The following is a 57671-nucleotide window of genomic DNA, read 5'->3' on the forward strand; positions in this document are numbered from 1 at the left end:
GGTCATTCGCAACAAAAATCGCTGCCCGCAACACCTCTGCCGGGTCGTCGAGTTCCTGCGCGAGGTATTCATCCAAGGAGTCCACCACAGTTCCGACTGCCAGTTGACTGGCAACTTCTCCCGCGGAAGCTCCTCCCATCCCGTCCGCAACAACCAGGAGTTTCCAAGGCGTAGAATCCACCCGGGCCATGAAACAGTCCTGGTTCATTTGCCGAACTCGTCCGATATGCGTTCTCGCGGCATATCTCATGAATTCCCCTCCGGTTCCACCGCTGCTTTGGTCAGCTGACTGACAAGTGTCAAAGCAGCTTCCACCCGTCATGTGCCAGTTTACAGCCTGCCCGCGTGTTCAGCGCGAAGTTGTCCACATGCCGCCGAAATGTCGTGACCCATTTCACGCCGAATTGTCGCATTCACCCCGAGTCGTCGCAGTTCCGCTGCGAAGGCATCAATTTGTTCAACCGGTGTCCGTGTATAGTTACGCTCGGGCACATAGTTGACAGGAATGAGATTGACGTGACTCGGCAGGTCTGCGATGAGCGCTGCAAGTTCGCGCGCGTCATCAAGCGAGTCATTTTTGCCACCGACAAGTGCGTATTCAAAACTAATACGTCGACCTGTCTTTTGACAGTAATAGTGACACGCGTCCATCAACTTCGCAAGCGGGTAGGCCTTGTTGACTGGCATCATCGAACTGCGCAGTTGATCGTTTGCAGCATGCAGTGACACAGCAAGCGTAATGGGTCTGCCGTCGTCAGCCAACCGGATGATCCCCGGCACCATCCCGACTGTGGAAATGGTGATGTGGCGCTGACCAATGTTGAGCCCACTCGGGTCGTTAATGATGTCGATAAACTTCATAGCCTCATCGTAGTTGTCCATCGGTTCACCTGAGCCCATGAGCACCACAGACGACACCCGCTCATTCGTCTCGTCCAAAAGACGCTGACTGTACAGCAATTGTTCCACCATCTCGCCGGCAGTCATTTGCCGGATCATCCCACCGAGCGTGGACGCGCAAAACGTACAACCCATTTTGCAGCCAACCTGAGTAGACACACAGACGCTGTTGCCGTAGTCGTGGCGCATGAGGACAGTTTCGACTGTAACCGCATCCGACCAACGCAAAAGAAACTTCACGGTTCCGTCGATTTTTGATACCTGTCGCAACACTGCTTCGGATGTCGCGGTCTGCCCCTCTGTCTCGAGTTCCTGGCGCAATTTCTTCGGCAAGTTCGTCATCTCGTCAAAGGACTGCACTCGCTTCTGATAGAGCCATCCGAACAGTTGTAGTGCACGGTATGACGGTTCACCGCGCTCTTTGAGCCAAGCGACCAGTTCGCTCTTACGCAGGTCATACAGGTGACGCATGAACATTCTCCTTTTTTCTCAGCCGAGCCATATAAAATCCATCGGTTCCGAACTGTTCTGGCGTCAAGAGCGCGTCCGGAAACAGTCGGTTGCGGGCGACGAGCGGCGCCACTGCAGCAGGCAGGTCGCTGTGCAAGTCATCACACACTACTTCACCGTGCCACCGCTCTAGCACTGCCTCAACGACCTGTTCGTTCTCCTCGGGCAACAGTGTGCACGTGGAGTAGACGACCACGCCACCCGGTCGCACCACGTCAATGGCGGCTGACAGCAACTCCGTCTGCAACTTCGCTAGCGCTTCGACATCATCACTCGACCGCTGCCACCGAACATCGGGGCGGTGCCGAAGGACGCCAAAACCACTGCACGGTGCGTCGACGAGAACAGCGTCAAAGTGGTTTAACCACTCAGTTCGCAGCGACACTGCCCGGCCGTCGAGCGCTTCCACCGCAATGGTGTGCAACTGTAGCCGCAGCGCAGATTCCTCGATTAAACGCAACTTGTGCGGATGAATGTCACCGGCGGTAATCTGCCCCTTATCACGCTGAAGTTCTGCAATGTGCGTCGTCTTGCCACCGGGAGCCGCACATAAATCGAGGACTTGCATCTGCTCAGTCAGTTGCAGCAACGGCGCAATCAGCATGGCCCCCTCATCCTGCACGGTTACTTCTCCATCGAGCCAGGCGTCCCAGCTTCCGACGTCGAGCCCGCGCGAAAGTCTGATGCCGTCCGGAGACACAGGCGAGAGCGACGCTTGTCCGTCCATTTCGCGCAGGCGCTCGATGACGTGTTCCGGGCTTGTCCGCAACGAGTTGACGCGCACCGACAACGGCACTGCTTCGTTGCCAGCTGCCAATATTGCTTCCGTTCGATCCCGGCCGTAGACTTCAGCCAGGCGCGCGACCAGCCAAGTCGGATACGACAACCGGAGCCCGACCTGCTCGGCCCACGGTTTACCTTCCGACAGCGCGCGTAGCCGGTCTTCCACTGAGCGGCCATCTCGAAGCAAGGAACGGACAACCGCATTGACGAATCCAGTAGCTTTGGGCTGTGCCTTCTTGCAAAGTTCCACACCGTCGTTCACAGCCGCGTATGGAGGCACTTTGTCCAAATACAGCACCTGGTAAGCAGTCATCCGTAAAATTGTCAACACCCGGAGATTCAACTTCGTCAGCGGCTGTCGAGAGTGTTGTTGTAAAACAGCGTCAAGGGCGCGCTGTCGCTGCAAGGTTCCGTACACGAGCAACGTGCACAACGCCTTGTCACGCGGTGACAGCTGCGCCCTGCGAAGCGCTTCTTGAAGGCTGAGGTTGGCATAACTGCGGTCTGTCTCAACGCGGTAGAGGATGTCAGAGGCCCACTGCCGAGCCGCTCCAATCAACTTTGCGCACCACCTTTGTCGGTGGTCGGCTCTAGCGACGAAAACCGCAAACCGTCAGCGTCTACGCCCCGTGCCCAGTCGTCAGCGGTCATTGCCTTTCGACCCGCAGGTTGAAGACTGTTCAGTTCAATCCAACCATCAAGACAGGAAACAAGCACTTGCCGCCCGTTCAGCCGCAAAGTGCCTGGCAACTCTGGTGTGCCAAGTGAAGAATCAACAATCGGTCTGGCAGCCCATATTTTGAAGTCGGCGCCACGCAGCTTTGCCGCTGCGCCCGGCCAAGGCGACAGGCCGCGAATGTGGTCATGTACCACGGCCACGCGGTTGGCCCAGTTGATCCACTCGTCATCGCGGTGAAGCTGCTTCGCGTACGTCACACCGATGTCCGGCTGAGGTTGTGCTTTCACTCGCCCGCTCACGTACTCCGGCAACAACTCGACAAGCATTTGCGCGCCGAGGGCAGCTAGTCGGTCGTGCAGGGAACCCACATTGTCTTCTAACTCGATTGGTACGGCGCGGGCGCTTAAAATGGGGCCGGCATCAAGTGCCGCGACCATTTCCATGAGTGTCACGCCAGTCTCTGCATCGCCAGCCAACAGCGCTCGATGAATCGGAGCAGCCCCTCGCCAGCGCGGCAACAGTGACGCGTGGATGTTGATACACCCTAGGCGAGGAATGTCTAACAGCCGCTGCGGCAGAATTTGTCCATAAGCGGCCGTAACCAAAACATCAGGGCGAAGAGCAGCAATCTGGGTTAGCGCCCCATCGCGGCGCACCTTGTCCGGTTGCAGAAGCGGCAGCGACAGAGCTTGTGCCGCCCGTTTCACCGGAGACGGCGTCAGAACCCGTCTGCGGCCTTGCGGCCTGTCTGGTTGCGTGACTACCGCGACCACATCGTACGGCCCCTTCGCAACCGCTTCTAGTGCAGGAACCGCAAAGTCCGGGGTTCCCATGAACAACACACGCGCAGCCGGCTCACTCATCAGCGCCGTGATCCCTCGCTCTCCCGGATGATTTGCTCAGGACGCAAGTAATCAATGAATAGGACGCCATCGAGGTGGTCGAGTTCGTGTTGAGCGCAACGGGCCAGCAACCCATCCGCCTCAAGCGTAAACTCTTCACCTTGGCGGTTTTGCGCCTTGATTGTGACCTGTTTTGGCCGTGGCACATCTCCACGCAGGCCAGGCAGCGACAGGCAGGCTTCAGCATCGGTATCGACCTCGGGCGACTTTTCGACAATCTCCGGGTTGACCAGCTCAATCAGGCCGGTTCCAACGTCAATTACCACAACTCGCTTCAATATGCCCACTTGATTCGCAGCCAAACCGATACCCTCTGCGTGATACATCGTCTCGGCAAGGTCGTCCAACAGTTTTTCAACCGCCCGGTTCACAGTTGCCACCGGTTTGGCCACTTGGCGCAGCACCGGGTCTTTGCCGGTTCGGATGATTCTTATCGACACGGAGACAACTCCTCCTCAAATGCGCAACGCATTTATATCCAGCGTGCACCGTCCACCAAGTGCCCGCATCCTTGACGACACCATGTCAAGCGCGGTTTGGAGCACACTTTGCACCTGTTCCCACTCTACATACTTTACCACAACTTGATAACGAAATTGCCCTTTGGCTCGACGTATGCCGGACGGAACCGCAGGTAGAACGGTCACCTGTTCGGTCTGCAAGCCTCTTCGCAGTTCTCGTTCGAAACGCTGTGCGGCTCCTCGAGCGTAGGGTTCCTGTTCATGGCTCGCAACGAACACGGCCAGTTCACAAAACGGCGGATACGCAAACGTCCGGCGAAACTCCATCTCCTCGGCGTAAAAACCGGACATGTCGTGTCGGGCCGCCGCACGCACAGCGAAGTGGTCAGGGCGAAATGTCTGAATGACTGTCTCTCCCTGCACTCCTGTCCGCCCTGCTCGCCCAATCACTTGTGTCAACAAGCTGTAGGTTCGTTCAGCAGCGCGAAAGTCCGGCAGATTCAACATCGTGTCGGCTGCAACCACGCCGACAAACGACAGATTCGGGAAATCGAGTCCTTTCGCGATCATTTGTGTCCCAAGTAAAACATCTACCTTCCCAGCAAGGACTTGCTCGACAGCTTCATGGTGCGCACCCTTGCGCCGGGTCGTGTCGACGTCCATTCGCAACACCCGCCACGTAGGCCACAGTTCGCGGACGACTTGCTCGACCTGCTCCGTTCCGACCCCAAACGGGCGAACAGCCGCCTCCCCGCACACTGTGCAAGTAGCGGCGAAGGGTTCGCGGTACTCACAGTAGTGACACTCTAGCCATTCGGACGCTCCCTGTCGGTGCAGTGTAAGCGCAATGTCGCAATTTGGACACTGTGCCGAATTGCCACACTGCCGACAAAGCACAAACGAAGCGTAACCGCGGCGGTTGAGAAACAAGAGTGCCTGTCGCCCACTGCCAACTGCCCTTTCCAATCCTTCGCGCATAGCCGTGCTGAACAAATGCGCGTTACCGGTTTTTAACTCGTCGCGCATATCTACGATCGCGACCTTCGGCATCGCTTGTTGTTCCACACGAAACGGCATCGTCAGCCAACCGAGCACCCCCACTTGCGCCGCATGGAACAGCTCCATTGACGGGGTTGCCGAGCCGAACACGACGACAGCGTGCTCTGCGAAAGCGCGCCACAAAGCAATCTCGCGAGCGTCGTAGTGTGGAGACTCGTCCTGCTTGTAGGTTGCTTCGTGCGCTTCATCGACAATCACGAGGGACAGCGACTGAACCGGCGCGAACACCGCAGACCGCGCCCCGACAACGACTCGCGCCTCACCGTGGCGCACCCGTTCCCACTCATCGCGGCGCTCGCCAGCAGAGAGACTCGAATGCAGCACTGCAACCTGATCGCCAAATCGACTGGTAAACCGCGCAACCATTTGCGGAGTCAGCGAGATCTCGGGGACGAGCGCGATAACGCCCCCGCCTCTGTTTAGCGCCTCTTCAATGACCTGCAGGTAGACCTCCGTCTTGCCGCTGCCTGTCACACCGCTGAGCACAAGTCCCTGGGCGATACGCTGTCCGGTTTGAGGTATCCACGGCAGCCTTGCGGTCGCTACCGAGTTCACAGCACTGGCCCCCACCTCGCCTGACTGTGACTCGTCGAGCTTCTGCAAAATGGCCTCCACGGCCCGAGCTTGATACGTCGTCAACTCACGACGCGGGTGGTGGTCAGTCAATGCGGCTGCAAGTGGAACTCGGTAGGTCTGCACCTGACCGATCGCCGCAAAGCCTTCCCTGATGACCGCGCGGACTGCGGCATCCGACGGTCTCAGCCCTAACTGCCGAAGTTCGACCGGCTGCGGCCATCCCTGGGACAGTGCGCGCAGCAGAGCAGCTTGCCTCGGTGCCCGCGACTCTCTTTCAGCTGCTAGCCCAGCCAACTGCTCTCGCGACAATGGCGACTCCAAGGTCGACACCATTTTAGCTCGCACCACGTCTTGCGCCTCGACCACTTCTGACACCCAACCAGCATGTAACCCTTGTTCCAGTGACAACACGGCGCTCGGTCCGAACTTCTTGACAACCTCGTCAAAACTGAGCGGTGCGCTGCGCAGTGCTGTCCACAAAACACGGTCTGGCACCGCTTCGTCTGCCGCCTCGTCAACGGGCACAGGAAAAGCGTCGTCCCGCACTAGGTAACGGCGCACCCCACGCGCTCGATACGCACCTGGCACCATCGACTGCAGCGCAGATAGCCAGGTGCACAGAGTGCGGGTGCGCATGTACTTGGCGAGTTCGAGCAGCGTTGGCGAAAACAACGGCAGCTCGTCTAACACAGCTGCCACTTCCTTGAGTTCCCGATGGAGGTGTTCCTCGCGCCACACAGCAAGTACAAAGCCTTGGACATGCTGCCGCGCAAATGGGACATAAACGCGGTGTCCGGCCTGAATGCGTCCATGAAGACGCTCAGGCACAAGGTAGTCAAACGGCTTGTCGAGGTCGCGGGTCCGCACGTCGACAATGACCTGTGCCAGCAAAGGCACTGCGAACACCCGCCTTTCCGAACCCTCTAGTGCAGGGTGCGTTTCTCACTGCTTTCATGGCTGTTCATTCGCCTGATTGAAAAAGTCGACGACCTTGTCGAGGATGCGATTCGCCACTTCGTGCTTCGGTAACAGCGGCAACATCTCGTCCGCCTCGTCGCGCCCGACTAGCGTCACGCGGTTGGTATCAACCCCGAACCCTGCGTCAGACTCCAGTACGTTGTTCACAACGACTAGGTCGAGGTTCTTGCGCACAAGCTTGTCCCGACCATACTCAAGCGCCTGCCTTGTCTCCGCAGCAAACCCGACGAAGACTTGGTTGGCTGTTTTGTTCGCTGCGACGGTTCCCAAAACATCAGGGGTGGGCTCCAATTCCAGCGTAGGTGTACCGCCTGATTTTTTCCATTTATGTTCCAACCGCTCTCGTGGCCGGAAGTCTGCAGGCGCAGCCGCACTAATCAACACATCGGCAGCCGAGACGGCCGCTTGGACAGCACCAAGCATGTCTTCGGTGGACCGCACGGGCACCATCTTCACACCCACGACCGGGGCCAGAGACGTTGGACCGTGGATGAGGGTTACGGTTGCGCCGCGCAGTAGAGCAGCTTCTGCCAACGCGTACCCCATTTTGCCGGATGAGCGGTTGCTGAGAAAACGAACCGGGTCGATATCCTCGACCGTTGGTCCAGCTGTCACAACAACTGAGCGACCTTGCAAGTCGACCTTGCGGGCTAGCAGCGCAGCGATGACGTCCGCGATGTCCTCGGGTTCCGCGAGCCGACCTTTGCCGGTGTACCCACACGCGAGTGGGCCACTTCCGGGATCGACAATCACGGCCCCGCGCGCTCGCAGCACTTCGAGGTTCATCTGTACAGCCGGATGCGCGAGCATGTGCACGTTCATCGCGGGCGCAATCAGCATCGGCGCGGTTACAGCTAGAGCAGTGGTTGAGACCATGTCGTCAGCAATTCCGTTCGCTAGCTTGCCAATCAGGTTAGCTGTTGCAGGCGCTACTACGAACAGGTCTGCTCGGTCGGCAATCGCAATGTGCGCAATTTCCTGCGGCGCTGGTTCGTTCATCGTATCGACAATCACGGGGTGCTTGGAGAGGGATTGAAACGTCAATGGTTGAATAAAACGTGTCGCGTTCGCAGTCATGAGGACTTCCACCGAGTAACCGCGTTTCGTCAGCAGACTGCACAGGGCAGCGGCCTTGTACGCCGCAATCCCGCCACCGACGCCGAGCACGACGGTCTGCGCCATCCGCGCCACCTCCGAATCAGTCGAACAGGCCTGTGCAGAGGCACAGGCCAACTCAAAGTCCTATCAGGGTCAATTACTTAATCCCGTCTCGCGTGCGGACGTATTGGATTTTTCCGTCGTAAATCTCCCACAGCGCACGGCTGACGTTCTTAGTAGTAGAAGAGTCCGGCATCGCCATGTTACGCTCTTGCAACTTACGGGCGCGTTTCGCTGCTGCTACCACTAGGGTGTACTTACTGTCAACCTTTTCAACCAATTCATCAATGGACGGATACAACATCAAAGTGGCCTCCTCATCTAGGTGCTTATTCCAAGCGTCGCGGCAACTACTCCACCGCGCATGTGGTTTCTATGACTCGTCATCGTCAAGCAACTGTTCTCTTGACATTAAGCGGTGCGCTACTGTTTCTGGTTGCACAGCCGAAAGAATCATATGGTTGCTGTCCATGATGATCACGGCTCTCGTGCGGCGTCCGTACGTCGCATCGATGAGCATCCCGCTCTCCCTGGCCTCTTGGACAATGCGCTTAATCGGCGCAGACTCAGGACTGATGATGGAGACAATTCGCCCGGCAGAGACAATGTTGCCAAACCCGATATTCACCAGTTTGATGCCCACGCCATCCCCTCCGGATCTGCGACGACTTCCGCTATTCAATATTTTGAACCTGCTCTCGCAGCTGTTCGACAATCGTCTTGCCTTCCACGACGCCTTGTGAAATCGCCAAGTCAGAACTTTTCGCAGCTATTGTGTTGAGTTCACGTTGCAGCTCTTGAACAATAAAGTCGAGTCTCCGTCCAATCGGACTGTCTGTCGCCAGTGCCTCCGAAAACGCCTGCAGGTGCGCAGTGAGTCGAGTCAACTCTTCGTCAATCGCTGCTTTATCGGCCATAAGGGCGACTTCTGCAGCAAGACGGCTGTCGTCGACGCTTGTTTGCGCTTCCGCCAACCGTTTTTGCAGTCGGTCGCGAAAGGTGGAAACGACATGCGGTGCGCGCGTCTCGATAGTCGCTACCACACCTTCGAGCAGTTCCACCCTAGCCGCCAAGTCCCGTGTAAGTCGCGTGCCTTCGCGTGTGCGCATTGCAATCAAGTCCGCTACAGCGACGCGAACTGCCTCACCTAGCGCCGACTCAACCTGTTTTGGGTCGATTACGCCGGACTCAACACGCAGGACTTCCGGCTGCTGCAACCACACCGAAAGCGGTACAGGCACAGTGTCCCGTAGTCCTGGGTAGCGACTCTTCGCTTCTGCTTCAATGCTCATCAAGGCTTCTACCAGTCCCCAGTCGGCAGCGACGCGCTTTCTCTCCGCACCTGTCGCATCGACCGACACGTAGACATCTAGCCGCCCCCTTGCGACGTGCGTCGATAATTCCTGTCGCACTGACTCCTCGAGCCGTAGCAAGTCTCGCGGCATGCGCACACTGAACTCAGCGAACCGGTGATTGACGGCGCGCAGTTCAACCGTGACTGTCCCTTCGTCAAACGCCACAGTACTGCGGCCAAACCCAGTCATGCTGCGCACCGGCACGTGCAGCCCTCCAAACGTGACTTCATTCTACTCGAACCTTAGTTCTCATACAAGTTCTGCTTGGCAGCAAAGGGGTCGCCTACAGGCGACCCCTCGCGGGATGGTCAGAAGTACATCACCTCACCGCGTTGTCACACCCCGTGCGCTCGGGTGAGGGCGAATCGCGTTCCGTCCGGCCCGGCGTAGAGACAGCGCAAACGTCGGTACTGCTGCGGCAACAAGCACAATCAACCAGTCGCGACCACCAAGTTGAACCGTTTTAAAGGCCGCTGCCAGCGACGGTACGTACAGTGTGAGCAAAAACAGAGCCACAGACGAAGCCACTGCCAGCAGCAGCCATTTATTCTCAAAGAAGTTGCGCTTGAAGATGCCCCCGTCTACGCTGCGGCAGTCAAACACCAGAATCAGCTGCGCCATCGTCAGCGTCGCGTAGGCCATGGTCTGCGCTTTGCCCAAGTCCCCAATGGAACCAGGGTTCAGCTTGAGCGACCAGTAGAACACAGCCAGTGTGACAAATCCAATGAGGACGCCACGGCTCATAATCTTCGTGGACAGCCCACGAGCAAAAATGCCTTCCGTGACGGGGCGCGGCGGTCGGTTCATAATGTCGCTTTCAGCAGGGTCGACACCGAGGGCAATCGCCGGGAGACCGTCCGTCACCAGATTCACCCACAAAATTTGAATCGGCAACAATGGCAACGGCAACCCTGCCAACATGGCGACAAACATGGTGAGAATTTCACCCACGTTACTCGCGAGCAGGTAGCGGATGAACTTTCGAATATTGTCATAAATCCCGCGTCCCTCCTCGACAGCTGCGACAATGGTAGCGAAGTTGTCGTCACCGAGCACGAGCGCAGACGCCTCCTTGGCGACATCTGTGCCCGTCATTCCCATTGCGATCCCGATGTCCGCCTGCTTAATCGCCGGCGCGTCGTTCACCCCATCCCCCGTCATCGCAACAACTTCTCCCTGCACCTGCAGCGCGCGCACAATCTTCAGCTTATGCTCTGGCGTGACGCGAGCGAACACGCGCGTTGACTTGACGCACTCCGTCAACTCCGTCTCCGACAATGTGTCGAGTTCGCGCCCGGTCAGCGCCGTTCCCGTCGCATCGAGAATATTCAGCTGTCTTGCGATGGCGACAGCTGTCTCTGGGTGGTCACCCGTGATCATCACAGTGCGGATACCAGCGTGGTGACACTTTTCAATGGCTTCATACACCTCTTCCCGCGGTGGGTCCATCATCCCGGTCAACCCGACGAACACCAAATTTTGTTCGGGGTCTGTGGCGAGCTTGGCAGCCTCCACACTCGGGAAGCGTCGATACCCAAAGGCGAGGTTGCGCAACGCGCTTTGCGCCATCTGCTGATTGGCATCGGTCACACGTCGTTTTAGGCTTGCCGACAGCGTGACTTCTTTTCCGCTCGAGAACACTTGAATGGAGCGCTCCAGAAGCACATCCGGCGCACCCTTGACGAACAAGAACACCTCTTCGCCACGCTTAACCAAGACCGACATGAGCTTGCGCTCCGAGTCAAACGGAATCTCGTCTAACCGTTCGTATACAGAGTCAAGTTCTTCGAACCCGGCTTTCTTCGCCATCACAAGCAAGGCGCCTTCCGTTGGGTCACCTTGCACAGTCCACTCGTTCACCCCCTCCGAGCGGTCTTCCATCAGTTGCATGACTGCGTTGTTACACACCGCGCTGATTTCGATCAGCGTCTTCAGCACTGGTCGTTTCGCGGGCGCGATGGGCTGGTCTTCAAACACGAACTCACCGACCGGGTTATACCCCGACCCGGAGACGCGGAACCAGTTTCCATCTGCCCACACGCGCTGGACGGTCATGCGGTTCTGTGTCAAGGTGCCAGTTTTGTCTGAGCAGATCACGGTTGCACAACCGAGGGTCTCGACAGATGGCAGTTTGCGGACGATGGCGTTGCGCTTAATCATGCGCTGTACACCAAGCGCAAGCGCAATCGTGACAATCGCCGGGAGACCTTCGGGAATCGCTGCAACCGCCAAGCTGACGCCAGCCAGAAACATTTCGTACAACTTGTGCCCGTGCAGCACACCCGCAAGTACAACCAGCAAAGTAATCCCAAGAGCCACCCACACGAGCACCTTCCCGAGTTGGTCAAGACGCTGCTGGAGCGGTGTGAGCGACTCCTCGGACTGCTGCATGAGGTCCGCGATCTTCCCCATCTCTGTGCTCATACCTGTCTCAGTCACGAGGACCTCGGCTTTACCGCGCGTCACCATCGTCCCCATATAGACCATGTTGATGCGGTCACCGAGGGCTGAAACTGGGTCGATGTACGCGCTCGCCTGTTTGCTCACAGGCACGGACTCCCCGGTCAAAGCAGACTCTTCCACGTCGAGTCCATACACCTGGATGACGCGGCCGTCCGCAGGGACGCGGTCACCGCCTTCTAGCAACACAACGTCGCCAGGCACGAGGTCTCGAGCCGGCACCACGACGACCTGCCCGTCTCGACGGACATGGGCCATCGGGGCGGTCAGTTCACGCAGCGCGGACAGGGAACGTTCCGCGCGCACCTCCTGTACAAACCCAAGAATGCCGTTGAGAACAATGATGGCGATAATCGTGATGGCATCGGTGTACTCGCCGAGCAGTCCGGAAATGAGCGTGGCTGCAATCAGTACGATGATCATGAAGTCGCGAAACTGATTGAAGAAAACGGTCAAGAGGGACACTTGTTTCCCCTCGGCGAGCTGGTTCAGACCATGTTTGGCTCGTCGTTGTCGGACTTGTTCCTCGGTGAGCCCGGACGGTGCCGATTCGAGCAGCGAGAGACAGTCCTTGACGGCGAGCGAGTGCCAGTTCTTTTCCACAGGAGCCACCCCTTCACACCAACTTGTCTCGTAATTTCTATGCTTGGTCACACGCGAAAATGTCCAAGCCAACCGCAGCGCGCGCTCCATTGCTCAGATGTGGCAGGGTGGCTATACTCAGAAGGAACTTGACGAACCATGCTGGAACGCATAGCAGAACGAAGCAACGCATGGTACAAGTCAGAAGGATGTGAAACGGTGTGGATGGATTCGCCATCGCAGCGCTGGCAAAAGAGTGGCAGAGACGGCTCGTGCCGGCAAGAATTGAAAAAATACATCAACCGAGTGCACGCGACATCGTTCTGACGGTCCGCACCCGTGGCGAGAGTGAAAGGCTCCTCCTGTCCGCACACCGGCAAGCTCCGCGCGCGCACGCGCTGTACGGAACGCGCCCTGGGAATCCAGAGGAACCGCCGATGTTTTGCATGTTGCTGCGAAAGCGGCTGGAGTCCGGGCGACTTGTGGGCGTACGACAGCAAGGAACGGACCGTGTGCTCGAGTTGTCGGTCGAGGCAGTGAACGAGCTTGGCGACCTGGTGCGTTATGTCCTTGTGCTCGAAGTGATGGGAAAACACAGCAACCTCATGTTGTGCACCAGTGACGAGAACGGACGACCTGACCAGGTCGTCGACAGCATTGTCCGCGTTTCCTCGCAGATGAGTCGCGTCCGCCCAATTTTCCCAGGAGTCGACTACGAACAAGCCCCACCTCAGCAGAGAACACCAGCAGCGGCGATTGATGAAGTGGCCATCGCCAAGCTCAATCTTGCAGCACTCGGAGCCAAAGAACAGGTTCGAACGCTGTGTGGACTCGTTGCCGGGATGGGACCCACGACAGCCCGCGAAGCGCTCTACCGCGCCGGACCCGACCTTGTCGCAAGCCGGGTCGCCGCGGCTGTACTACAACTCGATTGCGCCGTCCGAACGGATACAGAACCTGCTTCGGTCGGCCTCGACGAACTCGGGCGAGCTGTCGCTGCTGCTCCGTTTGCGTTGACGTCCTATGCGGGGATGCTCGAGATGCCGTCGTTTGACGGCGCGCTCGACGCATTGTACAAGGAAATGATGCTGCAACAGCGCCTGTCCAATCTTGCAGCGGACTTGTCAGCCCGCGTTGCGGAACAAATTGACCGAGTGCGCGGCAAACTCGAGAAAGTGACTCAAATGCTCAGGGACAACCAGGACTATGAGTCACCGCGGATGGCAGCAGACTTGTTAACAGCCTACGCGCACGCGGTCGACAAGGGTCAGTCAGAAGTCACGCTGCCGAATTTTTACGATGAGGAACGTCCACTCACGATTATCCTCGACCCTGGGCAGAGTGCGATTGAAAACGCACAGCGCTACTATCGACACAGCAGTAAGAAGAAACGCTCGTTACCGATTCTCGAGTCACAGCGCGCGCAAGCCAAGCAAGACCTCGACTACCTTGAAGGCGTCCGGAGTCAACTGCAGGACGCGAGCCCTGCAGAACTCGAGGAAATCCGGGAGGAACTGGTCAAAGAAGGTTTCGTCAGCGCGCCGCGCCGCAGAAACGGACGCGGAAAAGCCGCGAAGACAGACCGACGTTCGGAAGCCCCTGCGCTTGTGAGCAGCGATGGCATGACCATCCGCGTCGGGCGAAACAATGCACAAAACGACCGTTTGACGTTTCGCAGGAGCCAGTCGGAAGACATCTGGCTGCACGTAAAGGATGCCCCGGGGTCGCACGTCGTGATCTCGACAAATGGGCAGCCTGTGCCTGATTCGACACTGCACGAGGCTGCGTTACTGGCCGCGTATTTCAGCAAAGCCAGAGACTCCGCGAACGTACCGGTTGATTGTACCCAGGTAAAGCACGTGTGGAAACCATCTGGGGGGCGCCCCGGACTCGCTTTGTATGATCACTACAAAACTCTGTTTGTCAGCCCCGACCGCTCACAGCTTGGCGTCCTGCTCCAAAAGCTCGAGCGACGGCAGGGGCCAACCGTCAAATAAATTGCCTTGCCTTGCCGCGAGCTCCCTGCGCAGACGCGTCACCTCGTCTTGAGTAGGGTGAAGACGCCACCCGTACCACAAGGTCCGAGCAACGTCCCTGCGATCGGCATGCAGCGCAATTAAGACTGCGAGTATCCAAACCCCACGCGCGTTCGGTACATACCGCGCGCGCGTTTGCCACCATGCGCAAAAGCGCGCTGCATCTTGGACAGAGGCTACACGGACAAAAGCCTTCCACAGCGACAGATAGCTTAAAAGCGCCTGCCACGCGTCGTCACCCGGAAGCGCAGACAGCGTCGCGTCAAGTTCGTTCGGCATCAGAAACCCTTCCAACAACGTACCCGCCGTGCTAGGCTGAGCGTGAAACGCGTTCTCGCCGATGACCTGGACGACCTGCCAGGTCCGCAGGCAAAACGTCCGCCCTCTCCCATTCGTTCTGGCCGCGAACAGCCCTAGTTGATACAGACGGTCTGCGACTGCCTCAACGTAATAGGTGTGCCCTTCCATGAGCAGGTGGCTAAACACAATCTCTCGGTACGCCTGCACCACTCGTTCTGCGATGGGCCAGGCACACACTTGCAGATAGGCGTGACCTTGTTTGTGAAGAGCGTTGAGTGCCCCGTGCAGGAGTCCCGTTTCGCGCTCTTTAATGGCCACACCGACAATCTCTACCCATTGGTCGACGACGCTCTTATGTACCGCCAGCAGCGGGTCCTGTTCCGACTGAGGTACGGGGAGGGTCGTCGCCGTGAACAACATTGCTTCTGTGCAGCGCTGGCCCGTCACAGAGTCGTTGACAGATGCGGCGCGCTTGGCTATATCGCAGATCTGCTCAACGTTTTCAAGTGCCGATGGCCAGCGATGACGACGACAAGCACGGGCAAAATCACGCAGGATGAGCCCGATGATACGCTCCGGCTTGAGAAGCTGCACGACCGCGTACATATATATGATGAGGCTGATGAAACAGATGATCACGAGCACAAGGTCCGCGCTCATCTCCGGTCGCAGCGGTTGCGGCAACGGGTCGTTGACCGGGTCACGAATTTTTGCCATCAGGAAGAAACTGTGCATGATCGTCACCAGGTAAAAAGTGAATAGTGACGCGTTATATGGCAACCGTACGAAAAAGTCCAGTACGCGGTGTGTGTAGTTGCTAGCGGTCAACTGGATGGCGACCAAAATAATGGAGATGCACAGAGCCAGAATGGTCGACAGCGAAGAGACGATGGTGTTGAGGTAGTTGCGAGCCGTGTCCGTGTCCCCTGAAAATAAATTGGGCGGACGGAGAAACACTACGAGAATAATGACACCTGACAGAAACAGGTGAAAGACCCACGATGACACGACGAAGCGCGCACGGTCGGCAACCGCACGCGACCAATTCACAGTATCCATTGCGGGCATACCGCCCCCTCGCTTTCCAGCCATGTATACGAGAATCCTCAGTCCGAGCCTCTTTCCATCGTGCCCAGTCTGATTTAATATGAAACGGGTACTTCCGGTCCCTTCTGCAGGGGAATCCGGGCTCGTGGAGAATACATTGTCGAACACCACGAGCGAAGCCAAAAGGAGCGTGTATTCGCAAAATGAGTATGCAGGTCAGCAAGCGTCTTGCCGCTGGTGCGAGCATGCCTGCGCCTGGGGAAAACGTTCTCACGAACACCCAGGACGCAGTCCACGCAGCGCTGAGCCGATTAGGGTACTCGGATACAGTCTTCGAACTGTTAAAGGAACCAATCCGGGTGATGACTGTGCGCATTCCCGTCCGTATGGACAACGGGGAAGTAGAAGTGTTCACAGGATATCGGGCACAGCACAACGACTCTGTAGGACCAACGAAGGGCGGAATTCGGTTTCACCCAAACGTCACAATCGAAGAGGTCAAAGCGCTCTCAATCTGGATGAGCATCAAGTGTGGCATCTTTGACCTGCCATACGGCGGTGCCAAAGGTGGCATCGTCTGCGACCCGCGCTCCATGTCCGTACATGAACAGGAGCGCTTGGCTCGTGGTTACGTTCGCGCGATTAGCCAGATTGTCGGCCCGGCCAAAGACATCCCGGCGCCAGACGTCTACACAAATCCGCAAATCATGGCTTGGATGTACGACGAGTACAGCCGTATCCGGGAATACGACTCCCCCAACTTCATCACTGGCAAGCCCCTCGTTCTCGGCGGGTCAAAAGGCCGTGAGCAGGCCACAGCACTCGGCGTCTGCATCGCGATGCGCGAGGCGGCCCACACTCGCAATCAAGAAGTGAACGGGCTGCGCGTCATCATCCAGGGGTTTGGCAACGTCGGTAGCAACACGGCTCGCATCCTGCACGAGATGGGCGCTACGATCGTCGGGATTAGCGATGCAGCAGGCGCGATGTACGACGAAAGTGGTCTCGACATCCCGACACTGCTCGAAGAACGCGATTCGTTTGGCATGGTAACCCCCCACTACAAGGACACCATTAGCAACGAAGAACTTCTGGTCAAGCCTTGCGACGTGCTGATTCCAGCAGCACTTGAAAACCAGATTACCGCCGAAAACGCGCCCAGTATCCAGGCTTCAATCGTCATTGAAGCCGCCAATGGCCCAACGACGCCGGCTGCCGATGAAATCCTGAAGAACCGCGGCGTCTTGTTGATTCCTGACGTACTCGCCAACGCAGGCGGCGTGACAGTCTCCTACTTTGAGTGGGTGCAAAACAGCCAAGGTTGGTACTGGAGCGAAGAAGAGGTCAACGACCGCATGGAGAAAATGATGGTCGACTCGGTGCAGAACATTCTGCGTACTGCCAAGCGCTATCAGGTTTCTACGCGTCTCGCGGCGTATATGGTTGGCATCCGTCCGTTCGCGGAAGCTATGCGTTGGCGCGGTTGGGTCTAACACCCTCGAATCACAAATAACAAAGGCTGTCTCCGAGCACACCGAGTGACTTGTGGGGTCAGTCAGACCATACGAAGGGACTGCCCTACCGGGCAGTCCCTTTACATAACATCCTCATTTCGTATAACGTCCTCAGGACTCGTTAACACTCCAGCAGTTGACATAACGGGATATAGTAACGACCTGACAACGCGCTATTCACCTTGAAAGCTTAGTTTTTCCCCGTTGTCGACCGTGATAACGATGTTCCAATGCGTTATCGTGATCTAAATTTCCTGGTTCGCTCACTTAACGTGTTTCCAAGACGTTAAGAGTCAGAGATAACGATGTTTCGACGCGTTATCTACCCGGAACCCAAGCCACCCGGTCCCAGATTACCTTCTATCACTGTCCGTACGACTCCGGATGCTCCCGCCAGGCACGCAGTCCGTCTTCGTCCGCAGTGCTCACAGCGCCAAGCTCCACAGCGGCCAGCAGCAAGGCGTCGTAATCGACCAAACGATAAGCTCGCACGCCCGTCTCCTGTACTCGTTTTTTCACGGCTTCAAAGTCGTAAGAAAACACCGACAGGACACCGAGTACGTGAACACCGTCGGCTTGCAGCGCCGCAACCGCATCATACGCAGACGCCCCTGTCGACAGGGTATCTTCGACCACGACTGCCGTGGCACCCGGGTAGACTCGACCCTCGACGCGCTTCTGCATACCGTGCCCTTTCGCGCTTGACCGTACATACCCCATGCGCAAGCCAAGACGGTCAGCCAGCATGGCTGCATGCGGAATTCCGGCAGTCGCCGTGCCTGCCACCAAGTCGGTGCCTGCAAAATACTCCCGCATCACGGCTTCGAATCCGCGCAACACCTGGTCCCGCAGAGTTGGATAGCTTAGAATCAAGCGGTTGTCACAGTAAATCGGAGACTTCCAACCGGAAGACCAGGTAAACAAATCGTTTGGACGCAGGACGACCGCGCCAATTTGCAACAAGCCGCGCGCAATGCTGGCTGCTACTGGGAGCGGACAGTCGCCAAGTTCGACTGCCACCTTGCCCATCACCTCAGTGTTCATCTGCAATCACCTCATCCCATAGTCGCTGCAGCAAATGTACGGGGTCCGACCCCGACGTCACAGCCCGTCCGATGACCAAGTGCGACGCCCCGTTGGCGATTGCTTCTTTCGGGGTGAGCGTGCGCACCTGGTCATTGCTCTGTGCCCACGTTGGTCGAGTACCTGGCACAACGAACTGGAACCCATCAGGTGTCTGTCGTCGAAGCAAAGCGAGTTCCCGTCCCGATGTCACGACGCCGTCTAGGCCGCTCTCGACACAGCGCAGGGCCAGGGCCGACACCTGGTCGGCCACTGTACCCGCGTACCCGAGGTCAGCGAAGTCACGCTCACCGAGACTCGTCAACACAGTCACTCCGATTAAGGAGGGGCGCTGACCAGCCCCTCCCTCCACAGCTTCCCGCGCCGCCTTCAGCATATCCGTGCCACCCTGGGCGTGTACGTTGACCATTTCTACTCCGAGATCCCGAATGACCCTCAACGTACCTGCTACAGTGTTTGGAATATCGTGGAGTTTGACATCAAGGAACACGCGTTTGCCAAGCTCCCGAAGAGTTGTCAAGGCGCGTCGCCCATCGCCGTGATAGAGTTCGAGCCCGACCTTGTACCCCGTCACCGCCTCGCCGAACAAATCGACTAGCGGACTCGCCATCTCCCACGTCGGCACGTCAAGCGCGAGGTAACACGACGCGCGCAGGCGGTCGTAGCAAGGGTCCAACAAGGGCTCCGCAGTGGAACCAGACGTCGCTAGGTCCTTACTCACTGTGCCGCCTCCCTTCGCCCCTTTTCGCCCCCAGAGCGATCGGCCCCGTGCTCTCCACGCGCAAGCGGGACTGTCGCAAAACGGATAGTGGAAAGAACTTCGAACACAGACGCAGCAGTGTCCAAAGACGTCAGGCAGGGCACCCCGTGTTCAACCGCAGTTCGTCGAATCCGGAAGCCGTCTCGCGCAGGCGCCCGGCCCTTGGTCAAGGTGTTAATCACCAAGTGAATATGGCCATCCCGAATGTCGTCTGCGAGGTTCGGCGTACCTTGTGCCAGTTTGTTGACAACCGTTACGTCAAGCCCGCGACGCTGCAAGTACTTCGCCGTACCTTCCGTGGCCGCAATCCTGTAACCGAGACTCGCGAACCCGAACAAAATCGGCCACGCCTCTTCCTTGTCCTTGTCTGCAATCGTCGCCAACACCGTGCCGTGTTGCGGGATGTTCGTACCCGCCGCAATCAAGCCCTTGTAGAGCGCCTTCGCGTATGTGCGCTCCGTGCCCATCACTTCGCCCGTCGATTTCATTTCCGGGCCCAGCGTGATGTCCACGCGGCGTAGTTTCGCGAACGAGAACACCGGCAGTTTGACCGAGACGAGCTCTGCCGAAGGTACCAATCCGGTTTCCCAGCCAAGCTTGGCTAGCGACTCACCAAGGACTGCACGCATCGCTAAATCAACCATCGGTACGCTCGTCACTTTAGACAGAAACGGCACAGTCCGGGACGACCGAGGGTTAACCTCGAGCACGTACACGTTCTCGCCTTGGATGACGAACTGGATGTTCACGAGCCCTTTCACGCGCAAGCCTCTAGCGATTGAAATGGTGTGTTCGACGAGCGTCTCACACGTCTCGTCAGACAGGGACTGGGGCGGATAAACCGCTATCGAGTCACCAGAGTGCACACCCGCGCGTTCAATGTGCTCCATAATGCCCGGAATAACTACGGTCTCGCCGTCACAGATTGCGTCGACTTCGACTTCCACTCCTTGCAGGTAACGGTCAATTAAGACGGGGTGCCGATTGGACACCTGTACAGCCTCGTGCAAGTAGGTTTCCAGTTCTTCATCGGAGTCGATAATCTGCATAGCGCGCCCGCCGAGGACGTAGGACGGCCGCACGAGCACAGGGTAGCCGAGTTTGTGCGCTGCTTCCAGAGCTCCCTCCTCCGAGGTGCTGGTAAGTCCGGCTGGTCGTGGGATCTGCAGTTCGGACAACAGCGCATCAAACTTCTCGCGGTCCTCCGCGCGGTCGATGTCCTCAAGTGCCGTGCCGACAATTGGCACGCCAGCTCTTGCCAGGGGCTCTGCAAGGTTAATCGCGGTCTGCCCGCCAAACTGGACAATCACACCGTCTGGCTTCTCCCGCTCAATCACGTGCAACACGTCTTCTGGGTGCAGCGGCTCGAAATACAACCGGTCAGATGTATTAAAGTCAGTCGACACGGTCTCCGGGTTGTTGTTGATGATAATTGCTTCGTAGCCGGCCTTCCTAATCGCCCACACAGCATGCACGGAGCAGTAGTCGAACTCGATACCCTGACCGATTCGAATGGGGCCTGAACCAAGCACCAGAAGTTTGCGTTTGTCGCTGTCCGTGACTTCGTCCTGTTGTTCATACGTGCTGTAGTAATACGGTGTCGACGCCTCAAATTCACCAGCGCACGTGTCCACCATTTTATAGACAGGGAAGAGCCCAGTCTGCTTCCGCCAGGCATAGAGCGCATCGACGGACAGCTTCGTGAGTCTGGCAATCGCAGTGTCCGGAAAGCCGAGTCGCTTGGCGTCGACCAGCAGCGGTTCCAGTGCTTGCGGCACTACCGTGTCTGATTCGATGGCTTCACTCTGTCGAGCAAGTTCGCGTTCCACATCCACGAGCAGAGCAAGCTTCCACAGGAACCAACGGTCAATCCCAGTGAGTTCGTGCACTTCCTCTAGCGCCATTTTGCGGCGCACAGCTTCGGCGATGACGAACAACCGCTCGTCGTCCGCCTTGCGTAGACGGTGACGAATGTCGTCGTCCGACCACGTATTCGCCTTTGGATGGTCAAGCGAGTCCAGACCAACTTCGAGCGAGCGAATGGCTTTCATCAGCGACTCTTCAAACGACCGGCCAATGGCCATGACTTCTCCAGTCGCCTTCATCTGAGTGCCCAGTTCGCGGTTTGCGCTATTGAACTTGTCAAAGGGCCAACGAGGAATCTTCGTCACGACGTAGTCAAGCGCTGGTTCAAAGCTGGCGTACGTTTCGCCAGTCACAGGATTTTTAATTTCGTCGAGGCGGTAGCCAACGGCAATCTTGGCGGCAACTTTCGCGATCGGATAACCCGTCGCCTTTGACGCCAGAGCGCTTGAACGGCTGACACGCGGATTGACCTCAATCACGTAGTACTGATCACTGTGCGGGTCAAGCGCCAACTGGACGTTACACCCGCCTTCGATGCCGAGCGCGCGAATGATGCGCAGACTCGCCGAACGCAGGCGCTGATAATCAGTGTCTGAGAGGGTTTGACTCGGCGCTGTGACGATGCTGTCACCAGTGTGGATGCCGACAGGGTCAAAGTTCTCCATGTTACAGACCACGATGCAGTTGTCCGCCCCATCGCGGATGACTTCGTACTCAATCTCTTTGAAGCCCGCAATACTCTGCTCGACGAGAACTTGGTGAATCGGAGAAAGCCGGAGTCCAAGTTCCACGATCTCTTCGTATTGCTCCCAGTTCTCCGCAATCCCGCCACCCGTTCCGCCGAGCGTGTAGGCCGGGCGAATAATAATCGGAAACCCGATTTCGTGGGCAAATGCCCTCGCTTCTTCGAAGTGACTGACAATTTTGCTCTCAGGCACTGGCTCGCCGAGCCGCGCCATCAAGTTGCGGAACTCTTCACGGTCTTCAGCTTCCCGAATGGCCGAGAGGGGAGTCCCAAGCAGTTGCACGCCCTGTTCTTCGAGTACACCTTGTTCCGCGAGTTGCACCGCCATGTTTAGACCGGTCTGTCCGCCGAGTGTGGGCAGCAACCCGTCTGGCCGCTCTTTGCGCAAAATTTGCGCCACAAACTCCGGCGTTAGCGGTTCGATATAGACCTTATCGGCCATCTCAGTGTCCGTCATAATCGTCGCGGGGTTGGAATTCACCAACACGACTTCATAACCTTCCTCGCGCAGAGCTTGGCAGGCCTGAGTTCCTGCGTAGTCGAACTCCGCTGCTTGACCGATCACGATCGGCCCACTGCCGATTACCATCACTTTGCGGATGTCAGTGCGCTTCGGCATACGGCGCCCACCTCCCTTCCCGAACTTGGTCCATCATCTCCATAAACGCGTCAAACAGTCCGTCCGAGTCATCCGGACCTGGCCTTGCCTCTGGGTGGTACTGTACGCAGAACGCAGGGGCTTTCGTATGCATGAATCCCTCGACGGTCCCATCGTTCTGGTTGAGATGCGTCAGCATGAGGTCGGTGTTCAGGAGTGACGCCGCATTGACCTCGTAACCATGGTTCTGTGAAGTGATTGCCACCTTGCCTGTACGCAAATCCTTTACAGGGTGGTTGACGCCGCGGTGACCAAAGCGCATTTTCTCTGTCTGCGCACCACACGCGAGTGCGATTAGTTGATGGCCAAGGCAGATGCCAAACACAGGCACTTTGCCGAGCAGTTGCGCAACTGTCTCGATCGCGTAGGGCACATCCTCAGGATCGCCAGGTCCATTCGAAAGCATGACGCCGTCCGGCCGCCAGCTTAAGATTTCTTCTGCCGTTGTGTGCGCCGGGACGACAATCACGTCGCACTGGCGTGCCAACAGTGACCGCACGACGCCGGACTTCATGCCGAAGTCCATCGCCACAACGCGCCTGCCTTCACCCGGACAGCGGTACGTGACGGGCGTCGTCACGCGCTCCACCTGATTGCGCGGCAGCGGCGCCGACAGCTTCGCAAGGAGCGCTTCAACCGACGTGTCCTCAGTCGTCAAGATGCCTTTCATTGTTCCTTCACGCCGGATGCGCTTGGTCAACTGCCGCGTGTCGATGCCAGCAATGCCAATGACGTTGTGTTTCTTTAGGTACGACTCGAGACTCTCCATGCTCTTGTAGTGGCTTGGCAGTTCACTGAACTCACGAACGACGAAGCCGTGTACGGAGGGGGCCCGTGACTCGGCGTCGTCTACATTGACACCGTAGTTTCCAATTAAAGGATAGGTCATCGTCACGATCTGCCCGCAATAGGAAGGGTCCGTCAGAACTTCCTGGTATCCCGTCATACCCGTATTGAATACAACTTCGCCAATCGACTCCCCTGAGGCGCCGAAGTTGACGCCAGTAAACACATCTCCCGATTCCAACACTAGACGTGCAGTTTGCCTTTCTGAGCGGTTGCTCAAGCGTTGTTCCCTCCCACCGTGGGTTGACGTTGATACACGACTTTGCCTGCGCAGACCGTGAGTACGGGCCAGCCGACAAGTCGCCAGCCTGCAAAAGGCGTGTTGCGCCCTTTCGAGGCGAATTCATCTGGAGTGACCAGCCGCTCTGTCTTCTCATCAATCACGGTCAAGTCAGCCGGAGCGCCAGGGACGATGACACCACCGTTGAGTTGAAATAGTGATGTCGGAGCCGTCGAAGCGCGGTGGACGAGGTCGGAGAGCGTCATGCGGCCCGTCGCGACAAAGTGGGTATACATTAAAGCGAATGCTGTCTCGAGCCCAACCATGCCAAACGGTGCCGCAGCAACTCCCTGCGACTTTTCAGCCGCCGTGTGCGGAGCGTGATCGGTTGCCAGGACGTCGAGTGTTCCGTCGAGAAACCCTTCGATGCAGGCCAGGCGGTCCGCCTCGGTGCGAAGCGGAGGGTTGACCTTAAACACGGCGTCGTCGCGGTCGATCACGGCTTCTGTCAGGAGCAGGTGGTGTGGTGTCACCTCTGCGCTAATGCGCACGCCGCGACTCTTTGCCCACCGCACCAGCGACACAGCTGACTCGACGCTGACGTGACAAACGTGCAGGTGTGCGCCAGTCTGCTCCGCAAGCAGGATATCGCGAGCGATCATGGCAGACTCCGCTTCGGGAGGAATGTCGGTCAGGCCCAGTCGCCGCGCGGCGCTGCTGTGTAGCACGCCAGCGCCGGAAATCGTTTCATCTTCGGCGTGAATCGCGATGGGCAGACCCACTGCTGCTGCCCGCTCGAACGCCTCGCGCATGCGACCGCCGTGCTGCACGCCTTTCCCGTCGTCAGAGAGCGCGACAGCTCCGGCCGCCTGGAGTGCCGCGAAGTCAGTCAGAACTTCCCCCGCTTGCCCCATCGTGATGCACGCGATCGGTCGGACACGCGTCAAGCCCACGTCTTCGCTCGCCTTGACGACCCATTCAAGCAATTGCGGGGAGTCCAGTGGTGGGTTTGTGTTCGGCATACAGGCGACCTGTGTAAACCCACCTGCTGCCGCGGCTGCCGCCCCAGTCGCAATTGTCTCCTTCGCCTCGAACCCGGGCTCACGCAGGTGAACATGCAGGTCGACGAGACCTGGAAGCAGCAACTCACCATTAAGAGCAATCACGTAATCGGCTTCTGGCAAGTCAGTTCCAACGGACAGAATCAGGCCTGTCTGGTCATCCATCAACACGCTCGCTTGATACCGTTTGTTCAGAATCGGTTCGAGCAGTGTCCCCCCGTCAATGCGAACTCTCACTGAAGCGCCTCCTTCAACAGGTGGTCAAGCAAGGCCATTCTCACGAACATCCCGTTTTCAACTTGGCGGAAGTAAGCGGCCCGTTCATCGCTGTCCACCGCCGGGTCAATCTCGCCGACGCGGGGCAGCGGGTGCAAAATGCGTGCACCGTGTTTCATCAAAGCCAGTTGTTTCAATCCAATACCTCGCAAACTGTCTTGGACCTCCGCCTCCGACATCGCGGTCGCTGGGTCAAATCGCTCGCGCTGGATGCGGGTCTGATAAAGCGCATCGGTTTGAGCCAAAGCCACACTCCAATCGCTCTCCTCGTGCAGCTTCAGCCCGGCTGAGCGCAATTCGTCCGCAAGGACAACTGGGAGTTCTAGTCCGGGGGTGTTCGCCAAAGTCACCTCGACACCGTCAAACAGCGTCAGCACACGCAACAGCGAGTGGACCGTGCGCCCATAGCGCAAGTCCCCAGAAAAGCAGATGTGCAGATTGTCGACTGTGCCAAACTCTCTCCACAAGGTGTAGACGTCGAGCAACGCCTGTGTCGGGTGCTCACCGCTGCCGGCGCCCGCACTGACAATCGGTACGGGGCTATACGCCACGGCCTCCGCGAGCTCTGATTCGTCGAAATGGCGGATCACGATGACATCCGCGTATCGGCCGACGACGCGAAACACATCTGGCAGTGATTCCCCTTTTTTCGCGGAGGAGCTCTCGCGAGCGTTTTCGGCACTGATGACGCTTGCCCCTAGGCGTGCAGCGGCCGCTTCAAAGGAAAGACGCGTGCGCGTGCTCGGTTCGTAGAAAAGTGTAGCGACAACACCTCCTAACAGTCGGTCTCGCATGCTCCGGCGCGGCGATTGTCGCATCCACTCGGCCATCGCGATCAGTTGTTCAACATCGGAGCGTGTGATATCCCTTGTTGTCACAAAGTGCTGCATCTGCAACGCCTCCCATCTGGCGTCCCGTTCAGTAACGGTTTGGTTTGACAATCCACACACCGTCCTCTCCGTCTACTTCCGCGAAGCGCACCGCAACGCTCTCTTCCCTCGAAGTTGGCACGTTCTTGCCGATGAAGTCAGGACGAATTGGAAGTTCCCGGTGACCGCGGTCGGCCAAGGCTGCGAGTTGCACTAGTCGTGGGCGTCCTGTCACCATCACAGCGTCGAGCGCAGCCCGCACGGTCCGCCCCGTGTAGAGCACGTCATCCACCAATACGACAGTGCGCCCTTCGACATCTAGCCCTTCCACTGGCAATCGTTTGGGCTCCGAGCCTTTGATGTCATCCCGGTAAGGTCTGACGTCCAAGTGCCAAACTTCGGGGGCCTTACCTTCAATCTGAGCCATCTTTTGCGCGATTCTGTCGCTAAGCACGGCACCGCGGGTCTTAATGCCGATGAGCACCATACCGTCAAGTCCCTTGTTTCGCTCGAGCACCTCGTGTGACATGCGCGTGATTGACCGCTGCATCGCTGCAGCATCGAGAATCGGTGTCTCCAAAGGCACTACTCTCCTCCCTCGCTGTGCGGTCGCACACCGTAAAAAGCGGCTGCCGTCCCTGAGGCGGCAGCCGCTTTCGTCAATCCGGAACATCCCGAACCTGACGTTTTTCCGACGACCTTTCCAACCTCACAGGATTGGTTTAAAGGACAGCATTGTTTTTCATACAGTATCAATTTCACAGTCCTGAGTCAAGAGCCCGTTCATTCCACCACCTTGTTGCGCAGAAGCTCAAGCAGGCGTTCCATATCCGCCGGCAGCGGGGCTTCAAACACAAGCTTTTCCCCGGACACAGGGTGGATAAATCCCAGCGTACTCGCGTGTAACGCCTGACCTGAGATGTCCAGTGTGTGCCGCGGTCCATAGATTGGATCACCAGCTAACGGATGTCCGATGTACGCCAGGTGAACGCGAATTTGATGCGTTCGTCCAGTCTCTAACCGGAGTGACAAGTAACTATAGTGCTCAAACCACTCCACCACGCGAAAGTGCGTCACCGCGTGCTTCCCACGTTCCACAACGGCCATGCGTTGACGTTGGCTCGGGTCGCGACCGATTGGCGCGTCGACCAAGCCAACCTGATGGGGGACGCGTCCGTGCGCGATTGCCAGGTACATCCGTTCCATCTCGTGTACCCGCAATTGCTCTGTCAAGCTATGGTAAGCGCGGTCAGACTTCGCCACAACAAGCAACCCGGATGTATCTTTGTCAATCCGGTGGACGATACCTGGGCGCGTGCTACCGCCGAGAGATGACAGGTGCGTGCCACGGCCGAGCAGGCCGTTTACCAGTGTGCCTTGCCAATGACCCGCGCCGGGATGAACGACGAGCCCACGCGGCTTATTCACCACCAACACATCGTCGTCCTCGTAAGCGATGTCGAGGTCCATCTCTTCCGGGCTGACTGTCTCTGATTCGGGCTCCGTCACTGCCACTTCATAGGCGGCGCCCGCAACAACAGGTTCACTGCTCTTCACGGGAAACCCAGCACGCATGACCATGCCAGCGTCCACCCAGGACTGAACTTGGCTTCTTGAAACTGCGTAGTCAAGTTCAGTCAATTGATCGGTTAACCATCGATCGAGTCGCGCCCCCGCGTCAGCCGACTCCACGACCACGCGTTCCTGAATCGCACTCACTGATCCGTCTCTCCCGTCGCGTCCCGCGTTTCCGTTGGCGTATTTTTTCGACCCTTGCGGTCGGAAGTGAACGCCCAGATGAGGAGCAGGGCAACACCGACATCAATACAGACATCAGAAAAATTGAATACCGGGAAGTTGATCGGCTTGAAATACACGTAGTCAATGACCGTTCCCCACACGACCCGGTCGGTGAGGTTACCGATGGCTCCCCCCATGACCAGTGCCAAACCCATCTGAACCAGCGGTCCTGGCCGCCACTTCTGACGCACGTATATGACCGCGCCGATGACGACCAACGCGACCAAGATGAGCAGCCACCGTGCATTCGGCAACATGCCAAACGCGGCGCCTGGGTTGCGAATGTAGTCAAAATAAAACGCCGGCGGCAATACCGGGATCATCTGGCCTTGGACCATGTGCGTCCGCACCAACCACTTCAACCCTTGATCAATCACCCACACGATGACTGCGACCACATAAACCACTCACTCCACCATCCTTCTAGGTGAAGTGTGGCAAAATCTTGGCTTACCGTCAAATGGCAAGGTTACGGCAGTTGCTGACGGTACTGTTCATTCGAGACAAAGTCGATTTCGTCCACAACACCTTCGTTGTCGTCGAGCGGAATCTGGTTGTAATCGTGGGCGTACTCTGGCCGCTCGTTATACCGTTCCACCGCCTGCCAACTGTCTTCTCCGTCAAAGGCCACGTAGTCCTTATCATCCATGTCCGTTCGTCCGTAACCCGGCCATAACACTTCCTCCTCGACAGGCCTCGAACGTTCGGGATGGACGGCTTCATCTTCTCGCTTACAGTCAATACACAAAGTCGCCAGCGGATTGGCTGTCATCCGCTCCTCACCAATCGCTTGCCCACAAGCTTCGCAAGTCCCGTAGGTACCGCCATTAATCGCCTGTTGCGCGCGTTCAATCGCTTGCAACCGCAATTTTTGCCCGTCGCGCAACGCTACGTCTTTTCCCCGCTCAAACAACTCGGACGCAATATCAGCAGGATGGTTGTCGTACATCGACAGTTCTCCTAGCTCGTCCCGCATCGCATCGCCCAAACCATACTGGCCCGTTGTACGAATGCGTTCTTCGGTCTGTGCATGCATTTGCTGCAGGCGTGTTCGCGCTTCCTCCCACATTTTTGGACCCCCTCTGCTGATCAATACCTTTAGTTTCCGACGGCGCAAAGGGAACATACCGCCAGCCGTGTTCCAAATTTGATCAAAAGACTTTCGACGCGCGAGCCTCCCCGCGCGCTCCCGGCGTCACGTGCCATCGTCGTGCGTCACTGTCCGGTGACGCCCGCGTCAGGCACACAGTGTATGATGGGAATACGCGCGAAGACTGGCCCCGATGTTCATTCGACACTGCCCGTAACGCTGTGTCCGCACGTCGCGGCTTGCGGCATGTACATACGCCAAAGCGCCCGGTCAACTACCGGGCGCTTTGGCAGACAACTGAGCAGGTGGATGATTAAGCTGTCGGATGGCTGAAAATCGCTGGCTCTTTCGTGTTAGAGGCCACGTCCTCGTCAAACCGTTCCCATTCCCCAGACTCAAGCATTTCAAGCTGCGCCTGAATTAGCGAACGGAATCGGGCACGGAAAATGGCTGCGTGTCTTTGTACTTCTTCGACCTCGAGCGCAATCTTCCTCGACTTATTCAGGGCTTCACTGACAATCCGATCCGCATTCTTCTCGGCTTCCCTGAGGATGAGTTGAGCTTCTTTGCGCGCGTTTGACTTGACTTCTTCGGAAGTCTCCTGAGCCACGATGATGGCCTTTGACAGACTCTCTTCAATATTCGTAAAATGCTGTAGCCGCTCGTTCATCTGTTCCATGCGTTCTTCGAGTTCCTTGTTCTGGCGAATCAGAGCCTCATAGTCCTGAATCACGCGCTCCAGAAAGTCGTCTACTTCATCTTCATCGTACCCACGAAACGCTCGGCCAAATTCCTTGTTATGGATGTCTAACGGGGATAACGGCATCACGCACACCTCCTGAAATCGACACACAATACCACAATCATGCGAAACTCGACAATTCTTCCTGTCAATTCGACGAAACAGAAGAAACTCCTGCTGAATTGTCCGCAGCGTCCCTGCCTAGTGCTCTACCTGCGCGATGGGAGAATGCCCACGACGAGGCGGATTCTGCCCTTCTTACTTAAGCCGACAGACTCGAACACCCGAACACGGCCGAAACCGCGCACCGATAAGACATCCCCAACCTCCACGGGTTCATCGGCACGGTCTGTCGCCACATGTTCGACAGACACCCTTCCCGCCTGTATGACTTCTTGAGCAGTGCCCCTTGACCAATGACACGCGGCCGCAACCACCGCATCAAGGCGCATCGAGGCAACAGAGAGCGTCGCTGTGTTATACACCACTTTTGGCCACACCACTTCGCTGTCCACTACCTCGACGTGGACAGCGACTCGTCCCGCATGGTGCAGTTCCCGAGAGACGTGTTCCGCGATCATCCGGTCAACGGCACAAAGCGCACGCTCCCCATCCACCGCGAGGTCGCCCACCTTACGCCGTTCAATGCCGCTGCCCAGCAGCGCACCAAGCAGCGCGCCGTGTGTGATTGGTTCGTCAGCATCAATCGACAGTGTCGTTATGTGAAAATCAGCGGCTTCAGGATACCACTCCCCGGGCATCAGCAAGAGGCGTTGACGCTCCGCGTCTTGATAGCCGCCATACCCCTGCACGACCATCCCTGCCGCTTCCGCTCTGCTAGTCGCCAATGTCTGTTCCCGCGGCGACAGGAAGTCTGTGAGTTGCCACTGACCACGAGCATTCACGCGTGTGATGTAGTCTTCGATACGGCGCATAAACGGACGTTCTGAGGAACGAACCTCCATCAGCGGACAATGGCCGACAACACCGACAGTATACCGGCCTGAAGAAAGAAGTAGACAATCACGGCAACAATGAAGGAGATGTCAATTCCGACACCACCGATACGCAGTGGTGGGATGTAGCGACGAAACAAGCCGAGGTACGGCTCTGTCACTTTGTACAAAAACAGACCAAGCCTTGTCTGCGCTAGATCGGGCACCCAGGAGAGCACTGCCGTTGCAATCAGGACATACCCATAGACCGTAAGTACCACTTGAATGAGACTCAGGACAATTCCCATGCTCCGGGCTTCACCCAGCCCTTCTACAGATTTTGCGGTTGGACCCGCTCTCCGACGAGACGGCGGCCAACCCTGATTAACGTTGCACCCTCTTCGATCGCGACGGCGAAGTCATTCGACATGCCCATAGACAGGTCCCGAAACTCCTGCAAAGACAGCGAACGGCGCACTTCCAGTGAAAGCTCCCGCAGCGCCCGAAACCAAGGACGCGTCTCCTCCACGTCCTCTGCGTGTGGCGCCATCGTCATCAGCCCCTGCCACTCTACTCCAGGAAGTCCCTGGACTTTCCGGAGGAATGGCTCAACTTCTTCAGGCGAAAACCCCGTTTTGGTCGCTTCCCCAGATACATTAACTTGCACCAACGCCTTGATGACGCGCCCCTCGGCTGCAGCACGTCCGCTGATCGCCTGAGCAAGGGCAAGTGAGTCAACGGAGTGGACCCACGAGAAATTCGGAACCACGTACTTGACCTTGTTCAGTTGCAGGCGGCCGATAAAGTGCCAACGGATGGATGTTGGCAAGTGTTTGTTTGCGAAGTCGAGCTTGACCCGCGCATCTTGCCAACGGTTTTCAGCAAAGTCGCAACAACCGTTTTGCAGTAGAGGAGCGAGAACCTGCTCATCCGCAGACTTTGTCACCGCCACAATCCGCACACTCTCTGGTGTTCTGCCACAGCGTTCGGCTGCTGCAGCAATCTCTGCTCGCAACTCCAGATACCGAGTGGTAATGTCCACATCGAGCGGGCTCTTGCGCGGTTCACCCGTTCCGAGAGAGGAGTTCAACGCTCGTCGCCTCCTGTCTAGCCCTACGCGAGCCGAATGGCGCCGAGCAATCGGCCAGTCCTACCATGCTCGGCACGGTGTGAATACAACACATGTGTGTGGCACGCCGTACAAACTCCTACGTCGTGAATGTGTTCCTCGCTAACCCCAGCACTCTGCAAATCCATTCGAATGCACGCTTGTAGACTCAGCAGGTATTTCCCAGGCCGCGCGTGTCGAGGTAACAGTGGCCCATGTCCGAATGACTCCGCTACAGGCTGCGCGACCCGCTCGTCCACTTCGTAACAACAGCGGCGAATCGAGGGACCCAGCCACACGTCCACGTCCTCCGGACGGGAACTGAACGCCTCACTCATGGTTCGCAACACCTCTCGCGAGATGTGCGACACGGTGCCGCGCCAGCCCGAGTGAGCAGCGCCAATCACACCTGCGGTTGCGTCATAAAAAAGCATCGGTACACAATCAGCTGCCATAATGGTCAGCGTGAGACCGGGGACATTTGAGACTACCCCGTCAACACCCGGGATTGGGGGAAACGCAGGCGTACTGCCTCGACCGCGGTGCGCTTCGGTCACAACAGCTACACCGGCTCCGTGGACTTGCTCAGGAACCACCAGATCTTCCAGGGTTGCCCCGATTTTCTCAGCGCAACGGCGGCGGTTTTCTGTCACTGCTGCGGCATCGTCCCCCACATGGTAACCCACATTTAAGGATTGGTAGGGGGCATCGCTCACGCCGCCCTCGCGGAAGGAGAAGATTCCACGTACACGGTCTGTAGACCAATCCGGCCGAATCCAGACGGGATCACCAGCAGAACCTGTCCAATTTGTGCGCATGCGTTCGCACCCCCTTCTCCCGGTATCATACCGTAGATGTAAGCGGTTTGGCGAGGTGATTAGAATGGATTGCCGAAGCCATCACGAAACAAGGGCCGCTAGGCCCTCGTCAATACCCACCTGTTCCTTGTTTGCCAGACTGCGGAGGAATGTAGTAACTCGATTCGTGTCCACTGTGTAAATCGACCAAAATCACGTCAGAGCCTATTTTGACAATCTGGTGCCACGGAATGACGTAGTCCTGGCCTCCGCCCACCATGCCGAAGAACTTTCCCTGGCCAGGAATGACTAGAGCCCGCACAAGTCCGCTGTCGGTGTCGATCTCCAGGTCACCGATTGTTCCAAGCCGCTTGCCTTCCCCAACGTTAACGACATCCTTGGCTTGCAGGTCAGATATCCGCACTCATGACACCGCCTTTGGCCATCCGAACTCGGACAGCGCCGATTCGTTGACCTCATATCTATATGCGGTGGGTCAGCTTTGGATGTGTTTTTGCATGCGGTGAATCGCAGCTTTCTCGAGACGTGACACCTGCGCCTGAGAGATGCCGATCTCGTCTGCCACTTCCATTTGCGTCTTCCCTTCATAGAAACGCATGGACAGGATTTTCTTCTCGCGGTCAGTGAGCTTGTGCATGGCTTCCCGAATCGCGATTTCTTCTACCCACGACGAGTCAAGGTTTTTGTCGTCGTGAATCTGGTCCATGACGTAAATTGGGTCACCACCATCGTGGTAGATGGGCTCGAACAAGGAGACCGGGTCTTGAATGGCGTCAAGGGCGAACACCACGTCTTCCTTCGCCACCTCCATCCGTTGCGAAATCTCGAGAATCGTGGGTTCACGCAGGTTCTGGTTGGTCAACTGATCACGAATCTGCAACGCCTTGTAGGCAATATCACGAAGCGAGCGGCTCACCCGGATAGGGTTGTTATCGCGCAGGTAACGGCGGATTTCCCCGACGATCATCGGCACAGCGTAGGTTGAAAAACGGACATTCTGACCGAGGTCGAAGTTGTCGATGGCTTTCATTAGACCGATACACCCGACCTGAAACAGGTCATCCACGTGTTCCCCACGGTTGTTGAATCGCTGAATCACAGACAGTACAAGCCGCAAATTGCCATTCACAAGCTTTTCTCGCGACTCGAGGTCCCCCTCTTTGAGTTTGTGAAACAACTCCCGCATCTCAACATTTGTCAAGACAGGGAGTTGGGATGTATTGACGCCACAAATCTCTACTTTGTTCCGCTTCATCACCGAGTTCCCCCCAAGGTGCCAAGGACGACCGCCGTCCATCGCGGCTAATGAATCCGTCCTCAGTATTTCCCAGGGGGGTGTTCTTATGCATTGGCCAAGAGTGACGTGACCGACCAGGCGCTGACGGCACACGACTCCCTTCACAGCGATTAACCGGTTCAGGACGAACGCCGCAACGCTCCCCGCGCGGGGCCATCACCGCGATCGCGCCGAGCAATAGCAGCGTACGGAGGAACGCGGCAGTCTCCGCGATCGCGCTGAGCAATAGCAGCGTATGGAGGAACGCGGCCATCTCCGCGATCGCGCCGAGCAATAGCAGCGTACGAAGGAGCACGGCCATCACCGCGATCGCGCTGAGCCATAGCAGCGTACGGAGGAACGCGGCCATCTCCGCGATCGCGCCGAGCAAATAGCAGCGTACGGCCGAACGCGGCCATTACCGCGATCGCGCCGAGCAATAGCAGCGTACGGCCGAACGCGGCCATCACCGCGATCGCGCCGAGCAATAGCAGCGTACGGCGGAGCGCGGCCATTACCGCGATCGCGCCGAGCAATAGCAGCGTACGGCCGAACGCGGCCATTACCGCGATCGCGCCGAGCAATAGCAGCGTACGGCCGCTTATTGGCCCGTCTGAGGGGTCAACCGGCGCAAATAGGCTGTCCTCCGCCGCTTCAGCAGCAATAATCCGCCTCTACGACTCGAAAATCAGCCGATAAACTGTTGCGAACAGCCTCAGACGGCCGACCGACGTTCACGGAGCCTCGATAGGCTGTTCTGAGCCGCTATGGAGCGGCCTCCGAGCGACCTGGAGCGACCCCCGAGCGACCTGGAGCGACCCCCGACAAACCTCCGTCAAACCGATTGACACTTAGCGAATCGCGGGCGAGGCTGTAGGTGTCAAATTGACACTTAGCGGATCGCGGGTACGGCTGTAGGTGTCAAATTGACACTTACCGAACCGCGGGCGCGGCTGTAGGTGTCAAATTGACACTTACCGGATCGCGGGTACGGCTGTACGTGTCAAATTGACACTTACCGGATCGCGGGTACGGCTATAGGTGTCAAATTGACACTTACCGGATCGCGGGCGCGGCTGTAGGTGTCAAATTGACACCTACCGAAGCGCGGTACGGCTGTAGGTGTCAATTTGACACTTGCCGGATCGCGGGTACGGCTGTAGGTGTCAAATTGACACTTACCGGATCGCGGGTACGGCTGTAGGTGTCAAATTGACACTTAGCGAATCGCGGGCGCGGCTGTAGGTGTCAAATTGGCACTTAGCCGATCGTGGGCGAGGCTGTAGGTGTCAAATTGACACTTACCGAAGCGTGGGCGCGGCTGTAGGTGTCAAATTGACACTTACCGGATCGCAGGTACGGTTGTAGGTGTCAAATTGACACTTGCCGGATCGCGGGTACGGCTGTAGGTGTCAAATTGACACTTACCGAATCGCGGGCGAGGCTGTAGGTGTCAAATTGACACTTGCCGGATCGCGGGTACGGCTGTAGGTGTCAAATTGACACTTAGCGGATCGCGGGTACGGCTGTAGGTGTCAAATTGACACTTACCGGATCGTGGGCGAGGCTGTAGGTGTCAAATTGACACTTACCGGATCGCGGGTACGGCTGTAGGTGTCAATCCGTCAAACCTCCGTCAAACCTCCGTCAAACCTCCAGCCCCGCAGACGACAACTGGAGAAATTAGGATGCAAGACCGTACCTCCCAAAAAGTTGAGACCGAACAGGTCAAACCGGCGCGCTCGCTTTAACGCCTGTGACGGTCTGACCCGTGCGCCAGCTCAAATCATGCGGTTAAACTCTTTGCGCAGGCGTTTGATGATCCGCTTTTCGAGCCGGGAAATGTACGACTGTGAAATCCCCAGTAGGTCAGCAACATCCTTCTGCGTCATCTCTTCGCCAGTCCCAAGGCCAAAGCGCAGCTCCATGATTCTACGTTCACGGTCAGTCAACTTCTCCAGCGCGTCGTAGAGCAGAGTCCGGTCAACTTCTTCTTCGAGGTTGCGATAGATTGTGTCCGCTTCGGTACCCAGGACGTCGGAGAGGAGAAGTTCGTTCCCGTCCCAGTCGACGTTGAGCGGTTCGTCAAACGAAACCTCAGATCGAAGTTTGTTGTTGCGCCGCAGAAACATCAGAATCTCGTTCTCAATGCACCTCGAGGCGTACGTCGCAAGCTTAATTTTTTTACTCGGGTCAAAGGTGTTCACGGCCTTAATCAAACCAATCGTCCCGATCGAGACCAAGTCCTCAATGTTGAGGCCCGTGTTTTCGAACTTGCGGGCAATGTAAACAACCAATCGCAAGTTGCGCTCAATCAACATCGCCCGAACGGCTTCGTCCCCTCCTGGGAGGCGACTGAGCAGATACTCTTCCTCTTCTCGCGTCAACGGTGGCGGTAGAGCCTCGCCTCCGCCGACGTAGTAGACTTCTTCACTGCCCCCGGCCAGTCGCAGACGTATTTCGATCCAGAGCAGCTGCAACCGTATCCTGAGTCTGATGCCGATGGGTATCGTGGGTTTCAATGCTGTCATCCCTCACAATGGCTTCAATGTGCATGATGGCCTGAAATTGGTCGTCCAAAGAGAGTGCACCTTCATGCGCCGCCAGCTCAACTTCAGTCGCTGCGGGGTACCACCCGGATTCACCTTGAATCAAGACCGTGTCAGGGCGAACTGCAAACGTCAGTTGTTGGGTCCCGCCGGCGCCACGGTACGGCACGATGGAAATCCGGCGCATCCACGCCTCGTCAGTGATTCCTGAAAGAGCGTCCAGCATGTCCGCCTTGGGCGACTGCAAAGACGACAGCGCGTCAGGGAGGAGATTCGCCAAAACCTGAGATTCGACAAGGCAGACCGGTTTTCTACTGATCGGATCACGAAGTTGGTTCCCTGTGTCAACGAGACCCGTAAACGTAACTTCCCGCTCTCCAATCGACGCCCGGACCGCTACTCGCGTTGCCTTCTGCATCTGCATCCGGCGCATACGCCCGACACCGTAGCGTAAGATTCCTGCGCCAAGCACAACCCCGAGAATGAGCGACAGGCTCTTGACGCTCGTCGTGAACACGAGTCGATGGGTGGCGACTTCGACTCCACTAGCTACTGAAACACCCGGCAGTGCAAAGTGCAGAGCGATGGCTGCACCCGCGAACACGAAAGTCACCAGGTAGTACATCGCCACGGCCCGTCCGAGGTCGAGCCAGTTACGCCATGGTACGCCCAAACCTACGATCCATAAGGAGGCGAGCGCTTTGCCAGCCCAAGTGGTGAACAGCTGAAGGTGCGGAACAAACATCAGTAGCGCGTACAACGAGCCGACAAGCGCTGCGAGAAGCAATCTCCGCGGGCGGGTGGAGCGCTTCATAATCCAGCACGTCGTCCACAGGATCGCGGCGTCCATGAGGAAGTTGACCAGCCACACCACGTCGATATATACGACTGGTATAGGCATGGCATCACCTCGGATTCAGCGTTGGCCCCAGTATAGTTCATCTCTATTACAAAGCCTGTCGGAACTTGACTGCGATTCAAGAGACTTTTTGTTGAGGCATCGAGAGTTTTGTCTCTATGGTACGACGACTCGCCGTGTCAGCCGTGTACAAACAAAAGCGCTGCACCGACAGGGCCGGGCAGCGCAGAATGCGAGGACTCACGAAGGAACTGGCTGATCTAGCGATCGCGAAAACGGCTGTTTTGTCGCCGGATGTAGGCCGGCACATCCCACGAGTTCGTCACGGCGGCTTGCGCCTGGCCCTGATTCAACTCATCGAGAACGGCTGACCGTTGCCGAGTCGGTGATTGCACCTGCATGTTCGGGGCCGCTTCAAAACCCGTTGCAATGACGGTCACAATGATTTCATCCTCGAGTTCGGGACTAATCACGGCGCCGAAAATCATGTTGACGTCCGGATCGGCTGCGGAAGAAACGATGTCCGCCGCCTCGTTGACTTCCCAGAGACTGAGGTTGTTTCCGCCAGCAACTTGCATCAAGACACCACGCGCTCCGTCAATCGATGTCTCAAGCAGCGGACTGCAGATTGCATTTTTTGCGGCTTCTGCAGCACGGTTTTCGCCCGTGGAGACACCGATGCCCATCAGGGCAGAGCCACGCTCTGTCATGATCGACTTCACATCGGCAAAGTCCACGTTAATCAAACCTGGCACCGCGATTAAATCAGAAATGCCCGCTACTCCCTGTCGCAGCACGTTGTCCGCTTCGCGGAAAGCCTCGAGCACCGGCGTGTTTCGATCAACAATTTCAAGAAGGCGGTCGTTCGGGATGACGATTAACGTATCAACCTTCTCTTTCAGGTTGGCAACACCCTGTTCAGCCTGCGACATGCGCCGCTTTTGCTCAAAGCGGAACGGCTTTGTGACAACTCCTACGGTCAAAGCCCCGAGTTCCTTCGCGATCTCGGCAATGATCGGAGCAGCACCCGTTCCAGTGCCACCGCCCATTCCCGCGGTCACGAAGATCATGTCAGCGCCGCGCAACGCGTTTGTGAGGGCCTCGCGACTCTCTTCAGCAGCCTTCTTCCCGACTTCCGGATTGGCGCCTGCCCCGAGTCCACGGGTCAACTTCTCACCAATCTGAATCCTCGTCTCCGCCTTAGCGAGTTGAAGCGCCTGAGCGTCGGTGTTCACCACGATAAAGTCAACGCCTTCAATGCCGGACTCAATCATGCGATTAACGGCGTTGCAACCGCCGCCTCCGACGCCAACGACCTTGATCCGCGCGAACGACTCAAAATCCGTATCAAAATCCAGCATCGCTGTTCCTCCTTGGGACATATCCTCGCCTCTCTTGCTGTCTACCGCAACGAGCCTCAGACAAAGTCACGAAACCAGTCTTTCAGACGGACGAAAAATCCCCCACCTGTCTTCACCGGTCGACTATACGAACTTGCCTCGGCCGGTGCAGACTTTGCCTGCGCACGGACGGCGTAAGCCAGTGTACCCACCCCATTGACAAACGACGGATCCCGGACGCCGAGGTAGTCCGGAATGGCAATACGAACGGGTGCCTGCAACTCAACCTCCGCAAGTTCGCCCGCACCCTGCATCGACATGACGCCGCCGTGCATCACGTAGCCACTGGCTAAGTCCGCCGCAAAACCCATCTTCTCTATTTCCTTTCGCACGAGGCCGAAAATCTCCTGCATGCGAGGTTCGATAATCATCGCCAAATCAACCTGCGTAAATTCCACCTGCTGGTTGCTGCCAATCCGGGGCACTTGGAAACGTTCGTCGTCCGAGGCCGAATCCACCCACGCGCACCCGTGACGAAGCTTCACTTGCTCGGCTGCAACGGTTTGCGTCTTCAACCCAATGGCGATGTCATGTGTGACATAGTCACCGCCCATCGGGATAATGCTTGTCCCAGCCAGCACATTGTTTGCAAACACAGACACGGAAGTGGCGCCTGCACCGATGTCGACGAGTGCTACACCAAGTTTTCGATCATCAGATGACAGTGCAATCGTACTCGCAGCAAGCGGAGACAACACGAGATTCGCGACGTCGATATCCGCCTTTTCGACACAGCGCACGACATTGTGAATCGCTGTACGTGATCCGGTGATGATATACGCTTCGACTTCGAGCCGTACCCCCAGCATGCCGCGCGGGTCCACAATACCATGCAGACCATCGACTACGAATTCCTTCGCTACAACGTCGATGATTTCACGTTCCGGCGGAAGCGCAATGACGCGCGCCTGTTGCAGTACGCGTTCAATGTCTTCTTCTCCAATTTCCCGTTCTGGCGAGGAAACAGCGACGACTCCGTGGCTGCTTTGCAGTAGGATGTGGTTCCCGGAGATGCCTACGTACGCGGACCCGATATGAATGCCGACCATCCGCTCAGCCTGGTCGACCGCTTGTCGAATGGATTCCACCGTCAAGTCTATATCGACAATCGCCCCGTGGCGAATTCCTTCACTGTCAACGGACCCGACACCGATTACACTGACTGTACTCCCTGTTTGCTCACCGATGATGGCCCGGACCTTAGAAGTGCCGATGTCGAGACTGACGATGTATTCTCCTTTAGCCAACCGTGTGGCACCTCCCCAATGCGCCCACATCGTTACATGTGAAAAGGAACATTTCACAACACTATTCCACACTCCGAAGCACATTCCTCTTTTGCGGCGCAACTTTTTCGTCAATCCCAAATAGGAATCATTCTCGCCAGACCCCTATTCTGGAGATCTCACTTGTCCGTGTTCGATGCCGTCACTGCACGCGACCTGCGTGAGCCCATGCGGTTAAATGCGATGCGCCTAATTACGGCGATGTTTTGAAACAAGCGAACGCCAAAGGCGACAACCGCCGCCAGGTACAGGTCGACGCCGAGTTGAACGCCAATGAAGGCGAGCAGCGCGGCGACCAGTGTATTGAAAAAGAACCCTGTCAAAAAGACCATTCCGTCAAATGACTTCTCTAAGCTAGCCCGCACACCGCCGAAAACCGTGTCGAGCGCTGCGATGATGGCGATTGACAGGTAGCTTGAGTAGGCAGCCGGAATGTTCACATCTGTGACAAGGCCAATTGCAACACCGACGACCAGGCCGAGAACCGGGATCCAGATCATTAGTTTCCTACCTCCTTAGCCCAGGCGCCAGGCAGCGGGCCGCTGTAGCCCGGCACGCTCACGTGTTTCGAACCGGTGTATGACTTCACAAGAAAGTCTTCTTGCATCAAGTTGAGTTCAGGCTGAATCTGATCAACTGTCAAAACTGACTGCATGTCTTGGACGTTACCGATCGCCGTGATCACGTAGGGCATCTGGATCGGGTATGTGTTTACCTGCAGGTCCGTGATGGGACCAAGTCCACTGACCAATCGGATCGACGACGTCGTGACGAGTCTCTGTCCGTTGATGCTAATCGCGGTGGCACCGACACCAAACAAGTCATTCACAATCTGCGAAATGATGACGTCTGCATTTTGCTGAAACTGCCCTGCAGTCGCCTGATAAAACGGCAGGTTCGGGTCATCCTGAATCGTCATCGTAAGACCATTCCCACTGACCTTTGTCAGACCCGCTTCCGTCGCGACAGTCTGTGCATCTTTGCGCAGCGCAGCTTGCATCGCTGCTTGGTTGCCGCCTGATAACTGATACTGTTTGAGCTGGACCTTCTCTTTCGCGATGTCTTGTGCCAGGATCGTCTGCTCTTGAAGCTGTTCATATACCTGAGTGCGGTAATCGAGGTAACTCGTCGGAGTGGAGGTGGACGATTGTGCACGTGACGTCAACTGCACGGTCAGCATGAATCCGAGCACAGCGCAAACTCCAGTCAGCGCCCACGTAAAAGTCGTCTTCTGCACAAGCCCACCTCCCTATGACCCGACCGCACTAGGAGAAGCGGTCAGCACCCCGGTAAATGCCGGCATTTGAATGTCTTGCTGGATGTTCGGCTGGGAAGCCGAGACTCCGCGGCTACGCAAAGCATCGAGGATGCCGCCCTGAATCGTCAACGCAGACTGCAGCGTCTGCGGGTCGCCAATCGCGTCCACAGTAAACGGCGCCCCGAGTCGGTGGTCGTTCACCTTGACGACGGGTCCAATACACGTCACGGCTGAAGTCGCCACGACTCTGTAACCGTTGATGGAAACGGCTTCCGCGCCAGCTGTGAACAGTTCATTGACCAATTGGCGAATGTCCCAGTCATGAGTCAGTACCTGCTCAGTGTTGCCGCCAACTGCAGTCCCGTCCATCAGGACCACAGACACCCCAGGTCCGTGCACCGGCGTGATACCGGCCAAGATCCGTTCCGCTGACAGGCGACGTTGCACCCCTTGCAACTGTGCGTTGGAACCTGTTGATGCCTGTTCGTACTGCGTTAACTGTGCCGTCAACTGCGCCAACTGCTGTTGGGCGCTTTGATTCGCCTGCGTCAATTGCGTCAGTTGCGTCTGTAACTGTTTCTGAGCGGTGTCTGCAGTCGCGACAGGGAGGTTGCCGGTCAAGCTTTCCATGTGTTTATAAGACAGGGCCACCATAAGCCCCAAAGCAATCGCGACCGTTGTGAGTGAAGCCGTGAGACGAGCTCGCGCTTGCATGACAACTTTCCTCCTTCATTGGCAGAGGCCTGATGAACAGTGAAAAATGACCCAAACTGCCGCTGTATGACCGTGACTCCGCTGTCTTTGCAGGAGCCTTAGAGGCTTAAGGCTTTGAGAACGGCGTGTATTCGTACGGCGGACCGTTCGAGACATCAATCAATCCCGGACGGTCCCCCTTTCCGGAGAAGTAAGCGACCGCTGCCTGGATGGTAGATGCTTTTTGAGCCAACTGCGAAGCTTGGCAGCGTCCCGCAAACCCATCGGAGAAGTACGCGGTCACCAAGCCAAAGGAGTCGAGCTCTAATTGAGAGACGCTTGCCAGAAACGTCGGACTCGTTTTGCCGAGCTCGTTCATCAGTGGCATCCAGCCCGCGACGGGCACAGCTTGTCCCTCAGCAACTTTCACGTGCTGGGCTGTTGTCACGATTGGCCAGGAAAATCCATTTGCTGGCGCGATGGTACCGAAAATTTCACCGTCGTCGAGCACTCGGTAAAAAGATCCATTTGCTTCGTACAGCGCCACAACGTGCTTCTCAGTGATTTGGACTGTTACGATACCGGATAGCACGTCCGTATGTACGGAGACTGACTGCACCAGTGTATTTTTGCTCACGACATCAGCAGAAACATGAGCCGCATTTACCTGCCACAAACTCATACCTTTGTGCAACTGCGCAGTATTCAGAATTGTACTGGCGGGGATCGAGGTGTTCCCTGTGACGCGGAACCCCCGCACACGCGTCAACGGGGATTCGAGCAGTGCCACTGCACCAACGAACAGGAAAAACGCGGCCACGACGATACGGTTGCGTCTTTTTTTGCGTTGTATCTCCATCGGGTCGGCGTGAGTCCGGCGAACATTCGCCAAAAGGTGTCCCTCCTGCTAGTTCGTCAAGCGTAGGCCCGTAGTGGACGAGGTAAAACATGTCGCGCAGAAGTGAGCCGGTTCGGGGCCCAAAGAGGCCCCACCGGGTGCGAACTCACAGTTGTACACGCTCAATGTCGGCGCCTAAGTCTCGTAAGTGCATTTCAATCGATTGATACCCACGGTCAATGTGATGTAGTCCTTCCACATGTGTGACGCCGTCGGCCATCAGGCCCGCAATGACAAGCGCTGCCCCACCACGCAAGTCGGAGCACTCGACGCGAGCACCGGATAGTTTATCGACGCCGCGGATTACCGCTGTCCGCAAGTCAACCGAAATGTCTGCGCCCATGCGAGTCAACTCGTTGACGTGTTTAAATCTGGCTTCAAAAACATTCTCTCTGACAAGACTGGTCCCTTGGGCCGTCGTCAGCATGGCCATGAACGGCGCCTGAAGGTCCGTCGGAAATCCGGGAAAGGGTTCCGTTCGAAGGTCTACAGACTGCCAAGCTCTGGAACTTTCAACCGTAATTATATCACGCCCGGTCTCTACGCGCATACCACTTTCACGCATTTTTGCCAATAGAGAACCTAGATGAGCTGGCGATACGTTCTCGACTGTAACCCGTCCACCGGTGGCTGCTGCTGCGATCAACACGGTTCCGGCGACGATGCGGTCGCCCATGATTCGATGCTGCGTACCAGTCAGGTGGTGTACACCTGTCACCTGAATCATGGTCTCGCCCGCTCCCTCAATCAGGGCTCCGCACGACTTCAAAAAATTTGCCAGGTCAATAATTTCTGGTTCACGGGCGGCGTTTTCGATTACAGTGACGCCGTCCGCCAGCGCAGCGGCCATAATCAGATTCTCGGTCGCGCCAACACTGGGAAAGTCCAGCGTCACAGTTGTACCTTGCAGACGACGCGCCGTGCAGCGGATGTATCCGTGTTTCTCTTCTACAGCCGCCCCTAGTGCCCGCATGCCCGTCAAGTGGTAATCGACGGGACGCTGCCCAATCACGCACCCGCCAGGCTTGGAAACGCGCACTTCACCAAACCTGGCCAAGAGTGGACCCATCAAAAAAATCGAACTACGCATGCGCTGCATCAAATCCGCTGGTACATTCGTCAGCCGGATGTTGGTTGAATCGACTGTGACCTGCAGTCCACTGCGTTCCACTGTTGCGCCGAGCGCACGCAAAATCTCTGCCATCACCCGGACATCCTCGAGGTGGGGAACATCGTCAATCACGCATGTCCCCTCGACCATGACAGTCGCTGCGAGAATGGGCAACGCAGCATTCTTGGCGCCGTAAATGCGCGTCTCTCCAAACAGCGAGGAGCCCCCTGTAATGGCTAGCGCATCCACACTCATCACCTCCCTGAGGCGGCATCCCCCATCACGCGCACCTCAGTTTCCAATGAAATTCCAAACAATTGTTGGACGGTGTCCTGAGCGTGGGCAATCAACCACAATACGTCCTCTGCCGTCGCGCCGCCGATATTGACGATAAAATTGGCGTGCTTTTCACTAATCTGCGCACCACCACGTTGCAGTCCTTTGAGTCCGGCCAACTCGATCAGATGACCGGCGTGAGTTCCGGAAGGATTGCGAAACACAGATCCACAACTTGGTAGGGAAAGCGGTTGGGTGCGCAGGCGGCGTTGTGACCATGTCTTCACCTTTTCGATGAGTGCGGCACCATCCCCAGCGGTCAGAGAAAAGCAGGCTGCGACGACGATACCTGGTTCATCCCTCAGGATGCTGTAGCGGTATCCGAACTGCAAATCCGCCTTGCTCAGACGTCGAATGTTGCCGGCCGTATCCATGACGTCAGCCCAGTGCAAAACATCACTGACTTGCCCACCGTGTGCACCAGCATTCATCATCACAACACCGCCGACAGTGCCGGGAATGCCCGTGGCAAATTCGAGCCCAGCTAATTGGTTGCGCACAGCAATGCTGGCAGCTGAGACCGCTGAACGACCAGCTAGTGCAGTCAGTTCGTTGCCGTCTACGCGAATGTCACCAAACCGGTCACCAAGTTGAACGACCAGGCCCCGAATCCCGCCATCGCGAACGAGTAGGTTGGAACCCCGCCCGATCACGGTCCACGGGACTTCCAGCTGCCTTGCTACCGAGACGGTACTCCTTAGTTCTTCCACCGTGTGCGGGTTCACGAACACATCGGCCGGACCGCCGATTCGCCACGTTGTGTGCAGCGCTAGCGGTTCATTCAGCTTAACGTGCTCTACCCCGCGCTCAGTAAAGGCGCGCAATACGGAGTCTGCGTCCATGTTTTCCCTCCAACGACGCCATCATCCGCTGACGGTGGTCATCAGCGGCGCACTCAGACGGTTGCCTATGCCCAGGATCCGTACCGCATCATATGGCACACGAACACACAGCGTGCGTGCCAGCGGCTTGCGCAGCATCCGACAAGTGCACCCTGACCTCGCAGGGCTCTATGCATGGCGTGCAACTGTGTCTTAGTATACCGAATTCGTGGAGCAGACTGCCTCAACCAGCGCATACAAGTCAGCCACTGCAGCGGGAGTCGCGAGACGCTTCGCGGCATCCCGCATCACCGCGGACTGACCGTCATCGAGGATGCGCGAGAGGGCGCCCCAGAGCGTCTGCGGAGTCAATTCGGCCTCGCGCAGCATCCGCGCGGCGCCGCCTTGCACCATTCGCTTGGCGTTCTCTTCCTGATGATTGGCCGTGACATAGGGGGATGGAATCAGTAGAGAGGGGAGTCCAAGGGAACAAATTTCCGCGAGTGTTGCACCTCCCGCACGGGTCACGACGACATCTGCGGCAGGCAACAACTGCGACAAGTCGTGGACAAACGGCAGAACATGAACATGACTCGGCAGGTTCATCAACCCGAGCTCACGAATCTTCACCTGTACTGACTCAAAGTGGGCATCTCCAGTGATGTACACAACCTGCCACGCTTCACTCGCAATAAACTTCGGCAACAGTTGCGTAACCACGCGGTTGACACTCTGTGACCCACGGCTACCCATGTAACAGATGACGAGTTTGCGAGCCGGATCGAGGGTGTATCGTTCGCGGGCAGCCTGAACCTGCGCAGGCGTCACATCCTGAACCTCACTTGCGCGCGGGTTCCCTGTCATGACGACGCGTTTTGCGCCTGGAAAGAACCGCTCCGAATCAGGGAATGACACAGCCACAGCGGCAGCGCGCCGCGCGCACAAGGTATTCGTCAGGCCCGGACGCGCATTCGCCTCCCAAATCACTGCGGGAATGTGCTTAGAGTGCGCAGCGAAGACGACGGGCAGCGTGACATAGCCGCCCGTGCCGACTACGACGTCGGGTTGGAATCTAGCGAGTTCCCGGCGCGCAGCCCTGTACCCGCGCCACGTGTAAAAGGCTGTGCGAACCGCGCTCAGGCTGAGTTGCCGACGCAGTCCTGCAGCCTTTACTGCCACAAACGGAAGCCCGGCGCGCGACACAATGTCGCGCTCCAGGCCGTTTTCTCCGCCGATATACAAAACCTCTGCTGCGGCGTCGTGCGCGCTGATGTATCGCCATAGCGCGAGCGCGGGATAGATGTGGCCGCCTGTGCCGCCGCCTGTCAGTACAATGCGCATGCATTCACCTCAACGCCAATTGAGCCTGGCGAGATATGTTGAGCAGAATGCCGATGCCCGTCAGCATCAAGGTCAACGATGAGCCACCGTAGCTTAACAGTGGTAGCGTGATTCCTGTAGCAGGAATCGACCCTGTGACTACACCGACGTTGATCAGCACTTGCACCCCAATCATACCTGTGATGCCCACTGCCAGCAATGACCCGAACTCATCCGGTGCAAAGATCGCTGCCCGAAAGCCGCGCCAGACCAGAACACCAAACAGAGCCAAGACGGTCGCTGCGCCAAGAAATCCAAGTTCTTCACTCAGGATGGAGTAGATGAAATCGGTTTGGGGCTCCGGCAGGTACAAGTACTTCTGCCGACTTTGCCCGAGTCCCACCCCGAGCACGCCACCAGACCCAAGTGCATAAAGTGACTGGATAATCTGATAGCCGTGTCCGAGCGGGTCCTTCCACGGATCGAGAAACGCCGTGATCCGGTTGATGCGATAAGGTGCCATCGCGACAAGCCCGGCGAATCCAGCAAGCCCGATTCCGCCAAGACCCGCCAAGTGTCGAACGCGAGCGCCAGCCGCGAACAACAGGATAATCGTGGTGCCCATGATGACGACACTCTGTCCGAGGTCGGGTTCAAGCATGATCAACCCAACCCCAGTAAGAGACAGAAGCAAGGGCGGGAGAAAGCCGCGGCGGAACGAACTCATGCGGTCTCCCGAGTCCGCGAGGTAGTGTGCCAGGAAAATGATCAACCCTAGTTTGGCGAATTCGGACGGTTGGATGCCGAACGACCCAATGCCAAGCCACGCCTGTGAGCCTCCGCGCGTCGAGCCGACACCTGGGATAAGCACAATGGCTAAAAACAGAAAACTGGCGATGGCAATTTTCGGAGCCCAGCGCCGCAGATTGTGGTAGTCGTAGTTGGCCATCAATAGCATGCCGACGATGCCAAGACCCGCCCACAGCAACTGCCGTTTAGCGTAGTAGAAGGAGTCGCCGAATTTCTGCAGAGAGACGACAGAACTGGCGCTGTGAACCATCACGACCCCGATTGCGAGCAGGACGAGCGTGATAATCAAAATCACGGGATCGTACGCCTGCCTTGTTCGTACCACCGGACATGCCACCTCCTCGGCTGTACGCCGGCAGGCAAGCAGCCTTGTCCAGCGCCATCGCTACAGTGTATGCACGAGGTTTTTGAACATGCTGCCTCGCACCTCGAAGGAGGAGAACATGTCCCAACTCGCGCAAGCCGGTGACAGCAAGACAGTTTCCCCAGGTTGCGCGATGTCACTGGCTGTGCGCACCGCTTCGTCAAGGTCTGCGACTTGCCTGACCACTGCGATGCCGGCTGCGTGACACGCCCGCATGAGTTTTTCCGCTGACTGTCCGAGAACGACCGCCGCGCGAACATGGCGCGCGAGGTCTGCCGTCATGTTCAGGAAGTCGATGCCGCGGTCGAGACCTCCCGCGATCCACACGATTGGCGTCTCGAACGACCGTAACGCACGCAACGCCGCCTCAGGATTCGTTGCTTTCGAATCGTTAAAATACGACACTCCCTGCAGTTCGCGAACAAACTCGAGCCGGTGCTCAATCCCAGTAAACGAGCGCAGTGTATCCGCGACGGCAGCGACTGGTGCACCCGCCCAGATGGACATCGCTGTGGCAGCCAGCGCGTTTTCCAAATTGTGCTCACCCCGGAGCGCAAGCTGGTCGACCGCCAACACAGCAGTTGTCTCTCCGTTGTTCCGGACGACGATTTGTCCATCCCGTATGCATACTCCCGTAGCTACCTCCGCCGTTCGACTGAACCACACCACTTCAGGCGTCAGCTCACCTGCGCGGTTGCGAATGATGTCCTGGTCGAAGTTTAAGATGGCCACGTCTTCCTTCTCCATGTTGGCAAACATTCGCCACTTGGCGTCGATGTACGCTTCAAACGTCCCGTGGTAATCGAGGTGTGCAGGATACAGGTTTAAGAGCGCTGCCATGGTCGGATGGAACTCTTTCGTGCCCATCAGTTGAAAACTAGAGACTTCTAGGACAATCGGTTGTTCTAGACGCACGTGTTCAACGACGCCGGACAAAACGGTGCCGATGTTGCCCGCAACGACCGGCTGCTTCCCCGCCGCCTCGAGCATGGCTCCGACCAGACTTGTCGTCGTCGTCTTTCCGTTCGACCCCGTGATCGCGATAATCGGCGACTGCGTCAACCATGAAGCAACCTCGATCTCCGTGTAAATGGGAATACCAAGACGCGCCGCCTCTGCAACGAGGGGTACGCTGTAGGGGATGCCGGGGTTCTTGACAATAAAATCCGGACGCGGCTCGAGCAAGCTAATCGGGTGCCCACCGAGCACCACCTCGCACCCGCTCTCCTCGAGTGCATCTGCTTCGTCATCAGGTGTCGCACGCTCCCGGCGGTCGTTGACACACACGGACAGGCCGTGCTCTGAAAGCAACCGCGCTGACGCAAGACCGCTCTTGGCCAATCCCATAATCAGTGCGCGCTGGCCTTTTCGGAGTTCCACCCTGTCTCACACTCCTCGCTGTCGGTTCAGCGTGACAAAAGAGCCAACGTCCCGAAGGACGTGATGAACGCTGCCAACCAAAAACCGAGCACCACTCCCCACTCGGACCAACCTGACAACTCAAAGTGGTGGTGAATGGGGCTCATACGGAACACCCGCTTGCCAAACACCTGAAAGGAAAAGACTTGAATGATTACGGATAATGCCTCGATCACAAAGACGAGTCCGAATAGAACGAGTCCGATTTCGCTGTGAGTCAACACGGCAACCATCGCCAGGGCTCCACCAATCGCAAGCGAGCCAGTGTCTCCCATGAAAACCCGAGCTGGGTGACGGTTGAAAGCCAGGAACCCGAGCAGTGCCCCGACCATTGCCGCACAGAACAAGGCAACGTCATACTCAGTATGCCAATAGGCGTAAATCGCATAAGCTGCAAAGACAATAGCGGCTGTGCCCGAGAGCAACCCATCTAGTCCATCGGTCAGATTCACTGCATTCGTAGTGCCAAGCAGTATGAACAACAGAAACAGCAGATAGAATAGCCCAAAGTCCACCACAAAATGTGTGAACGGCACCGACACCGCGAACGTCGGGTTACTTTCGCGCCACTCGACGTACAGCGCCGCGAACAGGATTACTGTTGCTGCAAGCTGCAAGATGATTTTCTGCCGTGCAGTCAGGCCCAAATTTCGCTTCTTGACAACCTTAATAAAGTCATCTGCAAACCCAATCAGTCCAAAAGCCAACATCGCAAACAGCAAAGTCAGCAGGTCCACACTGTGAATTGAGAACTTCAGAGTCGTTACGATGACCGCGAGAATGATCATGACCCCGCCCATCGTAGGCGTTCCCGCCTTGGATTTGTGGTGCGAAGGCCCCTCTTCGCGGATGCTCTGTCCGAACTTGAGCCTGTGCAATATCGGTATGCAGATAGGCCCTAAAAGCAGCGCCACAGCGCACGCTCCACCAGCGGTTAAGAGCAACGCTTGTAAGTCCATTGCAGGGTTCCCCTCCCCTCTTTAACCCGCAGAGTGCCCATCCTCGCGCAGACTCACAAGCGCCTGTGCAGCAACCTCACGGTCGTCAAAGTGGTGTTTGACACGTCCGATAATTTGGTAGGTCTCGTGCCCCTTACCCGCGATCAGGATGACATCATCACCCTTAGCCTCTGCCACAGCTTTCTCAATCGCCTCACGGCGGTCGGTAATTCGCTGGTAGCGTCCACCGGGACGCAGAGATTTCCCTTTCACACCGGCTTCCATGTCGTCCAAAATCCGCACCGGGTCTTCTGTTCTCGGGTTGTCGCTCGTCAACAATGTCAGATCACTGTAACGCGCAGCCACTTCAGCCATCAGCGGCCGCTTTCCGCGGTCGCGGTCACCGCCGCAACCGACGACGCACAGAACTCGCCCCGTGGCGAATTCGCGAACCGTCTGCAGTGCGTTTTCGAGGCTGTCTGGAGTATGCGAATAATCGACGAGGACCGTGAACGACTGCCCGGCAACCACCCGTTCGAGTCGCCCCGGAATCCCTGCAACTGACTCGAGTGACGCCACCATCCGCGCCAAGGGCAAACCCTCTATGGCTCCTACCGCGATTGCAGCCAAGGCGTTGTAGACGTTGAATCGCCCCGTCAACTGGAGCGTAACATCCGCCTCTTCTCCAGTGAACAAAGCAACGTGAAAGCTCACACCACCCGCTTGCACGTTTACAGCACTCGCCCGGACGTCAGCACTCTGCTCAATCCCGTACGTGATCGATTCGTGTACACTTTGTGCCAGTAAATACGCTGTAGCAGCATCGTCGGCGTTGAGCACAGCCCGCTCCATGAGTCGCGGGTCCGCAGCGTACGTGTTCCCAAGCCGTGAAAACAGTTTACCTTTGGCTGCGCGATAGTTATCCATCGTACCGTGAAAGTCCAAGTGGTCCTGGGTCAAGTTCGTAAACACAGCCGTGCGAAACCGCGTGCCGGCGACGCGACGCTCTTCGAGGGCGTGTGACGATACCTCCATCACCGCGTACTGACAATCAGCAGCGACCATTTCCGCTAGGACGGATTGTAGTTCAACAGCCTCCGGGGTGGTGTTGGCAACGTCAACTGTGACATCTCCGATTCTCTTGCCGATTGTTCCGAGTAATCCCGTCTGATGCCCAGCATCTCTGAGCACTCGTTCAATCAGGTGTGTCGTCGTCGTTTTGCCGTTGGTACCTGTAACTCCAATCACCGACAGTCGCTCCGACGGGTGATTGTAAAACCACGCCGCAGCGACGGCACTTGCGAGGCGCGTGTCAGGTACCACCAACTGGGCACAGTTCAACGAGTCGAACGGCATCTCTACCATCACGGCGACCGCGCCTGCACGGACTGCATCTTGTACATACGCATGTCCATCTACGGTATATCCACGCAACGCAATGAACAGACTGCCCGGCTGCACTCGTCTGGAGTCTGTAGTAATATCGAGGAACTCTATAACCGCATCGCCAATGACGTGTGCCTTCACGTAAGCCGAAGCTAGTTCTGACAGCCGCAAATGATGCGTCCCCTTTCTGTTCCGGCCAATTCTGAGCGCTAGGAATCCCTAGCGCTCAACCTCGCCCCTCAATCTATTGCTTTTGTGATGACTTGTCAATTGAGTTTCCGCTTGGTTTGTCCCCTAAGTACAAGCGGATCGTCGAACCTTCCTGAACGTTGGTTCCGAACGAAGGCGCCTGCCAAACAATCGTGTTGCCCTGTCCAATCACCTGCGTTTTCAACTGCCCACTGTTCTGCAAGGCCAATTGTCTGGCCTCATTCAGCGTGAGGCCGACAAAGTTCGGAACACTCGCCATCACCGGATCGCCGTACCTGTACTTGCGCGGCAATCCTCCTTGTTGCTTCGGTATGCCCTCGACCTGGAGTGCATCACCGAGAATCCGACCGACAATCGGAGCAGCGATGACCCCTCCAAAGATCACGCCCGCCTTTGGACGTGGGTGGTCAATCGCAATATAGGCGACGAGTTGCGGATTGTTTGCCGGCGCCATCCCCATAAACGACACGATGTAGTGACTGCCTGAATAGTGCCCATTTTCGACAACCTGCGCTGTACCCGTTTTTCCTGCTACACGGTAGCCATCAAAGTAAGCGTTGTGACCACTGCCGTTTGCGACAACACTCTCCAACGCGCTGCGGACTTCTGCTGCAGTCTGTTCGGAGATGACTCTGCGCACGACAGTGGGCTTTGTTTGACTGAGAATTGCGCCTGTTGTGTGGTTTCTCAAGGCCGCCACCACATACGGTTTCATGAGCAGGCCACCGTTCGCAATTGTCCCCATCGCCATCACCTGCTGAATCGGGGTGACAGACACGCCCTGCCCAAACGCAGTCGTGGCGAGTTCGAGCGGGCCGACTTTCGACAGCGGGAAGAGAATACCATTGCCTTCCCCCGGCAAGTCGATGCCTGTCTTGCGGCCAAAGCCAAACTTCTTGATATAACTGAACAGCGCGTCTTTCCCCAGCTTTTCACCAAGCGAAATGAACCCAGGATTACAGGAGTTTTCGACTACGTTCAAGTACGACTGAGAGCCATGACCGCCAGCTTTCCAGCACTTAATCTTGTGTCCTGCCACCTCGTAATAACCTGGGTCGTAGAATTTGTCCGCCAAATTGACCTTCTTCTCTTGCAATGCCGCGGAGAGCGTGACAATTTTAAATGTCGAACCAGGCTCAAACGTCTGCCAGATAGCCAGGTTTTGGTTCCATGTCGAAGCCGGATAAGCCTTCCAGTTGGCAGGATTAAACGAAGGGTAATTTGCCATCGCAAGAATAGCGCCAGTTTTAGGGTTCTCGACAATCGCCGTGACTTTGTCGGGGTTGTAGGTTGCGACCGCCTGTTCGATCTCACGTTCCACAATCTGTTGAATTGCGAGATTGATCGTCAGTTGCACATCGTCGCCATTGGTCGGCGGCACGTACGTTTCGCCTGCACCGGCGAGCTTCTGCCCTTTTGCATTTGTCGGAAACGTGATGTACCCCTTTTGCCCTGCTAGTTGCGTGTCGTACTGCTTCTCAATGCCTGTCAACCCTTGGTTGTCGGAGCCGGTAATACCAAGGACTTGCGCCGCAAGGTCACCGTAGGGATACGCTCGTTTGCCGTCTTCTGTGATGTAAATTCCCGCCAGGTTCAGAGCGCGAATCGCTTGTACCTGGTGCTCGGTAATGCGCCGACCGCCGGGATTAAAGTAGACGGCCATGGTTCGTTTTTGGAGCTGTCCGAGCACCTTCTGCTCCGGCATGTTCAAAATCCTCGACAATTCCTTGGCTGCACTTGCCTTGTCCTGCACCTGAACCGGAATGGCCATTACCGTCGGGGCCGTTGCCGTATAAGCCAACGGTTGGCCCTGTGCGTCGAGAATCGAACCACGCACACCTTGGACAGGAATACTTCGGTTTAACTGTGCGTTTGCCTTCTCCTGCAACCGCGGAGCCTGTACGACCTGAATGAAGGCCAATCTGCCAACAAGTCCTCCGATCGCTGTCAACAGGCCGAGGAGCAGAATCGCGAAACGCCTGCGCATCGCACCTCTTGTTACTCGCACGGCAGCCCGCCTCCACGCTTGTCAAGTCTAGTCCATCTTATGCGGACGACCCTTGCCGTAGAAGCGCACGAAAAACCCTGCGTCACGTTGCCCGCAGGGTCAAGGCTGACACGCTCAGGTGTTTGTGACGCAGGACTTAAGGCTGTTGGAACGTAATTTGCACAGTCTCTCCCTGGTGCAGTTTGGTTCCCGGCGGGACGGACTGTGAGACCGCATAGCCGTTGCCCTTCGGCAGAAAGTCAACACCTAGTGCCGCGAGGATATCACCGGCCTCACGCATCGGCACCCCGAGCAGCTTCGGCATCAGAAAACCACCGCTCGATGTCGAGGGCAGAAGATAGGCCATGGAACCAACCGGAACAGATACCCCTGCTTGCGGCCACTGGCGCGCCACAGTTCCAGAGCCAATAGCGTCAGCCGTCAGACCAGCGTGCCCAACCGCCTGTTGTGCAGCGAATACGGACAAACCTGTAATACGCGGCATCGAAACGTAGCGCGTCTGACCAGCGGATCCAGAGGATGTCTGTAAGTTCACCGCGTGACCTGTCCGTGGGGCAATGTGGAAAAGTTGCATGCACTCCTGCAATACGGCCCTGGCTACAGGTCCAGAGATGGTGCTTCCCCACGTGTTTGACGGTGGCACATTATGCGGATAGTACACCTCTACGTACACCTCAACCTGCGGATTCCACCCCGGCGCAAAACCAATAAATGCGACGGAGTAGTGGTTGTTGTAGTATTGACCCGTCGCGCGATTGACAATTTGGGCCGTGCCGCTCTTTCCGCCGACTTCGTAGCCAGGTATGTACGCTATCTGGTCAATGCCTTGCCCGCCTTTGTTCACGTCGACAATCATTGTGTTTTTGACGCTCAGTGCCACAGATGCCGGAATCACATGCGCATGAGTCACTTGGGGTTTAATCTGCTTTATGACCTTCCCGGTGACCGGATTGACAATGGCTTTTGCCACTTCCGGTTTCATCACATTGCCACCGTTCAGAATTGCGCCAAGCCCTGCCATTTGTTGCAGCGGGGTCACGGCAATGCCCTGGCCGAAACCAGATGTCGCCAACTGCACAGGTCCTTGTTCGCTTGGCGGGAAGATATCAGAACTCGATTCACCAGGCAAGTCAATTCCAGTTGGAGCAAGAAAGCCGAAGTTTTTCATGTACTGCAGGAGCTTCGGCCAGCCAAGTCTTAAGGCGACAGTGCCCATGCCAACGTTGCTTGACTTTTCCAAGGCTTGCGCGACGTCAATTTTATTCGGCCCTTCCAGAGACCATCCCCAGTAGTTCCAATCGTGAATGGTGACCCCAGCCACATTCATGCTCCCCGAGGGCACGATGGTATTCAGACTCACCGTGTGCGTTGCCAACGCTGCGGACAAAGTAAAGATTTTGAACGTAGAGCCGGGTTCAAACGACGCGTTCACCGCCCAGTTGCTCGACAAGGCCAACGGACTCGCGGTCCAATACTGATTCGGATTAAAACTCGGACTGCTCGACAACGCCAAGACTGCCCCTGTTTGCGGCCGCATGACGATAATCGTAGCGTGTTCCGGATGATATTGCGCGTTAATTTTCTTCATTTGTTCTTCGACAAAACCCTGAATAGCGCCATTGATGTTTAATTCGACATTGTCGCCTGCTTTTGCAGCCTTGAGCGTGTGAATACTCGATTCAATTGGGTTTCCGTTGCCTTGCACCGTGTACGAGTACGCACCGTTTGTTCCGGCTAGGTAGCTGTTGTACTCCTGCTCTAGACCCGCTTGCCCGACGCCTTGACTGTTCACATATCCAAGCGTGTTTGCGGCTAACGTTCCGTCCGGATAAGAGCGCTCTTCTGTCGGTGTAAAGGTTATGTAGGCGCCGATATTTGTCCCGGGCTTAGCCTGTTGCACCGCTTTCTCAATCGATGCCTTCGCTGGATCGAGAATTGGGTGAGGCCATTGCACCCAACCCGTACCGCTCAAAAGCGGGAGAATTTGCGACGCCGGGACACCCAGGGGTTTTGCGATCAATGCTGCGAACGTTGCCTTGTTCGCCATCGTTTGTCGGTTAAAGTCAAACATAAATGCTGGGACGTCGTATGCGAGCGGCTGACCTTCAGCATCCAGCAGCGCTCCTCGAGGGGCTAGAAGCGTCCCCTGCCCTTGTTGGACGGATAGTTCTGCAGCAGTCAATCGTTTTCCGTACGCGTGCTGAACATATAAAATCCGCCCGACAACTAGGCCAAGTCCGGCCAACATTGCAACCTGCATCACAAACATGCGTTTGCTGTGTCTGCGATGACGCTTTGACGTCAGATTCGACTTCTGCAAATCCAATCACCAACCAAATCAGTTTGGGGCGGAAGACCCCTGTGTTGGAATCGTGACCGGCTGTCCCGGTTTCAAACCGTTCGCTGCGGCCAACGCCAAAATGCGCGTCGGCTGCGTGAGCTGATTGAGGGATGCCGAGTAGGAGGCGTTGACAGCAGAAACCTGCTGAATTTGTGACTGCAGTTGGACAACTTGCGCATTCACCGTGGCCACGCGCGCAGACATCGATGCCAACATCCAGCCTGCGGCGGCGCACAGAACAATCGATCCAAACAGAGAGACGAGATCAAAGCGTGTTTTAGTTCGGGTAGCCGTCTGTCGCGACTCGCGAGAACGTTCGTATTCTCTCTGCTGTATCTGTCCATTTGGTGCAGTATCTAGCTTCGTTGCTAACACTGTGTTTCCCTCCCTAGTAAATCCATGTCATATCCAAAGAGCCACCGTAGATACACGCAATTGGAACTCGCGTCTGCAAGAGTGAATGACACTCTCCCCCACAAGAGGGCTCTACGTTTGCTCTACATCGCTCTCATACGGACTATTGCGGAGTTTCTGAAGGACTCTTAATTTTGCCGATCGCGCCCGTGGGTTTGCAGTGACTTCCGCTTCATCGGCGACCAGTGGTTTCCTCGTCACAATCTGTGCCTGTGGCAACCTGTGACATCGGCACACTGGGAAATCCGGCGGACAAATGCAGCCTTGTGCGTATGACTGATAGGTCTGTTTGACGATCCGGTCCTCAAGCGAGTGGAATGTAATAACAGCCATCCGCCCGCCAATCCGAAGGGTCGCAAACGCACCTTCCAGACCTTCTGCTAACGCTCCGAGTTCGTCGTTGACTTCGATGCGCAACGCCTGAAAGGTCCTACGTGCCGGGTGTGGTCCTGTTCTACGCGCAGCTGCCGGGATTGCCCCCGTAACGATGTCGACGAGTTCTCCTGTCGTTTCAATCGGTTTGTTTACCCGGGCCTTGATGATTGCCCTCGCAATTCTTCGGCTGTAGCGTTCTTCCCCGTATTGAAACAAGGCGCGCGTCAACTGCTCTTCCGACCACTCGTTGACGATGACGGCCGCAGTCAGGGAGCGTTCAGGGTCCATCCGCATGTCGAGACGCGCGTCAAACCGGTAACTGAATCCCCTGTCTGCTTGATCAAACTGCGGCGATGAGACACCGAGGTCAAACACAACTCCGTCAACCGGAATGAACTCCTGTTCTTGACAAACTCGACGAATTTCGCGAAAGTTCGATTTCACTAAAAGAAGTCTGCCCGCGCTGGCTTGTTGCAAATGAGAAGCGTTAGCGAGTGCTTGCGGGTCTTGATCGATGGCGAGCACGCGACCATTCGGGCCGCTCGCTGCCAAGAGCAACGCTGCATGGCCGCCACCACCAAGCGTTCCATCAACGTAGCGTCCTCCATCGCGCGGCAACAGGGCAGCTACAGTCGCATCCAACAACACAGTTTGATGGTGAAACGCCAAGGCGGTCACTCCCTTGCGACAATTAACCGTCGGTTCAACCCGCCCGTCGAACCGAACGCTTTCTTAGTTAGCTCAGAGGTCGAAGTCAACCAGTTTCTCCGCGAGTTGTGCAAACGACTCGTTTGCTCCTTCAGCGTACTCTGTCCACGCAGACTGGCTCCAAATTTCCACGCGATTTGAAACTCCAATGACGACGCAGTCACGTTCGAGTGTTGCGTAGTCTCTCAGTGACCCGGGAATCAAAGCTCGTCCCTGCTTATCTAGTTCGCACTCAGTCGCCCCAGAAAAGAAAAACCGTACAAACGAGCGGGCATCGGCCCGTGTCAACGGCAGAGCCTTCAACTTGGACTCTAACGTTTCCCACTCGGTCATGGGGTATACGAACAGACAAGTATCGATGCCGCGCGTAATGACGAAAGACTTGCCAAGTCCGTCACGGTACTTCACGGGCATGGTGATGCGACCTTTTTCATCGAGGGTGTGCTGGAATTCCCCCATGAACACGTCGCTCACCACCTGTTCTCCACATTGCCCCACTTTGCCCCACTTTGCACCACTCAGATAGACTTTCGCCCCACTTTCACGATTTCCTGCCTAGCACACGAACTTTTCAAAGCTATTTTCGCTATGTAACGCGCGGATGATGCGCCTGTGTCTCGGTACTGCAGTCATGTTGGAAAGGTGAAAAAAGCGGCCCGCAGAGTATGCGAGACCGCTTTTGAAAGACCACCACAACGCCTGTTTAATTGAAGT

At 56.9% G+C, this 57671-nt stretch carries 51 protein-coding genes (1 of these 51 running past the window's edge); 2 read left to right on the plus strand and 49 right to left on the minus strand.

Annotation, left to right across the window (positions count from 1 at the left end; genetic code table 11):
- From JC200_RS01345 to JC200_RS01395, 11 genes are all read right to left on the minus strand, one after another.
- On the minus strand, nucleotides 1-250 hold the beginning of the coding sequence (locus JC200_RS01345) for a Stp1/IreP family PP2C-type Ser/Thr phosphatase (protein ID WP_274434388.1). The gene continues 515 nt to the left of window position 1, outside the view; 250 of the gene's 765 nt are visible here — the first part of the coding sequence; it begins with the start codon at nucleotides 248-250; its stop codon lies off the left edge, out of view.
- An 80-nt stretch (nucleotides 251-330) separates the two neighbouring features.
- Nucleotides 331-1371: a dual-specificity RNA methyltransferase RlmN gene (gene rlmN, locus JC200_RS01350; protein WP_274434389.1), complete on the minus strand. Its 1041-nt coding sequence runs from the start codon at nucleotides 1369-1371 to the stop codon at nucleotides 331-333.
- Nucleotides 1355-2752, minus strand: a complete 1398-nt coding sequence (gene rsmB / locus JC200_RS01355) for a 16S rRNA (cytosine(967)-C(5))-methyltransferase RsmB (RefSeq protein WP_274434390.1) — start codon at nucleotides 2750-2752, stop codon at nucleotides 1355-1357. The genes rlmN and rsmB overlap by 17 nt, the downstream gene beginning before the upstream one ends.
- The gene (fmt, locus tag JC200_RS01360) at nucleotides 2749-3735 is read right to left on the minus strand and encodes a methionyl-tRNA formyltransferase (protein ID WP_274434391.1); all 987 of its coding nucleotides are present in this window, start codon (nucleotides 3733-3735) and stop codon (nucleotides 2749-2751) included. The genes rsmB and fmt overlap by 4 nt, the downstream gene beginning before the upstream one ends.
- On the minus strand, nucleotides 3735-4214 hold the full coding sequence (gene def, locus JC200_RS01365) for a peptide deformylase (protein WP_274434392.1): 480 nt from the start codon (nucleotides 4212-4214) through the stop codon (nucleotides 3735-3737). Before def ends, fmt begins: the two co-directional genes overlap by 1 nt.
- A gap of 15 nt (nucleotides 4215-4229) precedes the next feature.
- A complete protein-coding gene (gene priA, locus JC200_RS01370; RefSeq protein ID WP_274434393.1) occupies nucleotides 4230-6767 on the minus strand; it encodes a replication restart helicase PriA in 2538 nt (845 codons plus the stop codon).
- A 54-nt stretch (nucleotides 6768-6821) separates the two neighbouring features.
- The gene (gene coaBC / locus JC200_RS01375) at nucleotides 6822-8030 is read right to left on the minus strand and encodes a bifunctional phosphopantothenoylcysteine decarboxylase/phosphopantothenate--cysteine ligase CoaBC (RefSeq protein WP_274434394.1); all 1209 of its coding nucleotides are present in this window, start codon (nucleotides 8028-8030) and stop codon (nucleotides 6822-6824) included.
- A 73-nt stretch (nucleotides 8031-8103) separates the two neighbouring features.
- The gene (rpoZ, locus tag JC200_RS01380) at nucleotides 8104-8310 is read right to left on the minus strand and encodes a DNA-directed RNA polymerase subunit omega (RefSeq protein WP_274434395.1); all 207 of its coding nucleotides are present in this window, start codon (nucleotides 8308-8310) and stop codon (nucleotides 8104-8106) included.
- Between the two features lie 69 nt (nucleotides 8311-8379).
- Entirely contained in the window at nucleotides 8380-8649 is a 270-nt protein-coding gene (remA, locus tag JC200_RS01385; RefSeq protein WP_274434396.1) for an extracellular matrix/biofilm regulator RemA, read from the minus strand.
- Between the two features lie 31 nt (nucleotides 8650-8680).
- On the minus strand, nucleotides 8681-9565 hold the full coding sequence (locus JC200_RS01390) for a YicC/YloC family endoribonuclease (RefSeq protein ID WP_274434397.1): 885 nt from the start codon (nucleotides 9563-9565) through the stop codon (nucleotides 8681-8683).
- A 120-nt stretch (nucleotides 9566-9685) separates the two neighbouring features.
- Nucleotides 9686-12424, minus strand: a complete 2739-nt coding sequence (locus tag JC200_RS01395) for a calcium-translocating P-type ATPase, SERCA-type (protein WP_274434398.1) — start codon at nucleotides 12422-12424, stop codon at nucleotides 9686-9688.
- A gap of 200 nt (nucleotides 12425-12624) precedes the next feature.
- Here JC200_RS01395 and JC200_RS01400 point away from each other — a divergent pair, with 200 nt between their 5' ends.
- Nucleotides 12625-14400 carry an Rqc2 family fibronectin-binding protein gene (locus JC200_RS01400; protein WP_274434399.1) on the plus strand — a complete coding sequence of 592 codons (1776 nt, stop codon included), beginning with the start codon at nucleotides 12625-12627 and terminating at the stop codon, nucleotides 14398-14400.
- Here JC200_RS01400 and JC200_RS01405 read toward each other — a convergent pair.
- Nucleotides 14341-15831: a DUF2254 family protein gene (locus JC200_RS01405; RefSeq protein ID WP_274434400.1), complete on the minus strand. Its 1491-nt coding sequence runs from the start codon at nucleotides 15829-15831 to the stop codon at nucleotides 14341-14343. The genes JC200_RS01400 and JC200_RS01405 overlap by 60 nt on opposite strands.
- 164 nt (nucleotides 15832-15995) lie before the next feature.
- On the opposite strand from JC200_RS01405, the gene JC200_RS01410 reads away from it, so the two are divergent.
- The gene (locus JC200_RS01410) at nucleotides 15996-17279 is read left to right on the plus strand and encodes a Glu/Leu/Phe/Val family dehydrogenase (protein ID WP_274436439.1); all 1284 of its coding nucleotides are present in this window, start codon (nucleotides 15996-15998) and stop codon (nucleotides 17277-17279) included.
- Between the two features lie 384 nt (nucleotides 17280-17663).
- Here the strand turns inward: JC200_RS01410 and pyrE are convergent, their stop codons facing one another.
- From pyrE to mraZ, 37 genes are all read right to left on the minus strand, one after another.
- Nucleotides 17664-18329, minus strand: coding sequence for an orotate phosphoribosyltransferase (pyrE, locus tag JC200_RS01415; protein WP_443111892.1), 666 nt, complete (start codon nucleotides 18327-18329; stop codon nucleotides 17664-17666).
- A gap of 4 nt (nucleotides 18330-18333) precedes the next feature.
- Nucleotides 18334-19104 carry an orotidine-5'-phosphate decarboxylase gene (gene pyrF / locus JC200_RS01420; RefSeq protein WP_274434402.1) on the minus strand — a complete coding sequence of 257 codons (771 nt, stop codon included), beginning with the start codon at nucleotides 19102-19104 and terminating at the stop codon, nucleotides 18334-18336.
- Nucleotides 19101-22373: a carbamoyl-phosphate synthase large subunit gene (carB, locus tag JC200_RS01425; RefSeq protein ID WP_274434403.1), complete on the minus strand. Its 3273-nt coding sequence runs from the start codon at nucleotides 22371-22373 to the stop codon at nucleotides 19101-19103. Before carB ends, pyrF begins: the two co-directional genes overlap by 4 nt.
- Nucleotides 22357-23478, minus strand: a complete 1122-nt coding sequence (locus JC200_RS01430) for a carbamoyl phosphate synthase small subunit (protein ID WP_274434404.1) — start codon at nucleotides 23476-23478, stop codon at nucleotides 22357-22359. Before JC200_RS01430 ends, carB begins: the two co-directional genes overlap by 17 nt.
- Nucleotides 23475-24776 carry a dihydroorotase gene (locus JC200_RS01435; RefSeq protein WP_274434405.1) on the minus strand — a complete coding sequence of 434 codons (1302 nt, stop codon included), beginning with the start codon at nucleotides 24774-24776 and terminating at the stop codon, nucleotides 23475-23477. The genes JC200_RS01430 and JC200_RS01435 overlap by 4 nt, the downstream gene beginning before the upstream one ends.
- Complete coding sequence (gene pyrB / locus JC200_RS01440; protein ID WP_274434406.1) at nucleotides 24773-25705, minus strand: aspartate carbamoyltransferase; 933 nt, start codon at nucleotides 25703-25705, stop codon at nucleotides 24773-24775. The genes JC200_RS01435 and pyrB overlap by 4 nt, the downstream gene beginning before the upstream one ends.
- Nucleotides 25706-25733: 28 nt before the next feature.
- Nucleotides 25734-26270 carry a bifunctional pyr operon transcriptional regulator/uracil phosphoribosyltransferase PyrR gene (gene pyrR / locus JC200_RS01445; protein WP_274434407.1) on the minus strand — a complete coding sequence of 179 codons (537 nt, stop codon included), beginning with the start codon at nucleotides 26268-26270 and terminating at the stop codon, nucleotides 25734-25736.
- Nucleotides 26271-26467: 197 nt separating this feature from the next.
- A complete protein-coding gene (locus JC200_RS01450; RefSeq protein ID WP_274434408.1) occupies nucleotides 26468-27403 on the minus strand; it encodes an RluA family pseudouridine synthase in 936 nt (311 codons plus the stop codon).
- Entirely contained in the window at nucleotides 27400-27891 is a 492-nt protein-coding gene (gene lspA, locus JC200_RS01455) for a signal peptidase II (RefSeq protein WP_274434409.1), read from the minus strand. The genes JC200_RS01450 and lspA overlap by 4 nt, the downstream gene beginning before the upstream one ends.
- A gap of 62 nt (nucleotides 27892-27953) precedes the next feature.
- The gene (locus JC200_RS01460; RefSeq protein ID WP_274434410.1) at nucleotides 27954-28553 is read right to left on the minus strand and encodes a TraR/DksA C4-type zinc finger protein; all 600 of its coding nucleotides are present in this window, start codon (nucleotides 28551-28553) and stop codon (nucleotides 27954-27956) included.
- Nucleotides 28554-28887: 334 nt separating this feature from the next.
- Nucleotides 28888-29400 carry a DivIVA domain-containing protein gene (locus JC200_RS01465; RefSeq protein ID WP_274434411.1) on the minus strand — a complete coding sequence of 171 codons (513 nt, stop codon included), beginning with the start codon at nucleotides 29398-29400 and terminating at the stop codon, nucleotides 28888-28890.
- Between the two features lie 125 nt (nucleotides 29401-29525).
- Nucleotides 29526-30251, minus strand: a complete 726-nt coding sequence (locus JC200_RS01470; RefSeq protein ID WP_274434412.1) for a YlmH family RNA-binding protein — start codon at nucleotides 30249-30251, stop codon at nucleotides 29526-29528.
- Nucleotides 30252-30280: 29 nt separating this feature from the next.
- A complete protein-coding gene (locus tag JC200_RS01475; RefSeq protein WP_274434413.1) occupies nucleotides 30281-30559 on the minus strand; it encodes a YggT family protein in 279 nt (92 codons plus the stop codon).
- 23 nt (nucleotides 30560-30582) lie between these two features.
- Entirely contained in the window at nucleotides 30583-31341 is a 759-nt protein-coding gene (locus JC200_RS01480; protein WP_338000190.1) for a YggS family pyridoxal phosphate-dependent enzyme, read from the minus strand.
- A gap of 23 nt (nucleotides 31342-31364) precedes the next feature.
- The gene (pgeF, locus tag JC200_RS01485) at nucleotides 31365-32177 is read right to left on the minus strand and encodes a peptidoglycan editing factor PgeF (protein WP_274434414.1); all 813 of its coding nucleotides are present in this window, start codon (nucleotides 32175-32177) and stop codon (nucleotides 31365-31367) included.
- Between the two features lie 109 nt (nucleotides 32178-32286).
- Complete coding sequence (locus tag JC200_RS01490; protein ID WP_274434415.1) at nucleotides 32287-32580, minus strand: YlmC/YmxH family sporulation protein; 294 nt, start codon at nucleotides 32578-32580, stop codon at nucleotides 32287-32289.
- A 72-nt stretch (nucleotides 32581-32652) separates the two neighbouring features.
- Nucleotides 32653-33432 (minus strand): RNA polymerase sporulation sigma factor SigG, encoded by a 780-nt coding sequence (sigG, locus tag JC200_RS01495; protein ID WP_338000191.1) that lies wholly within the window; start codon nucleotides 33430-33432, stop codon nucleotides 32653-32655.
- A gap of 1802 nt (nucleotides 33433-35234) precedes the next feature.
- Complete coding sequence (gene sigE / locus JC200_RS01500) at nucleotides 35235-35984, minus strand: RNA polymerase sporulation sigma factor SigE (RefSeq protein WP_443111860.1); 750 nt, start codon at nucleotides 35982-35984, stop codon at nucleotides 35235-35237.
- The gene (gene spoIIGA, locus JC200_RS01505) at nucleotides 35884-36903 is read right to left on the minus strand and encodes a sigma-E processing peptidase SpoIIGA (RefSeq protein WP_274434417.1); all 1020 of its coding nucleotides are present in this window, start codon (nucleotides 36901-36903) and stop codon (nucleotides 35884-35886) included. Before spoIIGA ends, sigE begins: the two co-directional genes overlap by 101 nt.
- Nucleotides 36904-37121: 218 nt before the next feature.
- Nucleotides 37122-38222 (minus strand): cell division protein FtsZ, encoded by a 1101-nt coding sequence (ftsZ, locus tag JC200_RS01510; RefSeq protein WP_274434418.1) that lies wholly within the window; start codon nucleotides 38220-38222, stop codon nucleotides 37122-37124.
- 56 nt (nucleotides 38223-38278) lie between these two features.
- Entirely contained in the window at nucleotides 38279-39508 is a 1230-nt protein-coding gene (gene ftsA / locus JC200_RS01515; RefSeq protein WP_274434419.1) for a cell division protein FtsA, read from the minus strand.
- Nucleotides 39509-39666: 158 nt separating this feature from the next.
- Nucleotides 39667-40047 (minus strand): small basic family protein, encoded by a 381-nt coding sequence (locus JC200_RS01520; protein ID WP_274434420.1) that lies wholly within the window; start codon nucleotides 40045-40047, stop codon nucleotides 39667-39669.
- Nucleotides 40047-40784, minus strand: coding sequence for a DUF881 domain-containing protein (locus tag JC200_RS01525; protein ID WP_274434421.1), 738 nt, complete (start codon nucleotides 40782-40784; stop codon nucleotides 40047-40049). Before JC200_RS01525 ends, JC200_RS01520 begins: the two co-directional genes overlap by 1 nt.
- A 12-nt stretch (nucleotides 40785-40796) precedes the next feature.
- Nucleotides 40797-41519, minus strand: coding sequence for a DUF881 domain-containing protein (locus JC200_RS01530; RefSeq protein WP_274434422.1), 723 nt, complete (start codon nucleotides 41517-41519; stop codon nucleotides 40797-40799).
- A gap of 106 nt (nucleotides 41520-41625) precedes the next feature.
- The gene (locus JC200_RS01535) at nucleotides 41626-42390 is read right to left on the minus strand and encodes a cell division protein FtsQ/DivIB (RefSeq protein WP_274434423.1); all 765 of its coding nucleotides are present in this window, start codon (nucleotides 42388-42390) and stop codon (nucleotides 41626-41628) included.
- 112 nt (nucleotides 42391-42502) lie between these two features.
- Entirely contained in the window at nucleotides 42503-43756 is a 1254-nt protein-coding gene (murA, locus tag JC200_RS01540) for a UDP-N-acetylglucosamine 1-carboxyvinyltransferase (RefSeq protein WP_274434424.1), read from the minus strand.
- Nucleotides 43757-43761: 5 nt separating this feature from the next.
- Nucleotides 43762-44685, minus strand: a complete 924-nt coding sequence (gene murB / locus JC200_RS01545; RefSeq protein WP_274434425.1) for a UDP-N-acetylmuramate dehydrogenase — start codon at nucleotides 44683-44685, stop codon at nucleotides 43762-43764.
- Between the two features lie 192 nt (nucleotides 44686-44877).
- Nucleotides 44878-46005 carry an undecaprenyldiphospho-muramoylpentapeptide beta-N-acetylglucosaminyltransferase gene (gene murG, locus JC200_RS01550; RefSeq protein ID WP_274434426.1) on the minus strand — a complete coding sequence of 376 codons (1128 nt, stop codon included), beginning with the start codon at nucleotides 46003-46005 and terminating at the stop codon, nucleotides 44878-44880.
- A 4-nt stretch (nucleotides 46006-46009) separates the two neighbouring features.
- A complete protein-coding gene (gene spoVE, locus JC200_RS01555) occupies nucleotides 46010-47119 on the minus strand; it encodes a stage V sporulation protein E (protein ID WP_274434427.1) in 1110 nt (369 codons plus the stop codon).
- A 60-nt stretch (nucleotides 47120-47179) separates the two neighbouring features.
- A complete protein-coding gene (murD, locus tag JC200_RS01560; protein WP_274434428.1) occupies nucleotides 47180-48538 on the minus strand; it encodes a UDP-N-acetylmuramoyl-L-alanine--D-glutamate ligase in 1359 nt (452 codons plus the stop codon).
- Between the two features lie 26 nt (nucleotides 48539-48564).
- On the minus strand, nucleotides 48565-49536 hold the full coding sequence (mraY, locus tag JC200_RS01565) for a phospho-N-acetylmuramoyl-pentapeptide-transferase (RefSeq protein WP_274434429.1): 972 nt from the start codon (nucleotides 49534-49536) through the stop codon (nucleotides 48565-48567).
- Nucleotides 49537-49557: 21 nt separating this feature from the next.
- Nucleotides 49558-51072, minus strand: coding sequence for a UDP-N-acetylmuramoyl-L-alanyl-D-glutamate--2,6-diaminopimelate ligase (locus tag JC200_RS01570; protein ID WP_274434430.1), 1515 nt, complete (start codon nucleotides 51070-51072; stop codon nucleotides 49558-49560).
- Nucleotides 51073-51145: 73 nt separating this feature from the next.
- Nucleotides 51146-53119, minus strand: a complete 1974-nt coding sequence (locus JC200_RS01575; RefSeq protein WP_338000192.1) for a stage V sporulation protein D — start codon at nucleotides 53117-53119, stop codon at nucleotides 51146-51148.
- A 136-nt stretch (nucleotides 53120-53255) separates the two neighbouring features.
- On the minus strand, nucleotides 53256-55439 hold the full coding sequence (locus JC200_RS01580; RefSeq protein ID WP_274434431.1) for a penicillin-binding transpeptidase domain-containing protein: 2184 nt from the start codon (nucleotides 55437-55439) through the stop codon (nucleotides 53256-53258).
- An 18-nt stretch (nucleotides 55440-55457) separates the two neighbouring features.
- On the minus strand, nucleotides 55458-55835 hold the full coding sequence (locus JC200_RS01585; protein ID WP_274434432.1) for a hypothetical protein: 378 nt from the start codon (nucleotides 55833-55835) through the stop codon (nucleotides 55458-55460).
- Nucleotides 55836-55946: 111 nt separating this feature from the next.
- The gene (rsmH, locus tag JC200_RS01590) at nucleotides 55947-56927 is read right to left on the minus strand and encodes a 16S rRNA (cytosine(1402)-N(4))-methyltransferase RsmH (RefSeq protein ID WP_274434433.1); all 981 of its coding nucleotides are present in this window, start codon (nucleotides 56925-56927) and stop codon (nucleotides 55947-55949) included.
- A gap of 63 nt (nucleotides 56928-56990) precedes the next feature.
- Nucleotides 56991-57422, minus strand: coding sequence for a division/cell wall cluster transcriptional repressor MraZ (gene mraZ / locus JC200_RS01595; protein WP_274436443.1), 432 nt, complete (start codon nucleotides 57420-57422; stop codon nucleotides 56991-56993).
- Nucleotides 57423-57671: the final 249 nt, after the last annotated feature.

The sequence above is a fragment of the Alicyclobacillus sp. ALC3 genome (assembly GCF_028751195.1).
Taxonomy (GTDB): Bacteria; Bacillota; Bacilli; order Alicyclobacillales; family Alicyclobacillaceae; genus Alicyclobacillus_L.

Excerpts from the sequence above, each read along its gene's own strand:
- rlmN (WP_274434389.1), bottom strand. The coding sequence starts at position 1,371 with ATGCGTCACCTGTATGACCTGCGTAAGAGCGAACTGGTCGCTTGGCTC.
- fmt (WP_274434391.1), bottom strand. The coding sequence starts at position 3,735 with ATGAGTGAGCCGGCTGCGCGTGTGTTGTTCATGGGAACCCCGGACTTT.
- coaBC (WP_274434394.1), bottom strand. The coding sequence starts at position 8,030 with ATGGCGCAGACCGTCGTGCTCGGCGTCGGTGGCGGGATTGCGGCGTAC.
- rpoZ (WP_274434395.1), bottom strand. The coding sequence starts at position 8,310 with ATGTTGTATCCGTCCATTGATGAATTGGTTGAAAAGGTTGACAGTAAG.
- JC200_RS01405 (WP_274434400.1), bottom strand. The coding sequence starts at position 15,831 with ATGGCTGGAAAGCGAGGGGGCGGTATGCCCGCAATGGATACTGTGAAT.
- JC200_RS01410 (WP_274436439.1), top strand. The coding sequence starts at position 15,996 with ATGCAGGTCAGCAAGCGTCTTGCCGCTGGTGCGAGCATGCCTGCGCCT.
- pyrE (WP_443111892.1), bottom strand. The coding sequence starts at position 18,329 with ATGGGCAAGGTGGCAGTCGAACTTGGCGACTGTCCGCTCCCAGTAGCA.
- carB (WP_274434403.1), bottom strand. The coding sequence starts at position 22,373 with ATGCCGAAGCGCACTGACATCCGCAAAGTGATGGTAATCGGCAGTGGG.
- pyrB (WP_274434406.1), bottom strand. The coding sequence starts at position 25,705 with ATGCAGCACTTTGTGACAACAAGGGATATCACACGCTCCGATGTTGAA.
- JC200_RS01460 (WP_274434410.1), bottom strand. The coding sequence starts at position 28,553 with ATGTGGGAGGAAGCGCGAACACGCCTGCAGCAAATGCATGCACAGACC.
- JC200_RS01465 (WP_274434411.1), bottom strand. The coding sequence starts at position 29,400 with ATGCCGTTATCCCCGTTAGACATCCATAACAAGGAATTTGGCCGAGCG.
- JC200_RS01470 (WP_274434412.1), bottom strand. The coding sequence starts at position 30,251 with ATGCGCCGTATCGAAGACTACATCACACGCGTGAATGCTCGTGGTCAG.
- JC200_RS01475 (WP_274434413.1), bottom strand. The coding sequence starts at position 30,559 with ATGGGAATTGTCCTGAGTCTCATTCAAGTGGTACTTACGGTCTATGGG.
- pgeF (WP_274434414.1), bottom strand. The coding sequence starts at position 32,177 with ATGCGCACAAATTGGACAGGTTCTGCTGGTGATCCCGTCTGGATTCGG.
- sigG (WP_338000191.1), bottom strand. The coding sequence starts at position 33,432 with ATGAAGCGGAACAAAGTAGAGATTTGTGGCGTCAATACATCCCAACTC.
- sigE (WP_443111860.1), bottom strand. The coding sequence starts at position 35,984 with ATGACAGCATTGAAACCCACGATACCCATCGGCATCAGACTCAGGATA.
- spoIIGA (WP_274434417.1), bottom strand. The coding sequence starts at position 36,903 with ATGCCTATACCAGTCGTATATATCGACGTGGTGTGGCTGGTCAACTTC.
- ftsZ (WP_274434418.1), bottom strand. The coding sequence starts at position 38,222 with ATGCTGGATTTTGATACGGATTTTGAGTCGTTCGCGCGGATCAAGGTC.
- JC200_RS01520 (WP_274434420.1), bottom strand. The coding sequence starts at position 40,047 with ATGATCTGGATCCCGGTTCTCGGCCTGGTCGTCGGTGTTGCAATTGGC.
- JC200_RS01530 (WP_274434422.1), bottom strand. The coding sequence starts at position 41,519 with ATGCAAGCGCGAGCTCGTCTCACGGCTTCACTCACAACGGTCGCGATT.
- murB (WP_274434425.1), bottom strand. The coding sequence starts at position 44,685 with ATGGACGCAGACTCCGTATTGCGCGCCTTTACTGAGCGCGGGGTAGAG.
- murG (WP_274434426.1), bottom strand. The coding sequence starts at position 46,005 with ATGCGCATTGTACTGACAGGCGGCGGCACAGGCGGCCACATCTATCCC.
- mraY (WP_274434429.1), bottom strand. The coding sequence starts at position 49,536 with ATGGACTTACAAGCGTTGCTCTTAACCGCTGGTGGAGCGTGCGCTGTG.